General features: G+C 39.5%; 61 protein-coding genes and 2 pseudogenes (1 of these 63 running past the window's edge). 34 read left to right on the top strand and 29 right to left on the bottom strand.

Features of this window, described 5'->3' with window-relative positions; genetic code table 11:
• Nucleotides 1-233, top strand: partial view of a glycoside hydrolase family 15 protein gene (locus tag SGI74_00615; protein ID MDZ4675985.1) — the 3' portion only. The gene continues 1879 nt to the left of window position 1, outside the view; 233 of the gene's 2112 nt are visible here — the last part of the coding sequence; its start codon lies beyond the left edge, outside the window; it ends in the stop codon at nt 231-233.
• Nucleotides 230-1117 carry a phosphatidylserine decarboxylase gene (locus tag SGI74_00610; GenBank protein MDZ4675984.1) on the top strand — a complete coding sequence of 296 codons (888 nt, stop codon included), beginning with the start codon at nt 230-232 and terminating at the stop codon, nt 1115-1117. Before SGI74_00615 ends, SGI74_00610 begins: the two co-directional genes overlap by 4 nt.
• Here the strand turns inward: SGI74_00610 and SGI74_00605 are convergent.
• The 5 genes from SGI74_00605 to SGI74_00585 all read right to left on the bottom strand — a co-directional run bounded on the left by SGI74_00605 (nt 1109) and on the right by SGI74_00585 (nt 6253).
• Nucleotides 1109-1663 carry a DnaJ domain-containing protein gene (locus tag SGI74_00605; protein MDZ4675983.1) on the bottom strand — a complete coding sequence of 185 codons (555 nt, stop codon included), beginning with the start codon at nt 1661-1663 and terminating at the stop codon, nt 1109-1111. The genes SGI74_00610 and SGI74_00605 overlap by 9 nt on opposite strands.
• Nucleotides 1664-1740: 77 nt before the next feature.
• A complete protein-coding gene (gene ettA / locus SGI74_00600; GenBank protein ID MDZ4675982.1) occupies nt 1741-3417 on the bottom strand; it encodes an energy-dependent translational throttle protein EttA in 1677 nt (558 codons plus the stop codon).
• 79 nt (nt 3418-3496) lie between these two features.
• Nucleotides 3497-4516 carry a hypothetical protein gene (locus SGI74_00595; GenBank protein ID MDZ4675981.1) on the bottom strand — a complete coding sequence of 340 codons (1020 nt, stop codon included), beginning with the start codon at nt 4514-4516 and terminating at the stop codon, nt 3497-3499.
• Between the two features lie 106 nt (nt 4517-4622).
• Nucleotides 4623-5393 carry a hypothetical protein gene (locus SGI74_00590; protein MDZ4675980.1) on the bottom strand — a complete coding sequence of 257 codons (771 nt, stop codon included), beginning with the start codon at nt 5391-5393 and terminating at the stop codon, nt 4623-4625.
• 167 nt (nt 5394-5560) lie between these two features.
• Nucleotides 5561-6253 (bottom strand): urate hydroxylase PuuD, encoded by a 693-nt coding sequence (locus SGI74_00585; GenBank protein MDZ4675979.1) that lies wholly within the window; start codon nt 6251-6253, stop codon nt 5561-5563.
• Nucleotides 6254-6404: 151 nt separating this feature from the next.
• Here SGI74_00585 and pip point away from each other — a divergent pair, with 151 nt between their 5' ends.
• From pip to SGI74_00565, 4 genes are all read left to right on the top strand, one after another.
• Nucleotides 6405-7355, top strand: coding sequence for a prolyl aminopeptidase (gene pip, locus SGI74_00580; protein ID MDZ4675978.1), 951 nt, complete (start codon nt 6405-6407; stop codon nt 7353-7355).
• A 125-nt stretch (nt 7356-7480) separates the two neighbouring features.
• The gene (locus SGI74_00575) at nt 7481-8221 is read left to right on the top strand and encodes a helical backbone metal receptor (protein ID MDZ4675977.1); all 741 of its coding nucleotides are present in this window, start codon (nt 7481-7483) and stop codon (nt 8219-8221) included.
• A gap of 128 nt (nt 8222-8349) precedes the next feature.
• Nucleotides 8350-9306 (top strand): hypothetical protein, encoded by a 957-nt coding sequence (locus tag SGI74_00570; protein ID MDZ4675976.1) that lies wholly within the window; start codon nt 8350-8352, stop codon nt 9304-9306.
• A gap of 136 nt (nt 9307-9442) precedes the next feature.
• Nucleotides 9443-9691, top strand: a complete 249-nt coding sequence (locus SGI74_00565; GenBank protein MDZ4675975.1) for a hypothetical protein — start codon at nt 9443-9445, stop codon at nt 9689-9691.
• A gap of 62 nt (nt 9692-9753) precedes the next feature.
• On the opposite strand, the gene SGI74_00560 is transcribed toward SGI74_00565, so the two are convergent.
• Nucleotides 9754-10482 carry a hypothetical protein gene (locus SGI74_00560; protein MDZ4675974.1) on the bottom strand — a complete coding sequence of 243 codons (729 nt, stop codon included), beginning with the start codon at nt 10480-10482 and terminating at the stop codon, nt 9754-9756.
• A 141-nt stretch (nt 10483-10623) separates the two neighbouring features.
• Entirely contained in the window at nt 10624-11388 is a 765-nt protein-coding gene (locus tag SGI74_00555) for an exodeoxyribonuclease III (GenBank protein MDZ4675973.1), read from the bottom strand.
• Nucleotides 11389-11529: 141 nt separating this feature from the next.
• Here SGI74_00555 and aceB point away from each other — a divergent pair, with 141 nt between their 5' ends.
• The 5 genes from aceB to SGI74_00530 all read left to right on the top strand — a co-directional run bounded on the left by aceB (nt 11530) and on the right by SGI74_00530 (nt 18478).
• Nucleotides 11530-13116, top strand: coding sequence for a malate synthase A (aceB, locus tag SGI74_00550; protein MDZ4675972.1), 1587 nt, complete (start codon nt 11530-11532; stop codon nt 13114-13116).
• Nucleotides 13117-13153: 37 nt separating this feature from the next.
• Complete coding sequence (gene aceA, locus SGI74_00545) at nt 13154-14509, top strand: isocitrate lyase (protein ID MDZ4675971.1); 1356 nt, start codon at nt 13154-13156, stop codon at nt 14507-14509.
• An 87-nt stretch (nt 14510-14596) separates the two neighbouring features.
• Nucleotides 14597-16126 (top strand): S8 family serine peptidase, encoded by a 1530-nt coding sequence (locus tag SGI74_00540; protein ID MDZ4675970.1) that lies wholly within the window; start codon nt 14597-14599, stop codon nt 16124-16126.
• 104 nt (nt 16127-16230) lie between these two features.
• Entirely contained in the window at nt 16231-16863 is a 633-nt protein-coding gene (locus SGI74_00535; GenBank protein ID MDZ4675969.1) for a hypothetical protein, read from the top strand.
• 61 nt (nt 16864-16924) lie between these two features.
• Nucleotides 16925-18478 carry an ATP-dependent DNA helicase RecQ gene (locus SGI74_00530; protein ID MDZ4675968.1) on the top strand — a complete coding sequence of 518 codons (1554 nt, stop codon included), beginning with the start codon at nt 16925-16927 and terminating at the stop codon, nt 18476-18478.
• A gap of 12 nt (nt 18479-18490) precedes the next feature.
• Here SGI74_00530 and SGI74_00525 read toward each other — a convergent pair whose 3' ends face one another.
• Complete coding sequence (locus SGI74_00525; GenBank protein MDZ4675967.1) at nt 18491-19405, bottom strand: CorA family divalent cation transporter; 915 nt, start codon at nt 19403-19405, stop codon at nt 18491-18493.
• Between the two features lie 163 nt (nt 19406-19568).
• Here SGI74_00525 and SGI74_00520 point away from each other — a divergent pair, with 163 nt between their 5' ends.
• The 5 genes from SGI74_00520 (at nt 19569) to SGI74_00500 (ending at nt 26199) form a co-directional block, all read left to right on the top strand.
• A complete protein-coding gene (locus SGI74_00520) occupies nt 19569-21827 on the top strand; it encodes a hypothetical protein (protein ID MDZ4675966.1) in 2259 nt (752 codons plus the stop codon).
• Nucleotides 21828-21913: 86 nt separating this feature from the next.
• A complete protein-coding gene (locus tag SGI74_00515; protein MDZ4675965.1) occupies nt 21914-23125 on the top strand; it encodes a glycosyltransferase family 4 protein in 1212 nt (403 codons plus the stop codon).
• Complete coding sequence (locus SGI74_00510; GenBank protein MDZ4675964.1) at nt 23086-25254, top strand: amylo-alpha-1,6-glucosidase; 2169 nt, start codon at nt 23086-23088, stop codon at nt 25252-25254. The genes SGI74_00515 and SGI74_00510 overlap by 40 nt, the downstream gene beginning before the upstream one ends.
• A 73-nt stretch (nt 25255-25327) precedes the next feature.
• Entirely contained in the window at nt 25328-25912 is a 585-nt protein-coding gene (locus SGI74_00505) for a hypothetical protein (GenBank protein ID MDZ4675963.1), read from the top strand.
• The gene (locus tag SGI74_00500) at nt 25912-26199 is read left to right on the top strand and encodes a hypothetical protein (GenBank protein MDZ4675962.1); all 288 of its coding nucleotides are present in this window, start codon (nt 25912-25914) and stop codon (nt 26197-26199) included. The genes SGI74_00505 and SGI74_00500 overlap by 1 nt, the downstream gene beginning before the upstream one ends.
• Here the strand turns inward: SGI74_00500 and SGI74_00495 are convergent.
• From SGI74_00495 to SGI74_00485, 3 genes are read right to left on the bottom strand one after another with little or no spacing between them, the layout of a single operon-like run.
• Nucleotides 26171-27241 (bottom strand): mechanosensitive ion channel family protein, encoded by a 1071-nt coding sequence (locus tag SGI74_00495; GenBank protein MDZ4675961.1) that lies wholly within the window; start codon nt 27239-27241, stop codon nt 26171-26173. The two genes, SGI74_00500 and SGI74_00495, sit on opposite strands and share 29 nt — an antisense overlap.
• A gap of 56 nt (nt 27242-27297) precedes the next feature.
• Entirely contained in the window at nt 27298-28917 is a 1620-nt protein-coding gene (locus tag SGI74_00490; GenBank protein MDZ4675960.1) for a tetratricopeptide repeat protein, read from the bottom strand.
• Nucleotides 28914-29081: a hypothetical protein gene (locus SGI74_00485; protein MDZ4675959.1), complete on the bottom strand. Its 168-nt coding sequence runs from the start codon at nt 29079-29081 to the stop codon at nt 28914-28916. The genes SGI74_00490 and SGI74_00485 overlap by 4 nt, the downstream gene beginning before the upstream one ends.
• 129 nt (nt 29082-29210) lie before the next feature.
• Between SGI74_00485 and SGI74_00480 the strand changes: the two genes are divergently transcribed.
• The gene (locus SGI74_00480; protein ID MDZ4675958.1) at nt 29211-30143 is read left to right on the top strand and encodes an MBL fold metallo-hydrolase; all 933 of its coding nucleotides are present in this window, start codon (nt 29211-29213) and stop codon (nt 30141-30143) included.
• A gap of 25 nt (nt 30144-30168) precedes the next feature.
• On the opposite strand, the gene SGI74_00475 is transcribed toward SGI74_00480, so the two are convergent.
• Complete coding sequence (locus SGI74_00475; GenBank protein MDZ4675957.1) at nt 30169-31878, bottom strand: hypothetical protein; 1710 nt, start codon at nt 31876-31878, stop codon at nt 30169-30171.
• 203 nt (nt 31879-32081) lie between these two features.
• Between SGI74_00475 and SGI74_00470 the strand changes: the two genes are divergently transcribed.
• Nucleotides 32082-33143, top strand: a complete 1062-nt coding sequence (locus tag SGI74_00470) for a hemolysin family protein (protein MDZ4675956.1) — start codon at nt 32082-32084, stop codon at nt 33141-33143.
• 46 nt (nt 33144-33189) lie between these two features.
• Complete coding sequence (locus SGI74_00465; protein MDZ4675955.1) at nt 33190-33831, top strand: VTT domain-containing protein; 642 nt, start codon at nt 33190-33192, stop codon at nt 33829-33831.
• Nucleotide 33832: 1 nt separating this feature from the next.
• Here SGI74_00465 and SGI74_00460 read toward each other — a convergent pair whose 3' ends face one another.
• Together SGI74_00460 and SGI74_00455 are read right to left on the bottom strand one after the other, a co-directional pair.
• Nucleotides 33833-34522 (bottom strand): hypothetical protein, encoded by a 690-nt coding sequence (locus SGI74_00460; protein ID MDZ4675954.1) that lies wholly within the window; start codon nt 34520-34522, stop codon nt 33833-33835.
• A gap of 4 nt (nt 34523-34526) precedes the next feature.
• On the bottom strand, nt 34527-36074 hold the full coding sequence (locus tag SGI74_00455) for a glycosyltransferase (GenBank protein MDZ4675953.1): 1548 nt from the start codon (nt 36072-36074) through the stop codon (nt 34527-34529).
• Between the two features lie 155 nt (nt 36075-36229).
• Between SGI74_00455 and SGI74_00450 the strand changes: the two genes are divergently transcribed.
• From SGI74_00450 to SGI74_00410, 9 genes are all read left to right on the top strand, one after another.
• A complete protein-coding gene (locus tag SGI74_00450) occupies nt 36230-37333 on the top strand; it encodes a fatty acid desaturase (GenBank protein MDZ4675952.1) in 1104 nt (367 codons plus the stop codon).
• 41 nt (nt 37334-37374) lie between these two features.
• The gene (locus tag SGI74_00445; GenBank protein ID MDZ4675951.1) at nt 37375-38322 is read left to right on the top strand and encodes a fumarylacetoacetate hydrolase family protein; all 948 of its coding nucleotides are present in this window, start codon (nt 37375-37377) and stop codon (nt 38320-38322) included.
• Entirely contained in the window at nt 38319-38942 is a 624-nt protein-coding gene (gene maiA, locus SGI74_00440; protein MDZ4675950.1) for a maleylacetoacetate isomerase, read from the top strand. The genes SGI74_00445 and maiA overlap by 4 nt, the downstream gene beginning before the upstream one ends.
• 38 nt (nt 38943-38980) lie before the next feature.
• The gene (locus tag SGI74_00435) at nt 38981-39853 is read left to right on the top strand and encodes an EamA family transporter (GenBank protein MDZ4675949.1); all 873 of its coding nucleotides are present in this window, start codon (nt 38981-38983) and stop codon (nt 39851-39853) included.
• A 132-nt stretch (nt 39854-39985) separates the two neighbouring features.
• On the top strand, nt 39986-40375 hold the full coding sequence (locus SGI74_00430) for a hypothetical protein (GenBank protein ID MDZ4675948.1): 390 nt from the start codon (nt 39986-39988) through the stop codon (nt 40373-40375).
• A 68-nt stretch (nt 40376-40443) separates the two neighbouring features.
• Nucleotides 40444-41184 carry a response regulator transcription factor gene (locus tag SGI74_00425; protein MDZ4675947.1) on the top strand — a complete coding sequence of 247 codons (741 nt, stop codon included), beginning with the start codon at nt 40444-40446 and terminating at the stop codon, nt 41182-41184.
• Nucleotides 41185-41203: 19 nt separating this feature from the next.
• On the top strand, nt 41204-41440 hold the full coding sequence (locus tag SGI74_00420) for a hypothetical protein (GenBank protein ID MDZ4675946.1): 237 nt from the start codon (nt 41204-41206) through the stop codon (nt 41438-41440).
• A 42-nt stretch (nt 41441-41482) separates the two neighbouring features.
• Nucleotides 41483-42190, top strand: coding sequence for a response regulator transcription factor (locus SGI74_00415; protein MDZ4675945.1), 708 nt, complete (start codon nt 41483-41485; stop codon nt 42188-42190).
• A 161-nt stretch (nt 42191-42351) separates the two neighbouring features.
• The gene (locus SGI74_00410) at nt 42352-42807 is read left to right on the top strand and encodes a hypothetical protein (protein ID MDZ4675944.1); all 456 of its coding nucleotides are present in this window, start codon (nt 42352-42354) and stop codon (nt 42805-42807) included.
• A gap of 8 nt (nt 42808-42815) precedes the next feature.
• On the opposite strand, the gene SGI74_00405 is transcribed toward SGI74_00410, so the two are convergent.
• Both SGI74_00405 and SGI74_00400 read right to left on the bottom strand, forming a co-directional pair.
• Nucleotides 42816-43040, bottom strand: coding sequence for a hypothetical protein (locus SGI74_00405; protein MDZ4675943.1), 225 nt, complete (start codon nt 43038-43040; stop codon nt 42816-42818).
• Nucleotides 43041-43134: 94 nt separating this feature from the next.
• Nucleotides 43135-44571, bottom strand: a complete 1437-nt coding sequence (locus SGI74_00400; protein ID MDZ4675942.1) for a hypothetical protein — start codon at nt 44569-44571, stop codon at nt 43135-43137.
• A gap of 147 nt (nt 44572-44718) precedes the next feature.
• Between SGI74_00400 and SGI74_00395 the strand changes: the two genes are divergently transcribed.
• Nucleotides 44719-45246, top strand: coding sequence for an AP2 domain-containing protein (locus SGI74_00395; GenBank protein ID MDZ4675941.1), 528 nt, complete (start codon nt 44719-44721; stop codon nt 45244-45246).
• Nucleotides 45247-45296: 50 nt separating this feature from the next.
• Here SGI74_00395 and SGI74_00390 read toward each other — a convergent pair whose 3' ends face one another.
• From SGI74_00390 to SGI74_00340, 11 genes and pseudogenes are all read right to left on the bottom strand, one after another.
• A complete protein-coding gene (locus SGI74_00390) occupies nt 45297-45932 on the bottom strand; it encodes a hemolysin III family protein (protein MDZ4675940.1) in 636 nt (211 codons plus the stop codon).
• Nucleotides 45933-45951: 19 nt separating this feature from the next.
• A complete protein-coding gene (locus tag SGI74_00385; protein ID MDZ4675939.1) occupies nt 45952-46251 on the bottom strand; it encodes a hypothetical protein in 300 nt (99 codons plus the stop codon).
• A 141-nt stretch (nt 46252-46392) separates the two neighbouring features.
• Complete coding sequence (locus SGI74_00380) at nt 46393-48063, bottom strand: hypothetical protein (GenBank protein ID MDZ4675938.1); 1671 nt, start codon at nt 48061-48063, stop codon at nt 46393-46395.
• Nucleotides 48050-48643 (bottom strand): annotated as a pseudogene (locus SGI74_00375) (DUF4423 domain-containing protein). Before SGI74_00375 ends, SGI74_00380 begins: the two are co-directional and overlap by 14 nt.
• Nucleotides 48644-49351: 708 nt before the next feature.
• Nucleotides 49352-49762: a HEPN domain-containing protein gene (locus SGI74_00370; protein ID MDZ4675937.1), complete on the bottom strand. Its 411-nt coding sequence runs from the start codon at nt 49760-49762 to the stop codon at nt 49352-49354.
• Nucleotides 49755-50078 (bottom strand): nucleotidyltransferase domain-containing protein, encoded by a 324-nt coding sequence (locus SGI74_00365; protein ID MDZ4675936.1) that lies wholly within the window; start codon nt 50076-50078, stop codon nt 49755-49757. Before SGI74_00365 ends, SGI74_00370 begins: the two co-directional genes overlap by 8 nt.
• Nucleotides 50079-50215: 137 nt before the next feature.
• Nucleotides 50216-51322, bottom strand: coding sequence for a site-specific integrase (locus tag SGI74_00360; protein MDZ4675935.1), 1107 nt, complete (start codon nt 51320-51322; stop codon nt 50216-50218).
• Nucleotides 51323-51324: 2 nt separating this feature from the next.
• Nucleotides 51325-51540 (bottom strand): helix-turn-helix domain-containing protein, encoded by a 216-nt coding sequence (locus SGI74_00355; GenBank protein MDZ4675934.1) that lies wholly within the window; start codon nt 51538-51540, stop codon nt 51325-51327.
• A 102-nt stretch (nt 51541-51642) separates the two neighbouring features.
• Entirely contained in the window at nt 51643-51930 is a 288-nt protein-coding gene (locus SGI74_00350) for a hypothetical protein (protein MDZ4675933.1), read from the bottom strand.
• Nucleotides 51931-52323: 393 nt separating this feature from the next.
• Nucleotides 52324-52950, bottom strand: coding sequence for a relaxase/mobilization nuclease domain-containing protein (locus SGI74_00345; GenBank protein ID MDZ4675932.1), 627 nt, complete (start codon nt 52948-52950; stop codon nt 52324-52326).
• Nucleotides 52951-53485: 535 nt separating this feature from the next.
• Entirely contained in the window at nt 53486-53947 is a 462-nt protein-coding gene (locus SGI74_00340) for a hypothetical protein (protein ID MDZ4675931.1), read from the bottom strand.
• Between the two features lie 414 nt (nt 53948-54361).
• Here SGI74_00340 and SGI74_00335 point away from each other — a divergent pair.
• From SGI74_00335 to SGI74_00320, 4 genes and pseudogenes are all read left to right on the top strand, one after another.
• A pseudogene (locus SGI74_00335) lies at nt 54362-54577 on the top strand (winged helix-turn-helix domain-containing protein).
• Nucleotides 54578-54747: 170 nt separating this feature from the next.
• Entirely contained in the window at nt 54748-55005 is a 258-nt protein-coding gene (locus tag SGI74_00330) for a hypothetical protein (GenBank protein MDZ4675930.1), read from the top strand.
• On the top strand, nt 55002-55403 hold the full coding sequence (locus tag SGI74_00325; protein ID MDZ4675929.1) for a type II toxin-antitoxin system VapC family toxin: 402 nt from the start codon (nt 55002-55004) through the stop codon (nt 55401-55403). Before SGI74_00330 ends, SGI74_00325 begins: the two co-directional genes overlap by 4 nt.
• Nucleotides 55390-55980 carry a hypothetical protein gene (locus SGI74_00320; GenBank protein ID MDZ4675928.1) on the top strand — a complete coding sequence of 197 codons (591 nt, stop codon included), beginning with the start codon at nt 55390-55392 and terminating at the stop codon, nt 55978-55980. The genes SGI74_00325 and SGI74_00320 overlap by 14 nt, the downstream gene beginning before the upstream one ends.
• A 79-nt stretch (nt 55981-56059) precedes the next feature.
• Here the strand turns inward: SGI74_00320 and SGI74_00315 are convergent, their stop codons facing one another.
• Complete coding sequence (locus tag SGI74_00315) at nt 56060-56353, bottom strand: helix-turn-helix transcriptional regulator (GenBank protein MDZ4675927.1); 294 nt, start codon at nt 56351-56353, stop codon at nt 56060-56062.
• A 269-nt stretch (nt 56354-56622) separates the two neighbouring features.
• The gene (locus tag SGI74_00310; GenBank protein ID MDZ4675926.1) at nt 56623-57057 is read right to left on the bottom strand and encodes a hypothetical protein; all 435 of its coding nucleotides are present in this window, start codon (nt 57055-57057) and stop codon (nt 56623-56625) included.
• 142 nt (nt 57058-57199) lie between these two features.
• Here SGI74_00310 and SGI74_00305 point away from each other — a divergent pair, with 142 nt between their 5' ends.
• Complete coding sequence (locus SGI74_00305) at nt 57200-57583, top strand: hypothetical protein (GenBank protein ID MDZ4675925.1); 384 nt, start codon at nt 57200-57202, stop codon at nt 57581-57583.
• Nucleotides 57584-57671: the final 88 nt, after the last annotated feature.

Here is a 57671-nt window from a genome sequence, read left to right as displayed (position 1 = left end):
TTTCTGGCGAGCGAGCCCTTGCCGCTATCATGCGAGGCGAAGATCCCATGCCACATGTTAATGTTTTGGTAGAAAGTATTAATCCAGCCACAGGAGTAATGTGTGAACAAACGGGGGTCAGCGTTTGCCCCCTAGGTTGGGCTCATGCAGAAGCACTTTTAGTTGCGCGCAGTCTTGCTGACAAAAGAAGTTACTATATTCCTAAACGCATCAAAACGGGTCGAGCACAATGAACACACCTGAAATAAAATTTTGGAACCGTGAGCAGGGTCGACTTGAAACCGAGCAAGTCTATGGCGATCAAATAGTTCGATGGCTCTACGAGACTTCATACGGACAAAAAATAGCTGAAAGATTTTTAACACGAAAAATTATAAGTAAAGCTTATGGGTTTTACCAAGACTCAAGATTAAGTCAAAAAGCCATTGCACCATTTATTCAAAATTTTAAAATTAAAATGAGTGAATATGAAAATGAACATTTTAAAACATTTAATGATTTTTTTATCAGACGCTTTAAACCCAATGTAAGGCCATTTGCAAAAAGCAGTTCAATGCCCGCATTTGCTGAAGCAAGATATCTAGCCTTTGAAAAAATAATAGCTGATCAAAAATACCCCGTAAAAGGAGATCATCTTTCAGCTCAAGCATTACTCGACAGCGAGAAACTTGCAGAGCCCTTTATTGGAGGCCCCCTCTTGATTGCCCGACTATGCCCGGTAGATTATCATCGTTTTCATTATCCAGATGACGGTACAACAAACAAGACCTATCGCATTGAAGGAACTTTACACTCTGTTAATCCCTTAGCATTAAAATATAAAAGTGATATTTTTTGCACAAATGAACGGCACATTAGTATTTTAGAAACTACCAACTTCGGCAAACTCGCCTACATAGAAGTAGGGGCCATGGCCGTTGGTAAAATTATTCAAACACATCCAAGTGATCAACCCTACAAACGAGGCGATGAAAAAGGATATTTTCTCTTCGGGGCATCAACTGTAATTCTCATGGGAGAACCTGGCCGTTGGAAACCCGACGGGGACATTATTGAGCAATCAAAACAAAATCGTGAAAGTTTTATTAAATTGGGTTCTCAAATCGGATCAAATTAATTTTTTATATGCGGCAGAAATCAACTTAAATGCTTCAGCGTTATTTAATTTTATATCACTCACATTAACGCGAGCATCAGGATGATATTTTCTTGCAAGCCTGCGATACGCACTCTTGATTTCTTCAGTTGTTGAATACTCATCTATTTTTGATTCACCAAATTTTAAAAAAACCTTAAGCGCATTTAATTGATCAAATGTAAGTTTTCGTTTCACTCGTGACTTTGGAGTCTCAACTTTATTTGAAGTTGGTGCGAGTTTGAAAGTAGGCGCTGAAACCGGCGTCACAAAATCAAATAATTTTTGTGCATTTACTTTTTTATTTTCAGTTTTATATTTAACTTTTACGTTATGCATTACCGATTTATCAAGTGTCACTTTAAACTGGTCGTTACCAAAAACAAGGCGACTTAGAAAATCAGCTTGAAGCTCAGTCTTAGCATTGAGTGTATATGATTTTGAAAAACCCAATGAATTATCAAGTTGGCTTTCAGTGGGCTTAATCAGCGAGTCTAGAATTTCAGCAAAACTCTTCGCATCCTTCATACCTTTCTTTTCGGCTATGAAAGGCAATGCTAAAGCCAATCATCTGACACCGACTAAAGACGAGATATAAAATATGCCTACTGTTTTAATTTCTTATAACGAATTCGATGAGGTGTGAGGGTTTCGACTCCCAATCGCTTTTTTAAGTCTTCTTCGTAATCTTGATAATTACCCTCGTTAAAGACCACGCGACTTTCATCTTCAAAGGCTAATATGTGAGTCGCAATACGATCTAAAAACCAGCGATCATGGCTGATTACCAAGGTGCAGCCTGAAAAATTCAAGAGCGCATCTTCAAGCGCACGAAGAGTATTTACATCAAGGTCGTTTGTTGGTTCGTCGAGGAGTAATACGTTGGCACTCTCTTTTAGCATTTTTGCCAAATGAACACGATTGCGCTCACCACCAGAAAGTACACCCACTCGCTTTTGCTGATCTGTACCTGAAAAGTTAAACCAAGAAACATACTGACGCGCCGGGAGTTCACGCTTACCAATTAATATTTGCTCAGCACCGCCTGAGATTTCTTCATAAATTGTTTTTTTATCATCAAGTGATGCGCGTGATTGATCAACATAACCAAGCTTCACAGTACTTCCTACAACGACATTTCCTTTATCAGGTTTTTCTTGACCCGTGATCATGCGAAATAAAGTTGTTTTACCAGCACCATTGGGGCCAATGATCCCAACAATTGCTCCTGGAGGAATTGAGAAACTTGCATTATCAACTAATAATTTATCTCCGTAAGCTTTGGAAACGCTCTCAAGCTTAATAACCACATCACCCAAACGTGGCCCAGGTGGAATTTGTATCTCTACATCTTCCATTTTAGTTTTTTGTTCTTCTGCCAATAGATTTTCATATGCAGAAATACGAGCCTTACTCTTACTTTGACGAGCACGTGGACTCATTCGAATCCATTCAAGCTCTTTTGATAAAGTACGTTGACGCTTACTTTCAGTTTTTTCTTCTCCGGCCAAACGTGCTTGTTTTTGCTCAAGCCAAGAAGAGTAATTTCCCTTCCAAGGAATTCCTGTTCCACGATCAAGTTCTAAGATCCAGCCTGCAATATTATCTAAAAAATAACGATCATGGGTAACTGCGATTACCGCACCCTTGTAATCTCTGAGATGATTCTCAAGCCAAGATACTGATTCAGCATCTAGATGGTTTGTCGGCTCATCAAGTAATAATAATTCAGGAGCTTCAAGTAGTAATTTGCACATAGCCACACGGCGACGCTCACCACCAGAAAGATTTGTAACTGCACTTTCACCAGGGGGGCAACGAAGTGCATCCATAGCGACCTCTAAAGTGCGGTCTAATTCCCAAGCATTAAGATGATCGAGTTTTTCTTGAACGCGAGCTTGCTCCTCTAAAAGTTTTTCCATTTTTTCAGGAGGCATCTCTTCTGCAAACTTAGCATTGATCTCATCAAAGCGTCGCAGCAAAGCAACAACTTCACCCATACCCTCTTGAACATTTTCTTTTACAGTTTTTGATTCATCAAGCTTTGGTTCTTGCGGAAGAAATCCAACGCGTATGTTTTTACCAGGAAATGCTTCACCAACGAATTCTTTATCCATGCCGGCCATAATTTTAAGCAGCGAACTTTTACCTGAGCCGTTAAGGCCAAGAACACCGATTTTGGCACCATGATAAAATGAGAGAAAAATATCTTTAAGGACTTGTTTGTTGGGGGGATATACCTTACCCAAACCCTTCATTGTATACGCAAATTCCTGTGCCATTGTAATTCCTTATAATTCAAGATTTTGATCAGAAATTATCTAATTTAGAAACAATCAATGACATAACAATCAGAAATTATCAACGATAACTCAGTGATCCAGAGTAGCAGTATTCAGTTTCAAGCTTACGTGAAGTGCCATGCACTATACCGCGACCGTTTATAATGGCCTGCTTGCGCGCTTTGACGTCACTGACATACTCAGTACGCACGTGGCGAAGACGTAGTTCAAGAATCTTATCTAATCGCTCAGTGGCAGTTGCCTTCGGGCTGGCTTTTAAATATGTGGCAAAATCTGCCCAATCAGTAGAGGGAATGCTCCCATTTTGTACTGTCACATCAAACATCATGAGATAGGCACGCAGCTCTCTAACACCAATGCGTTTTTCGTAATCAAGTGATCTTGTATGCATGGGCAGTGTTGCTTTTATTTGAATCGAGATATACTCGGGTAATTTTGCCAAAGCTGTGAGTTCCTTTGACCACTCCGGTATGAAGCGCCCATTACTTTGATACAGATTGGCCTTTGCCCAATTTATAGAATCAGAATTACGAGATGCCGCTTTAATTAAAGTATCAAAACCAATATCGAATCGATTCGAGGTTTCAAAATCTTCAAGCGTTAAAATTTTATTTTTTTCCCAAAGCGCTAACATATCAAGCACACTTTGAAACCGCTTACTCCCAAAGACACTTTCCATTTTTGTATAATTATTATTTCGCATTTCGATAAGTAGCGGCTGAAGTGAGCCAGTACCCAATGTTTGATTGAGTAGACCGAGGCTTAAGCCCGTGCCATCAAAATTGTTTGTGATATTCCCCCAACCTGCACTGCCTTCAAAACTGCCAGAGAGATTAAGAGCTAACATTAATGCGTCGCGATCTGAGGCTGTTAATGAAGATGGCCACTTAACATTTGAAAAACTTAATTTTGAGCAAATTTTAAGTGCAGAGGTAAGACCCTCATTACCTGTACTTGGTGGCGTATCAGCATCGGGCTCGTTAAGGAGACTTTTAACGCTAAAACTTTCATGAGGGCCGCAAGAAGTAACAAGAAATACTCCCGATAAGATAAGAAGCGTTTTTATGAAGTTTCGCATCTTACTAGTTTGACAGTGAAGAAATATCTTAGAGAGTCCAGATTTTATTTGGCGACTTAGGTCTTAAGAAGAAAGGCTAGAGCCACTCTCCTGGCAAGATAAATATTTATGAACTGCGTGCTAATGACTCAGGGGAATCAGAAAAATTCTCATCTTCTTTGACTTTAGGAGCATCTACAATAGGAGCATATCTTGCGACACTAATAGAAGTGGTAGTTAAACCATTTACGCTATTGGTAATGAGTTTTACTAAATCTAAGCTTCCATCTTGATTTTTATAAATTACAACACCATCAAATTGGCTGGGTTTGAATTTCAATGCATCCGGAAACCCAGTAGTGGCATTGTATGCAGGTTTTACCAAATACGTTTGTTCAACACCTGTTTTGCCAATTACCACATTTATGTAACGAGCACCCAAAAGGTTAACGTTTTTTCCATCAGCCTCAATTTTACGCCACATAGTTGTTGGAAAACTTGTTACTAAAAGTTCAAGATCAGGTGTGATGTTTTTGGAGCGTGCACATTCAAGCCGTGTGTTTGAAAACAATTCTGGAGACGATGCGTCTACTGAATCAGTTGCTAAAGCCTCTACAGATTGCTGACCATTCGAAGCATGAATGTATACTTCTCCACTGCGAAATTCATATTTGCCCGCAGGGACTTGACCAATTTCAATTTTAGTACCTTTAAATTCAAAACGATCAAATTCTTTTTCAGTACACTCTCTTTGAGGTTTACTAAGATCGATCGCCTTCTCAGTATTATTAACTGAAACTTTGTCATTGGACGTACTTTTGTGTCCTTTTTGACCATCGCCGCAAGCAGCTAACAACATGGGAACCACAAGGGTTATAGCAAATGTTTTTGTTTTCATGGGCTGGATAATAAAGGCAAATCCACATATGAACAATATGTAATAAATCTGCGGAGTGTATGTGATTTGAGCATGCCAAATAAAAAATGTTTTGGTTCGATGACTTAGAAGAGCACTGGAGAGTGAAACAAAAAACGGCACCCGAAGATGCCGTTTTTACATCATCGTTATTTAGTTAATACTTCTACAATCAAATACATAACCACTGTGAGTGCAAGGCCACAGTGGATAACACCCTTTACGGTAGTCAAAGGACCAAGCTTTCCTTTAAGCGCATTAAATTCAAGTGCTCCGATGATCAAAGTGAGCACACCCATCAACATACCAGTGTTAGCGGTCGCTGAAATCTGCACGCCTAAATGTGATGCGGATCCCATAAAAAACAACATTGGTACTGAGAAAAGTACGTTAGTACGTGAGGCTACTAATGCGCGAGCACCACGTGCTGCTGCTTCAGGAAGTGGCTGCCCACCTGATGCTGCTTGAGTTGCTGATTGTATAACAACTTTTTGCGCAGGCCAGATGACAAACCAAACGTTAAACCACATCACAAGCGCTATAAGCATACCGATTGAAATTAAAAGTGCTTGTGGATTGTGCATATCAAAATTTCCGTTCATTCCAAAAAGAAGAACGCCAGAAATCATGGTGAACATTGCACCCCAACGAAACCACCAAAGAGCGCGAGGTAATAATTTTTGAATCGCATTGGATTTACTTGAAGCATCCGCTTCGCCAAAATACGGACCCTGAACAAAGTTAAAATAATAAAGCATTCCGATCCAAGTGAAGGCCGCTAAAAAGTGAATCCACCTGAGTAAGAAAATTAAACCACCGTAAGTAAACAGTGCAAATGACATAAGATGATTCCTCCAACATGTAACTTGACTCAAATATTTTTGAGCAAGTGACACGGTTATTGATTGATTCCGAAAAAAAGCGTACATCAAAATCTGCGGCGTTGCAAAGATAAGACCGAGCTTTATGTCGACACGCGTTAAAGGAGAACTTATGCGCGATTTATTTCCCGAAGTTGAACCCTATAAAACCCAACGGCTCAAAGTTTCACCACTCCATGAGCTTTATATTGAAGAAGTAGGAAACCCTGAGGGACAACCAGTTTTATTTTTGCACGGCGGCCCCGGCGCAGGATTATCAAAAAAACACCGCAGATTTTTTGACCCAAAACATTACCGCATTGTACTTTTTGACCAACGTGGTGCTGGCAAAAGTACTCCTCATGCGTCTTTAGAAGAAAACACCACATGGCATTTAGTTGATGACATCGAAAAAATTCGAAACCAACTTGGCATTTCAAAGTGGGTTGTATTCGGTGGCTCATGGGGCAGCACACTTGCACTTGCTTATGCACAAACCCATCCACAATCTGTAAGTGGTTTAGTTTTGCGAGGAATTTTTCTTTGCAGACCTGAAGAGATCAATTGGTTTTATCAAAAAGGTTGCGATTTAATTTTTCCTGATCTTTGGGAAGATTATATTAAACCCATTGCCCCTGATGAGCGCCACGAAATGGTGAAAGCTTATTATCGGAGGCTTACAAGCTCCGATGAAAAAGTACGCGTTGAAGCTGCACGTGCCTGGAGTGTATGGGAAGGATCAACAATTAAATTATTACCTGATCCTCAAGTCATTGCCTCTTTTGGTGAAGAGCACATGGCCGTATCGATCGCTCGCATTGAGTGTCATTACTTTATAAATAATTGTTGGTTTAAAAATGAAAATCAGCTTGTAGATGATGTGGATAAAATTAGAAATATTCCAACGGTGATTGTTCACGGCAGATACGATGTGGTCTGCCCCATTAAAAATGCGTGGGATCTACACAAAGCTTGGCCCGAAGCTGAGTTTAAAATTATTCACGACGCAGGCCACGCCGCCGATGAACCGGGGATTATTAATGCGCTGATTGAAGCGACTGAGAAGTTTAAGAAACTACAATAGCAGTTAGATATGAAAAACAACCGTTACTTTTCATATCAGATAATCTCCAAAAAACTAGAGCGCCAAGAGGCTTTGCACTTTGTGTTCTTCTTGTGCTTCACCGTAAGCCACGTTAAATTCCAAATATGAAAGTGATCTCGATGATTCCGTCTTGGACTGAAACTCTTATTGCAGCGGGTGTTGATGTTGTAGGACGCACGCGTTTTTGTATTCATCCAAAACCAGAGGTTTCAAAAATTCCTGCTGTTGGTGGAACAAAAGATATTAAGTGGGACAAAGTTAAAGAACTAGGCGCTGATCTTTTGTTACTTGATCAAGAAGAAAACCCTAAAGCCATGGCTGATGAATCACCACTTCCTTATATCGTCACCCATATTAAATCTGTCAGTGATGTAGAGCGGGATTGTCGAATGATGGCCGATAAATTTAAAAATAAAAAACTTGAAGATATAGCCGATCGCTGGAAAAAAATCTCAACACATAAACCAAAGCCAAGAACTCTTGAAGAAATTCCGGGAATTATGAAATGGCTTAAATCTCCCACAATTGATGACGCAAAATTCATTTATCTGATTTGGAAAAATCCGTGGATGGCGGTATCAAAGCAAACCTTCATCGGATCAGTTTTTGAACGTTTAGGTTTAGCCGGGCATATGATTGATTTTTCAACGGCCTACCCTGAAATAAAACTTGAAGACTACAACCCCCTTAAAACTCTACTCCTCTGCTCTACAGAACCATTTCCTTTTGCAAAAAAACAAGACGACTTATCAAGCCTCCCCAACCCCTCAGCCATTATTGACGGCGAAGCCTACAGTTGGTTCGGCGTCCGCTCTTTGGAATTTTTAGAAAAAAACATCCGCTAATCGGACACAATTGCCCACGATCACGTATTAGCCCATTCGCTAACTAAAAAACTTGCATCGAGTATCTTCAAAACCCGCACATTTGATGCTTTTTTTACATCAATGAGCATATTACTTTGGAGGTAAAAATGTTTTATAAAATTTTACTATCACTGGTTATCGCCACATCCCTGCTCGCTTCTGGTTGTGCTAAAAAACAAAATCCCATTCTTGATAAAGGCCCCAATATTAATGCAAGCTCACTTGATGTTTCGCTAGATGGACTAAATTCTGAAATTATTAATCTTAAAAGAGATGACCCACAATTCGGCCCCCAAATAAACTTCACCAGTCAAAACAATGACGAAACAAAAGTTCAATCACAGCGCCTTCACTGTGGCCCGAAAGTTATCGAAGGTAAAAATCTCAACGAAACAGACCATCCTTTTAGTTTTCGTATAGCAGAAGAAGATTTTCCCGGATTAAACGTGCTTCCCAAAAAACTCACATGTCGACTTGAAGTAGTGTTTGCAAATATAACCGGCTCGACTGCTACTCGCCAGTTTCCAATTAATATTTTATTTGATCGCCACCCTACACTTGAAATTACTAGATCTCCTGCTGTGGATAGCAACGTCGCTGTAGATCCGCAAAATAGCTTTATGCTTGACTCATACCAAATTAAAAACACTCTAGATTATGCTGTTGGTTTTGTTTTTAGAAACACAAGACAAGGAACAGGGCAGGTTTTCGAAAGAAGAACCAACATGCCTAAGGGAGCCAACTATTTGCTGCCGCCATCAGGCCCTCAGTATCCAATTCGATCTGTTGATGGGATAAAATTAACTGGGGATTATATAAACGCTGATGGCAACCATATCAGTGATGTGAAGTTTTTGGTAAAGCCCGGTGGAACTGTAAACATCAATACGCACGCTACCATACCAGCTGCACTTGTTCATCAAACCCGAACTGAACCAGACGTATTTAGCGGCTTTAGCACTGTTTATAGTTATGCGGGATTTAATATCAAAGTATCTGACACGGCCACACCTCTAGTGCAATGGAAGGGTTTTGAGTTCTCCCCCGATGATTTAGATCAGTAAATTTGTGATTGCCATGCCTCATAAAATATTAATATTGTCAGTTATGAAGATTACTTTTTTCGAGCGAGCCTGAAGCGGTTGCGCTAAACCTAGGAGTTTCCTGGGTCAACATGATGTATCTTATGAGAGTGTCGACGTGCGGAAAAATCCGATTTCTGCGCGCGACGCTCTTAAACTTGCAAAAAAATCGTCAAAAGTTTTTGGCGTGATGGGCAAGAAAGTTATTTCCTATGATATTAAAAAAGATACACCCACAGATGAAGAAATTTTGAAAATTATTATTGGCCGATCAGGTACCCTGCGAGCCCCGTGTCTTCAAGTAAATGATATTTTTGTTGGGGGTTTTGACGTCGTTCTTTATAAAAATATTTTAAAATTAAAATAAAAAAGCCAGCTCAGTCATTGAGATGGCTTTTTGAAATTCTTTTTGTGCAGTCGGCTTGTGCTTTAAAACGCGAATTTATAACCAACGATGGCTTGTATGCCAGACATCGTAGTGGCTAAATCGTGGCTATCGATCTCTAACTCTTTACCTCTAGCTGTTTGTGACACGCTATTTGAACCAAATGTTCCTGAGGTTTCAGAAACCATATTTCGTTCAATAGACATGTAGCGCATGTTGCCCTCAGTGATAAGGCAATGTTGGCTCTTTGAACCAAAACACCAGTCAACACCCACGCCACCTTGAAAACCAAAATTATTACCGCTGAACTTAGATGTTGCACCAGCTTCTTGGATCTCACCAGCAAGTGTGCCCCATCCGATACCACTCTGAATAAAAAGTTTTACAGTTTTACTTTCTAAAACATAGAGCTTGATAAGTGGCATGACTGAATATCCGTTTACTTTGTAAGAATATGTACCCGCGGCTGAGCCTGATCCACCAGTACCAGTAGTTGAATTGAAAAAATATCCTGGACGAACTTGAATGGCCACGATGCTACCCGTTATGCGACGTTGAATGTACGCACCAATTTCGTAGGCATTTGTGAATTGTGGAGTGCTGATTCCACCCACACGAGTGTTGGCCCTAGTAATTAATGAATTAAGATCATCTTGCTTATCAGTTACGATACCACCGAATAATGCCAACGACCATCTTTCAGATGATGATGTAGCAAGCACAACTGAGGGTGTATTTAGTAGCAAAGCAAATACTACTAGTCTCAAGAACATGATGTCCTCCTGGTCGAGTATCTAATTGATATCTTCACTACTTCCAGATTATTAATTCGGTAACTCATAGAAATTTCTAAAGGATATGCTTCGCTACACACACGTGAAATTAAAAACTAGACGAGAGACTGCAGTTGAAATCTAAATTCCAAGCTCAATCACGACTGGACAATGATCACTTCCCATTGTTTCACATTGAATGTAACTGTTTTTCACCTTGGGCATGAACTCACTATTTACAAAATGATAATCCAACCGCCAACCAATATTCTTCTCCCGTACACCGGGGCGATAACTCCACCACGTGTATTGATTGCCCTCTTTACAAAACTCACGAAAAGTATCGACATAGCCGCTGGCCACGAACTTATCCATCCACGAGCGTTCTTCGGGTAAAAAACCTGCATTGTTCATATTAGTTTTTGGATTCTTAAGATCGATTTCTTTATGTGCGATATTATAATCACCACACATTACAAGACCCTTTCCTGATTTACGCAACTTCTCTACGTACTGCAGAAATTTATCACAATATTCTATTTTGTAACCCAATCGTGCATGATCGCGCTGACTATTAGGAAAGTAAGAATTGATAACTATTATTTTTTTGAACTCAGCTGTAATAGTGCGCCCCTCTGAATCAAAACGCGCATCACCAATGCCATAAGAAACATCAATTGGTTTTTCTTTGCTGTAAATCGCAACCCCGCTATAGCCTTTTTTCTGAGCTGAAAACCAATACGAGTTATATTCATAAGGGGTAATTAGAATCGGATCCAGTACTGCTTGCTCAGCTTTAATTTCTTGCACGCATAAAATATCGGGCGATTCTTCTGAAAGCCAATTCAAAAGTCCTTTATTCGCTACGGAGCGAATTCCATTAACATTCCAAGAGATGATTTTCATGTCGCGATAATCTACTGGAAACCGACTTTGATAAAGTACAAACAATAAGCTGGGGATAACATGGCGCAACAAACACTGTTTTCATTTGCAAGTGTGCTTAAGTAACCTCTATCATCCACAACGGTATTAGAGGAGGGGTTAATGGTCGGTGTTGTAGCAAGTGATGATATTGAGATTCTTGGAAACATGAATCCTGAGTACCAGGAAATTTTTTCTTCTGACGCCATTGATTTTATCGCTCAACTTCACCGCAAATTTAATCCAGTTCGTGACGAACTTTTACGTTCACGCATTGATCGTCAGCTTCGCCTCGATAAAGGGGAGCTTCCGACATTCTTAACATCAACTCAAGAAATCAGAAAAGGTCAATGGAGAGTAGCAACGACACCCGCAGATCTTGAAGATCGCCGTGTTGAAATCACAGGGCCTGTAGAGCGTAAGATGATGATCAACGCTCTTAATTCGGGTGCAAAAATTTTCATGGCCGATCTTGAAGACTCCTGCTCACCTACGTGGGCAAATATAATCGACGGACAATTAAATTTAAAAGCAGCCGTAAGGAGAACTCTGAGTTTTCAAAGTCCTGAAGGAAAATCTTATAAGCTCAACGACAAAATCGCGACACTCCTTGTTCGCCCACGGGGGTGGCATCTCCTTGAGAACAATATTCTCATCGATGGAAAACCCATCTCGGCAAGCCTTTTAGATTTTGGCCTTTATTTTTTCCACAATGCACAAGAACTTCTCAAACGTGGCTCAGGCCCTTACTTTTATCTTCCTAAAATGGAAAGCCATCTTGAAGCACGTCTCTGGAATGATATTTTTAATTTTGCACAAGACACTTTAAGAGTTTCACGGGGCAGCATTCGCGCCACTGTTTTAATCGAAACAATATTAGCGGCATATGAAATGGAAGAAATTCTCTTTGAATTGCGCGATCACATGGCCGGGCTAAATGCAGGTCGTTGGGACTATATTTTTAGCGCTATTAAAAAATTCAGAAGAAACAAAGAAATTATATTTCCTGATCGTGCACAAATCACAATGACCGCACCTTTTATGCGCGCCTATACTGAACTCCTCGTAAAAACTTGTCATAAACGTGGGGCTCATGCCATTGGTGGTATGGCAGCTTTTATTCCCAGCCGCAAAGACCCTCAGATCAACGAAATAGCAATGAGTAAAGTACGTGAAGATAAACTTCGCGAAGCTACTGATGGGTTTGACGGAACATGGGTAGCTCACCCAGACCTTGTGCCCGTTGCGCAACAGATTTTTGATAATGTACTTAAAGACAAACCAAATCAAAAAACACGCCAGCGCGATGAAGTTCACATCAAAGGCCCTGAGATCATTGATTTTAATATTCCGGGTGCAAAAATCACCGAAGGTGGCTTGCGAAATAATATCAGCGTCGCACTTCAATATATCGAATCGTGGCTTAGAGGCGTTGGAGCGGTAGGTATTTTTAATCTTATGGAAGATGCGGCAACTGCTGAGATTTCACGCAGTGAACTTTGGCAATGGATTAAAAATGAAGCCAAACTTGATGATGGGCGCACTATTACACCAGCTCTTTATCAAACTTTGCGTCATGAAGAGTTAGAAAAACTCGGCGGAATTGATCAGGGTCGCTTTAGAGAAACAGTCGAAATTATAGATGGTCTGGTTTTGAACCCAACCTTCGCAGAGTTTTTGACAATTCCCGCATATAAATATTTAAATTAAGAATTCGATTATCAACCTTGAAACAGGAGTAGCAAAAATGAAGACGGAAACAAATTCTCAGCAAGCTCAGGAGCTACAAAAACTGTGGGATGTTGATCCGCGCTGGAAGGGGATTAAAAGACCCTACACCGCAGAGGAAGTCTTAAAACTTCAGGCGTCGATAAAAGTAGAATACACAATTGCTGAACTTGGTGCTGAAAGGCTCTGGGAACTCCTACATAAAGAAGCTTATGTTCCAACATTAGGTTGTCTCACCGGAGCTCAGGCTGTACAGGTCGTGAAAGCCGGACTCCAAGCCATTTACATGAGCGGTTGGCAAGTAGCCGCCGATGCAAACATGTCTGGTCAAACATATCCTGATCAAAGTTTGTATCCGTCAAACAGTGTTCCGCAACTGGTGAAAAGATTAAACAACGCTCTTATGCGTGCTGATCAAATCAACCGAGCCGAAGGTAAATCTGGCACCTACTGGTATGCTCCCATCGTAGCTGATGCCGAAGCAGGTTTTGGTGGGCCACTTCATGCGTTTGAATTGATGAAATCCATGATTGAAGCCGGAGCTTCTGGCGTTCACTTTGAAGATCAACTAGCTTCTGAGAAAAAATGCGGGCATTTAGGTGGAAAAGTTTTGGTTCCCACATCCTCATTCATTCGCACACTCAATGCTGCGCGCTTAGCTTCAGATGTACTCGATGTACCCTCTGTTATCATTGCTCGCACTGATGCTTTAGGTGCAACGCTTTTAACTTCTGACATCGACCCCGCAGATCGCCCCTTCTTAACCGGCGAAAGAACGCCCGAAGGATATTTTTACGTAAAGGCTGGAATTGAAACCACCATCGCTCGCGGTCTTGCCTACGCTCCGTATGCTGATCTCTTGTGGTTTGAAACTTCAAAGCCCGATATTGAAGAAGCTCGAGAGTTCGCAAAAGTAATTCATAAACAATTTCCTGGAAAACTTTTAGCCTATAACTGCTCACCTTCTTTTAACTGGGAGCGCAATCTTGATGCTGCGACAATCAAAACGTTCCAAAAAGAATTAGGTCAAATGGGATATAAATTTCAGTTCATTACATTAGCCGGTTGGCATTTGATTAACATGGAAACATTTGATCTTGCTCGTCAGTACAAAGAAGAGGGAATGCCCGCTTATGTACGACTTCAGAATAAAGAATTCGCCAGTGAAAAACTCGGCTACACGGCAACACGCCATCAACGCGAAGTAGGCACTGGTTATTTCGATCAGGTGCTCATGACCATCACGAGCGGACAAGCTTCTACATCAGCATTGTCTCACTCAACTGAAGCTGAGCAATTTCACGATGAACATGGATCAAACGATAAATCAGCTAATGGCCACACGCAGAAAACTGAACGTCAGGCGGGTAAATAATAGTAATAATTACATTATACCCTTGTCATCCCCCACCAAAGGCTAGTTTAATATTGGAATAATTAAACCTTTCATGGGGGGAAGGCAATGACACAAGGATTGACTAAGTCTTTCGTAATTCTTATAGCAACTCTATTTTTTAGCTTCACGCTTCAAGCATCGACTCCGCCACAGATGGCGCAGAAGATTGGCGTATCTATCAAAAGTCAAATGCTCAATACAATGGGTGAATTCCCAGTTTTGGTCATATTGAAACAGCAAGCCGATCTGAGCTTTGTAAACCTCAATGCGCCCAAAGAAGTGCGTGGCCAACAAGTTTATGATGCACTTCGTAAGACGGCCATGGAAAGTCAAAGAGAGCTCGTTTCGCTACTTGCAAAAAGAGGTTTTGAGTATCAGCAGTTCTACATTCTCAACATGATAGCACTTGAATCAGCTACACCTGAACTCGTTTCTGAATTAACAGGACGCGCAGATGTTGGAAAGATTATCAACAACCCTGCAATCAAAAATAAATTTATGCCTTCAAATGATATTTTCAATAAATTCGCTCAACGTAAATCCGAAAGTTTAACCGCTGTTACTGAAGGCAACATCGTAAGCACTGGTGCAGAAAGAGTTTGGCAAGAACTGGGAATCACCGGAAAAAATATAGTCATCGCAGGTCAAGACACCGGTATTCAGTGGGATCACCCGGCTTTGAAAACACACTATCGTGGTTTCTCACCTAACGGCGTAAATCATAATTACAACTGGCATGATGCCATTCATAAACCACTCGCCGCCGGAACAAATCCCTGTGGATTTAACAGCAAAGCTCCCTGTGATGACCACGGACACGGAACTCACACTGTCGGAACCATCGTCGGTGATGACGGAGCCACTCGTAAAATCGGGATGGCACCAGGCGCACAATGGATGGGCTGTCGCAATATGGAGCGCGGAGTTGGCCGACCCACAACGTACATTGAATGTTTTCAATATTTCTTAGCTCCGTATCCACAAGGTGGAAACCCATTTACTGATGGTGCTCCTGCAAAAGCTCCTCACGTGATTAACAATTCATGGGGATGTCCTCCCGATGAAGGTTGTGAAGGTGGAGAAATGCTTCCTGTTGTTGAAGCTCTAAACGTTGCAGGTTTAATGGTTGTAGTTTCTGCTGGAAACGAAGGCTCTGGTTGTTCAACCATTGCTGCTCCTCCGGCGCATTTCACATTGGCCACACTTGCAGTGGGTGCACATAACCACAGAAATGGTCGCATCGCTTATTTCTCAAGTCGTGGTCCATCAAAATTTGATGGTGGCATTGGTCCTGATATTACAGCTCCTGGAGTAGGAATTGTTTCTGCTATTCCTGGAAGTAGTTATTCAGGCGCCACATGGGATGGAACATCCATGGCAGGTCCACATGTTGTGGGACTCGTAGCCCTTATGTGGTCAGCAAAACCCGCTCTCATTGGAAACACAACCGCCACAAGCAATGTGATTCGCAAAACTGCAACACCCAAGACTTCAACAGAAACATGTGGCGGTGTTACGGGTGATAAGATTCCAAATAACACATTTGGGTTTGGTACTATAAACGCGTATGACGCTGTAAAGACACTGATTCAATAATTGAGACATTACTTGGGGGCGATCTCTTAACGAGGTCGCCCTTTTTTCTTGCCAAAAAATCTTTAACACGGCATATCAATAACTCCTAATGCAGGGGGATATCGATGAAATTTCTCTTAATTCTCATTACATTCAGTTTAATTACGAATAACGCTTTTGCGACTCTGGCTTTAAAACCAAGTTGTCCAAGAGACGTCATGATTTACGAAGATGCCATGCTCTTATGCCGAAACTTCGACAAACTCTCTCACGCTATTCACGTAGGAATGATTGCAGCACATGAAGCCTCAGAATCACCGTTTAAACATCTTAAAAAAGGTGCATTGCCTGAGATGCAAGAGAACATCTGGTTTACTGTGGCACTGGATGATTGTTTTGGCCAAAACGATAAATTAAAAATGCAATTTTTGCGCACTCTCATGTGGGGTGCAATGCTTGGTGAAATTTCTATTGTTACAAAAACCGCTTTGTATTTTACCGGAGCCACAGAAGGTACAAAAATTGGTATAGCAGTTCTCAGACATTTAAAAAAATTGTGGGGAGCAAAAGGGCTCGTTATGAGCGTCACAGGTGGCCTTGTTGCGGGTGGAGCAGTTGTTTATAAAATTGATAAAAAGAACTTAGATAAAACTTTAGAGAATGAAGATGCCACCTTAAATGATCTTTATGCTAATTTTGGAATTCCACTCTTAAAACCTTACGTATCTCCTTACCCAGAAGAGTGTGTGAAACCTTAAGCTTGACCTGATTGCATTATCGACCAATTCGAATGTAAAATATCTTCAACTGGAGCAGCGATTGACTACCAAAGACGCACATCTTTATGAATTACTTCAAAACCGATTTGGACTTCAATCTTTTCGAAAAGGTCAACTCGACATTATAAAATCAGTGCTTTCAAAAAAAGACGCATTGGCGGTAATGCCCACCGGTGGTGGCAAATCTCTTTGTTATCAACTTCCCGCCATTGAACTAAATGGGCTCGTGGTTGTTATCTCACCACTTATTGCACTCATGAAAGATCAAGTCAGGCTTTTGAAAAAAATAGGGATAAATTCAGGCTGTCTACATTCAAGTCAAGATCTCGACGATAAACGTGAAGTTTTCAATGCAATTAAAAAAGCAGGGCCCTATGTGCTTTATCTTTCACCCGAGCGTGTACAAAACCCCGGCTTTGCTGAGTGGATTAAAACACAAAACATTGTTCTCTTTGCAATTGATGAAGCCCATTGTGTTTCTCAATGGGGGCCTGACTTTAGAGAAGACTATCATAAACTTAAATTACTTAGACAAATTCGCCCTGATGTACCGCTCTTAGCACTTACTGCAACTGCGACTCCAACAGTTCTTAAAGACGTTGGGCGACAACTCGAAATGAGAAACCCCGATAAACATGTTCATGGTTTTTATAGGCCCAATCTTTTTTACCAGGTTGAGACCTGTACAGGCGATGATTATAAATTTCAGTTCTTAAAAAATGCCTTAAAGAAAACTCCTGTTGGTCGTGTACTTATATATTGTGGTACGCGCCAATTAACTCAAGATTTAGCGGCAATGCTTAGTAGTGATTTCAAAGGTGTGGGTTATTATCATGCTGGTCTTGATGCTGAGACTCGAAACACAATTCAAGAAAAACTTGATAATCATGATTTAAGAATTCTCGCTGCGACCAATGCCTTTGGAATGGGAATTGATTATCCTGACGTGAGACTTGTTGTGCATTTTCAAATGCCAGCAAATATTGAATCTTTTTACCAAGAAATGGGAAGAGCTGGCCGAGACGGTATAGAATCACGTTGTCTTTTACTTTATTCAAAAAAAGATAAAGGGCTTCAATCGTTCTTTATTCAGCAATCTAAAGCGAGCCCCTCTGTTATTGAACGCCGATGGGATTCACTCAATGCGATAACACTTTTTGCTGAAGGTGGTGAATGCCGTCACGCAGGAATTCTTACCTATTTTAAAGATTCAGAACGTATTAATGAGTGTGGTCACTGTGATGTATGCGCTCCACAATCACCAATGGTAGTTGATCGCCCCAAACAAAACGAAGTGCACGCCACAAGTACTCAGAAAATTTCTAAAAAGAAATCTGCAAAAAAACCAAACCATGAGACACAGAGTCCTCAAGCAGAAGCACGTAAACTTGTGTTAAAAGATTGGCGCAGGCAGTATGCAAAAGAAAATGATATACCTGCATTTATCGTATTTAGCGATCGTACACTCGTGGATCTAGCAAATAAAAATCCAAGAAATTTAAGTGAGCTGATCAAAGTCTATGGTTTTGGCCCCACGAAAGTTGAAGTTTTAGGTAATGCTATTTTAAAAGAATTGGGGCATGTGAATGGGTGAACTTTCAAAGGTTTATTTCATCCAACCTTTTCGTCTAAACCAAAAATAAATACTAAGAGTTACAATCGCCATGAAAATCAGAACTGCAGGGTAGCCCCATTTTTCTTCTAGTTCTGGCATATACTTAAAATTCATTCCGTAAACTCCAACAATAAATGTCAAAGGCATGAAATAAACTGAAAACAATGTGAGTACTCGAACTGTATCGTTTGTGTGCTGAGTGCCTAAAGAAATATTAACGCTTAAAAGGTTATCGATACTCTCCATTAATTGATCACTAAAGAAAAATAATCGATCTCCATCTTCACGTAAACTTTGAATTAATTGTTCGGTATGTTTTGTCGTCAACTCTAACTTATGTGACACATCGAGAATGCGTCTAAGCATTTTTTTAATGATCGAGATCTTTCGTTTTAAAAAATAAAGTTCCTCTATTAAATCAGGCTGCGCTTGGCGCTTAAAAATTTTGGTTTCAAAATCATCAATAAAATTTTCAGCCTTCTCAAGTGCTGGTTCATATGACCAGATCACCTCTGTTAAAAGATCGACCAAAATATAAAGATGTATGTCTTTAGGGTGTGCACGAGATTTAGTCCATTTTTCTTTAACAGCAGAAAGACAAGACATCTCTTTACGGTGAATGGTAATTAAAAATTTGGGACTATAAAATACTGCCACCTTACGGGTGAGATCTTGAACCGTATCGGCAGTGGGGTCTTCAAATGCTTTGTCACCAAATGCACGCACGATTATAAAAGTGGATTCATCATATTTTTCAATTTTTGGTAGATGTTCGGGCTCAAGGCAATCTTGAATAGCTAGTGCAGTAACAGAGTAGTTTTGTGCTATCTGATCAAGCTCTTCTTGTGTTGGATCTACAATATCGAGCCAATGAAAACCTTCTCGTTCAAAAATCTTTTGCAACACAGTTGATGCCTCCAAAAATCATCATTATTCAAACCGCTTCGGGTTGCAAACTTGAAAAGTATGCCTTTGTAGCTCCCCCCAGGATTTGACAGGTTTTTTCAGGTAACTTTACTTTGACACCGTGGCCAATAAAGCATTTTATAGCCGCCTGGGAGGGTTACCAATGAAACATATTTTCATATCATTTTTAATTTTAGCATTCACATTTACTGCCTATGCAGGAGAATCCAAATGGGTTCGATGGACGCTTTTTGAAGATCGCCAGTCTGACATGGCTCACATCTTAAGCGTTATCAACGCAAAAACAGGTTTTAATTTATCTAAAGCAGATTTTCTGCAGGTAGAAAAAACTCCACTGGCAAACAGTAATTTTTTGATGCTCGCGCAAACTTCAGCGGGCATTCCTATCAATGGCCGTCAGCTTAGAATTTGGACTGATCTGAAAACTGGTGATGCTATTCAAATTGAAGCCATGGTTGAAGCACCGATAAGAAACCTTGTTCCTCCAGCTAGAATAATGTCTTCACAAGATACTACAAAACTTATCACCGATACTGTGATGCTTACGCAAGACTCCATGATCAAATCTCTAAAATGGAATGACATGTGGGAGAACAACGATCTTCTTCGATTCGTAAATGTAAAAGCTCGTCGCGGTGTTCATAAGATTAAAATTTCTTTAAAACAAAATAAAGTAACCAGTCAATCTTATGAGGAATATCCTCAAGCAGATCAATCAGCCAAAGAAATATCTATACCCGCTCAAGTCTATCGATTTTATGAGCAAGCTGAAACTGTTCAAGAAATTCAGCCACGGGTACGAGCTGAATTAAAGTACGTGAAAAATTATATTCCACGCACTTCGGGCAATCCTTATCAACTTCTACAAAACAAACGGTATTTATCACCGTACTATAACCCCATTCTCGCTGAAACAGCCCAAGGCCAAGCACAAGGTTATTGGTCAATGGATATCGTTAAGCGAGCCGCTGCAAAAGTATTGGCAACTCTTCCGCTCGTAGAAAACAACTTCACCTCAGGACTCATGCTTGATGGAAAGTACGCCACTATCAGCTTGCACCCAGATGTTAAACAACTTACTGGTTTGAATTTTACACCACTACCTTCGGCGCATTTGCGCTTTGATTGGCAAGTTGTAACGTTTCAAGGACAGCAAGTTTATGAAATGTTTCCTAAAGCTGGTCTTCAAGGCAAACCTCTTTTCTCAGCTGATGAAGCTTTAAATAGAGCTGCACGTCGATTGGCTGATCATAATCCCGTTGAATACATCAATGATGGATTTGACGAATTACAAGTTTACTACGCCATTAATACTTTGATGGAATCACTACAAAATAATGGCATGGTGGATCCTGAATTATCCACTAGACCATTTAATGCATTCTTGTTTGACCCTGATATTGAGATGCGTGATAACGCCTATTACACCGAAGATACCATTAACTTTACAACGTACTCAGCTGATCAACCCAACTATGCTCGTGACAATCTCACTATTTGGCATGAGTTAGGTCACGGTGTGATGGATCGTTTGATGGGCAGTAATTTAGAACTCGCTGATACAGGCGGACTCAGTGAAGGTATGGCTGATTTTGTTGCTGCACTAGTAACTGCTGATCTTACAAATGGCGCTGAATTTCCTGGTAGCCAAGATTTACGTATCATCAATAACACTGGTTTTTTATTAACAAACGAAGTTCATGATGATGGCGAAGCCTACGGTGGCGCAATGAAAGACATGCTTGACGCTGCGATGTCTCAGTATGGCCGCGAGGGTGTTAGGAAAATGACAGATTTAACTCTCGAAGCAATGCGATTGAGCCGCAATCACCCTGCATTGACTGCCAACGAATGGTACAATCGCATGTTGTTCGCTGATCAAATGGGAAGCTTAAAAGTAAGAAACCCAGGTGAACTCAAACCATTAATTCTTAAAGCATTAGCTGGCAGAAACTTTTCTCTCGTAAATGCTCCGGCAGCTTCTGCGCCATTGTTCATAGGGCAAAATGAAGTTACAGGTTATAGCCTCGGTTCACGCCGACAACCGATTAAGCTTTCATTGGTTGCGACAGAAAAAATTTCTTATAACCTCAGCCTAAAACCACAGGGTACTGATACTTATAAATTTCAGTATCCATTGACGGTAAAGGTGTTCTTTCGAAGTGGTCCACTCCAAGGGGCTGTTCGTTGGGATGGTGAAGAAGCTGAACCACTTGTAATGACCATCAACACACCTCAAGAAGCTGCGAACTTTACGCTCACGGCATCTGGAACTTGTGATCAGGTGAATCTTGGTGATGGAAGCTGTAAGGACTATGCTTACGTGCAACTCTTTAACAACGGCAATGATAAAAAGCCTGTTGCTAAGAAAAGATTTTATCTTCAGATTAAATCTAAATAATTTTAGATACTCATAAACATAAAGACTCGGATAGCAAACTATCCGAGTTTTTTTATTCCATTTTTATCCCATAACTGACACACCTCATGAGTCTTTTTGCCCCAAATACGCCGCCAAAATCGTGTACAGAACTTTTATACCGTAAAAATACTAAGGCATATTTTATGCAAATACTCATCGCTATGCGAATTGCTCAAGTCTCACCATTATTTGAAAGTGTTCCTCCAAAACTCTACGGAGGCACTGAACGTGTAGTATCTTATTTAACTGAAGAATTAATACGCCTTGGTCACGATGTTACTTTATTTGCCAGTGGCGACTCACTTACAGCTGCAAGACTTGTTTCACCATGCGCAAAAGCAATAAGACAATTAGGCAAAAATGATTGTTCACTTATTCCACAATTAGTCATGCTTGAACAACTTAAGCGTGAAAAATCAGAATACGACATTGCACATTTTCACTTAGATTATCTTCATTACTCTTTGCTACGCGAACATGACATTCCATCAGTAACGACCATGCATAGTAGACTTGATATTGCGCAACTTATTCCACTCTATCAAGAATTCAGTGAAATCCCCGTGGTCTCTATATCAGATGCGCAACGCATTCCCCTTCCATGGCTCAATTGGAAGGGAACTGTGCATCATGGTCTTCCCACAGATTTATATTCACTTTATACAAAACCCCAAAGATACGCAGCTTTCTTAGGAAGAATATCTCCAGAGAAAAGACCTGATCGCGCCATTGAGATTACTCGACGCGCTGGAATAAAATTAAAGATCGCAGCAAAAGTTGGTTACCCTGATGAGGATTATTGGGAAAATTTCATAAAACCCTTAATTGCAAAATCACCACATGTAGAATTCATCGGTGAAATTAATGAAACGGAAAAAAATGAATTTCTAGGTAACGCAACTGTAATGATTGCGCCCATCGATTGGCCCGAGCCATTTGGCCTTGTTATTATTGAAGCCATGGCGTGCGGCACTCCTGTTTTAGCTTATCGATGCGGGTCTACTCCTGAGTTGATCAAGAATGGCGTCAACGGCTACATCGTTGATAATATGAGCTCCGCTGAGAAATGTATGAATAAGATAAATGAAATTGACCGAACCAAGTGCCGTCTTTATTTTGAAGAACATTTTGCAGTTGAAAAAATGGCGCGCGAGTATGTGAGGGTTTATGAGAACATTCTCAATGCGGAAAATGAATTCGAGGCTCCGGTTTACTCAATTCTTCCTGGAATAAATCCATGGAAGATATCATCCAACTCGAAAACCAAATATATATAAAAGCATCATCTTCACTTGCTGACCCAAGAACTCGCGTAGTTAAAAGCGGTGAGGTTTTTGCTATTTTTGATGTCTCAGGAGATCTCAAGCCTATAGGCATGCGAGCACAAGGTCTTTACAGGGAGGCAACCCGCTATCTTTCACAATTTGAATTAAAGATCGGAAATCAATATCCACTATTTCTAAGCTCTACGATTCGTAGTGATAATACATTATTTACAGCAGATCTTAGCAATCCAGATTTGAATCAAGCTAACGGAGAAGTTGTACATCGCGGGACCTTTCATATTTTTAGATCAAAATTTCTCACCGATGATGCCTGTTATGAACAAATAGAAATTACAAATTTTGGGAACAGTAAACAGAGTTTAGAAATAAATCTAAAATTTAAATCAGATTTTGCAGACATGTTTGAAATCAGAGGTATTCCCCGCATACAACATGGTACGCAGGATCAGCCCGTTATTGACTCAAGTTCAGTTAGATTTGAATACGAAGGTTTAGATAAAATTAGACGTACATGTAAACTCAGTTTTCATCCAGCACCTGCTAAAATATCTGAATCAAGTGCACAATTTATTATTAATTCTAACCCGCAAGAAATAACCACACTATACATCACAATTAATTGTCTTCAGACTTTAGAAGCTGCGTTGCCCGCAGTTAGTTTTCAAACAGCTTTTTCACAGATTGAATCGACTAAAAAATTAAAAATGACCAGTGGCTGTCGTCTTACTGCATCGAGTGAACGCTTTAATGCTTGGCTTAATCGATCAAAATCAGACATTCAACTCATGCTCACACAAATTGATGGTGTTGAGTATCCGTATGCGGGAATTCCCTGGTTCAATTCTGTCTTTGGGCGAGATGGAATCATTACCGCACTTCAATATCTTTGGATTGATCCTGATTTAGCAAGAGGTGTACTGACGTATCTTGCCAAGTATCAATCAAAGGAAAATATTTCTGAACAAGATGCTGAACCAGGGAAAATTCTCCATGAATTTCGCAAAGGCGAAATGGTAGAAACCGGTGAAGTTCCGTTCAAAAGATATTACGGCTCTGCAGATGCAACACCACTTTTTATTACATTAGCAGGAAATTATTTTGATTGGACAAATGATCGCCCTTTCATTGAAGCACTTTGGCCTTCAATAGAGGCAGGGCTTCAATGGATCGATACTTGTGGCGACCTTGATGGCGATGGATTCATAGAATATCAACGACGGGCACCAAACGGATTAGCCAATCAAGGATGGAAAGATTCACCCGATTCAGTGTCCCACGCCAACGGTGAATTAGCCCAGGGCCCCATCGCATTAGCAGAAGTACAAGGCTATGTGTATGAGGCAAAAATTCAAGCAGCAAAAATCGCCAGTCAATTAGGCTTTAACGATCGATCTGAAAAACTCATACGCGAAGCAAATATATTAAAAACAAATTTTCAAAAGAAATTTTGGAATGAAGAACTTGGAACTTTCGTTATTGCTCTTGATGGAAATAAACAACAATGCAAAGTCAAAAGTTCTAATGCGGGCCATTGTCTCTTTTCAGGTATTGCATCAAGACCACAAGCTCTCAAAACGGCAGTAACACTTCTTTCAAATGATATGTTTTCTGGTTGGGGAATCAGAACACTTTCAAAATCAGAGATTCGTTATAATCCAATGTCATACCATAATGGCTCGATCTGGCCCCATGATAACGCTATAATCGCTGAGGGTTTTTCTCGATACGGTTTAAAAGACGAAGCACTTAAACTTATAACTACACTTTTTGACGTTTCAACATACATGGATTTATATCGACTACCCGAATTATTCTGTGGTTTTGACAAACGCACTGGTGAAGGCCCAACATTTTACCCTGTCGCGTGTTCGCCACAGGCCTGGGCAGCAGGTTCTGTATTTATGCTCTTAAAGGCTTGTCTTGGATTAGTGGTAGATAGTTATAATAACAAAATCAGCTTTTACCACCCGGTACTTCCTAATTTTTTGACAGATCTCAGCATTAAAAATTTAAAAACAGCACATTCAACAGTAGATCTTCTTTTACGAAGACACCAAGACGAAATCAGCGTGTATGTACAAAAGAGAACTGGGAATGTAGAAATTAATATAATTAAATAATCATGAGCGCCTCCGCTTTTTAGTAGATTTATTAGCCAATCTAGAAAATTCTAAAGATCCTTTGGAGGAAGCAATGAAACTAAAAATTCTAATGTTGATGTGTGTGTTATTTGCCCTTAATTTTTTGGCCTGCTCGAGTAATCCCCATAAGGCTGAACAAATTGATACCAAAATTGAAAAATCAGACAAAATATCTGGTGACCGTGAATTAGGCGTCAAAGATGGCAATATGGTCGTGCAGCGTAAAACTTTAATGTCTGAAGAATTGCGCGATCTACAATACGAAGTTTACAGTCTTGAAGACCGCGTCTACGGTAACACAAAATATGGTTCAAATGGTCTTTACGGTAATCTAAAAGACTGCAAAAAGAAGCTTTCTGATAAACGCACAGGCGGCGATGGTAAACTCATCTGGACTGAACCCATTGATCGCGTCACTGACAAAGAAGAAGAATTTAAAATTGGTCTCGATGAAAATGATAAGGTCGTCGGAGTTAGTGAAGAGTTTTTAAAAGATAGACTTAAGCGCTTTCGCGAATACAAACGCATTCTTATTAAACGCCAAGATGAATACCAAGACAAACTTGATATCTGTAAGCAAGATGTAAAATCTCGCAAGGCCGATTCAAAAAAATCTAGCGACTCTGGAGACGAGTGATGAAGTCACTGATTCTAGTAATAGCGATTTTGAGTTTTGTAGGTTGCTCGTCTAAATCACTCACACCTGATGTTCGAGAAGTAAAAATGAGCCGTGAAAATCCTGATTCTGAATGCAAAGAATTAGGCCGCGTAAGCGGAACCACCATGACAGCTCAGGGTACTTCAGAAGAAGCATTAGCAGACATGCAAGATGACGCTGCTAAAAAAGGGGCAAATTTTGTAAAGATAGGTCAATACTCAGGTTCCGGCACTGGCGTTATAGGTGTTGCGTACGATTGCCCTTAAGATCTTGTTCTACAATAAGCCTTGGATGTGCGAGTTGGATTCCAGCAGCATCCAAGGTTTTCATACTTTCAGTTAAGACCTGATCACCAATAAGATATTGAGCACCATAATTATCAATGAAATAAACCAGTTTACATTGCATCCAAGAATCATGAGCCTCTTGCAACAATACCATTGGAGCTGGATGTGCTCTTACACCGGTTACTTTTAAAGCCGCTTCTAAAAGTAATTTGCGAACTTCTTCAAGATTCGTTTTATAGGGAATTCTAAAAATGTGACCGCGAATAATGGGATTTCTTTTGGCCGCGAAGTTTGAAATTTGTGACTGCGCAACCACACGATTTGGAATTGTGATTAATTCATCTGCAAATCCAATCAAAATTGTTGCGCGCCAAGACACCTCGTAAACTTGCCCTACCCATTTTATTGAATCGTGGCCGATTTCTACCCAGTCACCAATTTCGTAAGGTTTATCCATTTGCAAAGCAGCACCTGCAAAAAGATTTCCCAGTGTATCTTGTAGTGCCAAGCCAATAACTACAGAAAACATTGCAGATGTTGCTAATAATGAAGTTACTTTAAATGCAAATATCTCAGTTGCAAACCAACCAACGATAAGAATTGAAAGTATAAGACTTAAGAAATTCACTAATAGTAAAGGCACACCTTGTTTCATGTGCCCCAAAAACAAATATTCAAAAAGTAAAATGCGAGCTGTTTTCATGAATACAACGGCAGCTGAAAACATTCCCGCAAGGCCAATATAACCCGCGATGTAGTCTACTCCAGTTTCAGGCTCTGCATGAAAATCGAGATACCAATATGAAATCAACAAAACAGTTGCCGCAAGAGTGTGGCCACCGAGATTCCAAAACAAACTTTTCAAATTGCGGTGTCGCTCTTCAGAAAGGCGGCCTAGAAAAATTTTATAGAAAAACCATGCGCCCAAAGCAAGACTTAGAATGACTAATGCCGCATCAACACGCGCAGCGTCTTCAATTCTATCAAGTGGAATCCATGGTTGCTGACTCTTAGTACTCACAAGGTATTTATCGGATATCACACACAAATCTGAATATAGACTCGACTCAAGACTTGTTAGAGTGACAGTTCATTAATGAGAGCATCCACACGTTTACTTATTAATTGAAATCGCTGGTCTATTGACGAGGCTTCGATGAGATCTTCCTTTAATTTAAGAAGTATCTTTTTAGCTTCAATATTATGTCTAAGATTTTTATGCATCAGCGCCATATTTAGCCTCAATAAAAATGTATCCCCTATTTTCACACATCGCTTAACACCCTCTTCTAAAAGGGCGAGGGCACGATTTATATCGAAATGCTCTGCCGCATTTGAGTTTGAATAAATTGCAGCTAAATTATTGTAGGCATTACATACACTGCCATCGTCTGTGTCGAATGAAAAAACCGTCTTCAAAAGTGAGACAGCTTCTAAGTAATGCCCCTCTCTATAGTAGGCCAGAGCAAGATTGCCGCGAGCTAATTGGCTAGTTGGAATTTTCTCAACGGTGTCCTCCCAAAGCTGTCGATCACCCAACCAAACTTGACTTCTGGCATAAGAAAAAAAGGGCAAAGGTATAATTAAAATACATATTACAAAATGGAGGTATTTGAGTTTTATTATTTTGAAATTTTCACAAAGATCTTGAAGCAATGTTAATAAAAGCCCCACAAAACCTATGATCGGAATATACATGTAACGATCATTTACATAACTTAATCTCGGTAAAATTTGAAGCACCGGGATTAAGAAAATAAGTATTAGTGATATAAAAAATATGTACTCTGATTTTTTTGTTTTCACATATCGCCAAATTAGAAACATAGAAAAAACAAATACCGTTAATGCGGCCACAATACTATTCATGGTCAGTGAAAAACGCGGATAGATTATGGAATATTCAGTTGGGTAAAAGAACATTTTTATATAGAGCGCAAGCGCATTGAACATAGCGACTGGCAACTGCGCAATCCTAGTGATGTCAAATGTAACCGCGCTAAAGTTTTGCTTAATACCCTCTGAATATGCATGAACCCTAACAAACAAACCAGCAACAATGATTAAAAGAAAGGAGGCATATTTTTGTGTTGAATTGAGTGTTCTTTTCATTAAAAACAATTCAATGCAAATCCATAAAAAAGGCACAAGCACACTTACCGATTTACACAATATCGATAGAACATAAAATAAACTGCCAACTAAAAAATTTATTTTACTATTACTTCTTAAAATCAAAATTGATGAAACCAACATCAATGGCGTTGCAAGTAATATGTTTCGATTACTGACCCACATGAGCACTTCTGTTTGGACAGGGTGAAATGCAAATACCGCCACTATGATATAAATCCAAATTTTTGGTAATTTAAGCAACGAAAGGAAATAAAAAAACAACGCAATATTACTCAAATGCAGACCTAGATTCACAACATGCTGAGCAGATGAATTATAGCCGAAAATTTTAATATCCAACCATAATGACATCAAAGTTACGGGCAGATAATCACTGAAGTAATAGTGCCCAAAAGCAGATTTGACAGCCACCCACAAAGGTTGTCTCAATAAAATATTATCAAGAATTAATACATTATCATCCCAATTGACATAACTGGCTTCAAAACCCAATGAAAATGAAATTGTTGTAATTATAAAAATGAATATTAAAAATAGAATATCTTTTCTTTTTTCGGTCATGGATTAGGTGTAAGCGCAGGAGTCGGTGACACCTGCATTTTGAGCTTAAGTACTTGAGCTTCTTTTTCTTCACGAACTAACGTCTGACGATGGCTCGTAATAAAATATTGCAAGATTAATCCAAGTACTAAGCCAACCATAAAGATACTGACACGTCTAACCATAGACTAAGCATTACACAGCTCGCTCAATCACTCAAAAATAAAATAATATGACTTTATGAAGCATAGCATTAGCCTCGACAAATAATTCCACACAGGCTAACTACTGTGCTCCACCATAGAGGAGCATTTATGTGTAAAGCCGTTATTCTTATTTTAGCCTTTTGCTTTATGGCCTGTAGCAGCACCAATAAAACGCCATCAACTCAATATATTATTAAGCATGGTAATGGAAATATCGGCACGTACATCACAACACCTAAAGGCTTTGAAACATCGTCCTATTGGATAGAAGGCCCCAAAGGCCTGATTTTCATCGACACACAATTTCTTCCATCTGCAGCTGAAGAATCAATTAATGTCGCTGAAAAAATAACAGGTAAAAAAGTATTACTCGCCATTATTTTACATCCTAATCCTGATAAATTTAATGGAACTTTGAATTTTCAAAAAAGAGGTATTCGTGTTGTCACATCAGAACAGGTAAAAAATATTATTCCAGCAATTCACAAAGACCGCTATGGCTGGTTTTACCCACGCTACCAACCTGATTATCCAACCAGTGCTGCTGCACCAGATAGTTTTGGAAATGCTACACAAGAGCTATCAGCCGGTGGGGTTACCGTCAAAGCACACGTTTTAGGTGCTGGTTGCAGTGAAGCACATGTTGTTATTGAATACGGGAAAAATATTTTTACTGGAGACCTTGTCACCAATCACAATCATAGTTGGCTTGAAATTGGAAAACTTGATGATTGGCTCAAACGCATTGAAGAACTTGAAAGTTTAAAACCTGAATTTGTGTACCCAGGCCGCGGAGCTTTCGGTGGGCCCGAACTTTTATTTCGCCAAAGAGTCTACCTTGAAAAAATTATTGAATTGGTAAAAGCTGCGCAACCTCGTATGCCTGTTAAAGAAGAAACACTTTTACGGTTGCAAAATAAAATTGAAAATTTATTTCCAGGCTACCAGTATGAATATTTTCTTGAAATTGGTTTACCAGCCGTATGGGCACATGAAGCTGCACTGCAGACAAATAAAAATAAGAAGAAGAAGAAAAAATAATTGTGCAAAAGTTGTATTTATATAACTAGCTGCGAACTCTAGATAAATTAAATGCCGGTTTTATTGCAACCAAAAACCAAAGCAAATAGAGCATCGTCGAAATTACTGATAATATAGAATAGACTGTAGGAAGCTTCAATTGATAGGCGATCGTGTGTGCTCCCGCAGGTATTTTCAACGCGTATTTATTATCATGCTCATATAATTTTGTGGTTTCACCATCGAGCAAAATCTGACTCCATGGAAATGCTTGAACGTTTGTTAGTACAAATTTTTCTGATTCCAAATTAATATTAAGTTCATCTACTTTTCCAAAATTTTTGCCCGTAGTAATGAGAAATGGAATCTGAATTTTCTGTACCTCATTAACTACCGGCATTTTTTCATTTAAACCCGTAACTACATAGGAATCGGCCGAATAGAGCGTTGGTGGATATGCTAATAACCCATCTTTCTCAGATAAGAATCGAGTGTATTTGTCTTCTTTTGATTCTTGAGCGCGAAATGCATGGGCGATTTTAAGTGTATGGGCAAAACAAGCGCTCACAAGTAAGCCGACAGTTATTATTTTAAATCCACGAGAACCAAAGTTTACCTTCAATCGACCACCACCCACAAAACACCCAGCGAGTGCCAAGAGCAAAGCCAAGTTACAATAAGCTGTGAGTCGATAGCTAAGTTGTGCCGATTTATAAATTTCAGGTAAATAACCCCACGGTGTAAGCGAAATCGATAGCCAATAACTTACTGAAAATAAAATACAGCCAACTAGAATAAGGATTCCATTTTTACCAAACTTTAAATGTGTGCGTCGTATAAAATAAATGAGTAGTACAATGAGCAGTACACTTATCTGTGTATCCATATGAATTGGTAGCGGATCAGTCTCTTTGTACGTCATACGCGGATCAAAAGGAAACGGAAGTAGTCTTAACCACCAAAGTTTAGCCGGGTCGAAGAAAAGATCTATTGAATTTATTTTTTGGGCAACTGCAAGTTGCGGATATATGTTTGCCGTTGCATACACCCACGGTGCCAGACAAAGCAGACTCAGACCAACAAGTGGCAACAGTGCTAAAAATATTTTTTTTCTGTTCTTACTTAATTTTAACAAGGTTAGAAAAGTAACAATCGCAAAAGTACCGCCGTACACCGCTGTGATGGGGTGAATACCAGCAGCTAAAGTAAAACAAAAACCCATAAGGCTCATAAAACTGAATCGAAGATATTTTTCACTTTGTAGTGTGATTAAACACAAAAGACAAATGCTTGATGTTAATAATGCAAAAGCTACGAACTCCATGAGCGCTGATCGATTGTAGAGATTCGTCATAGGATAAATGCTGAGTGTCCAAATAATGGCAATAACTCTAGAAAGCTTTTGGTTACCTGATAATTCACTGAATAATTTTTCAATGCAGTAATACTGAAATAATAAAACACCCAGAATGACCAATCTAAAAGCTATTCCTGTACCCAGAATAATTGCAGGAATTGCCATGAGTTTATAAAATGGCGCTGCATAAAATATCGCCGCAGGCATTCCGATTGCTTGTTGAGAGTGAAACATATCTGGAAATGTAAAATGCCTTAAAAAATATTCTGCATAATATGTAATAAACCAAAACTGATTACGCCAATCACCTGTAAAACCCCAACCAAAACGAAGTGCGGGCAATAACGCAAAAAGGCTTACCAGAAGTGGAATTTTATATTGAAGCTTGGTTTTTAACATTCTTTGAGCTTACGCGTTCAATCATCACGAGCTCAATAAAAACAACAGCTGTATCTAAGAAATGCTGCCCAGCAGCGCAACATTGGCGCGCTTTGTCACCTGAAATGATTGAAGTGGTGTCACAAAACTGCGTATCAGCGCATAAGTGTCATTTCACCAACTTCGAGTAGTCTAAATGGAAAACCCATGTCATAGTTCTAATCATGGCTCATGCACCCGAACTTGCTTCAACTTTGATTGCCATTGCGGCATCTCTAGTTTTAGTTGCGCTCAACGGTTTTTTTGTGGCGGCTGAATTTGCAATTGTAAAAGTACGAAGAACTCGTCTTGAAGAACTCGCAGACATGGGTGTACATAAAGCGCGCATTTCAATTCTTTGTGTCGATCAGCTCGACGAATATCTCTCAGCAACTCAATTAGGCATCACACTCGTAAGCCTCGGCTTAGGTTGGATAGGCGAACGTGCATTTGCAAATTTATTCGTGATTTTGTTTCCGCAAACATTTCCGTCGCTTAACAACACACCTCACATTGTTGCAGCGATTATTTCATTTTTTTTGATTACACTTTTGCACGTTGTTTTGGGTGAGCTCGTCCCAAAAAGTATGGCTATTCAAAAAGCTGAGCGCATGACACTCTGGGTGTCAAAACCACTGAGCTTATTTTACAAAGTCTCAAAGCCCCTCATTAATTGCTTCACTATGCTTGCCAACTTTATCTTGCGTCGACTTGGTTATCATGGATACGAAGAACCAGCACTCACAGAGCAAGAATTAAAAATGGTTCTTAGAGATTCAAAAGAAGATGGCATCGTTAGTGAAAGCGAAGCCCAAATCATCAATCGTGCTTTTGAATTTTCAGATAAAAAAGCGATTGATATAATGGTGCAGGTTTCGCAAATCGATTATCTCTCAATGACTCGGCCACTCTCACAAAATTTAGAAATTGTGAGAAAACACATGCACACACGATTTCCCCTATGCGAAACAGACCTCACTACCATGTTAGGAATTGTGCATGTTAAAGATGCATGGCCACTTTTATTAAATCATTACTCAAATGAAGCATTCAGACGCTGCAGCCGCCCTGCGGTTTTTATCACGCCAGATATAAGACAAGATCAAATCCTAAAGTTGCTTCAACAAAGGCGCGCCCATATGGCGTTAGTAAAAGATAATCAGACAAAAACAATCACCGGATTACTTACCATGGAAGATATTATTGAAAGACTCATTGGCGATATTCGCGATGAACACGGCAATTAATCTCAGCAAAACTTGACAAGACAATTCTATATGACATTATTTCAAGATGCTCGATTGGCTTAAAGAACTTCATTCAGCCGCAGGAATTGCGCAGCTCATTCAAACTGGTGGGCTCATAACTCTTGTTGGAATTATTTTCGCTGAGACAGGTCTTCTCTTAGGTTTTTTTCTGCCAGGCGATTCACTTCTCATTACCACGGGTGTGCTTTCTAATCCGCTAAACCCCAATCATGTAGTTGGGCTTGATATCATTTATTTAAATATTGTACTGATTTTTGCAGCGGTTATTGGTGATCAAGTGGGCTTTCTTCTCGGGCGCAAAACAGGGGATCGCATCTGGTTAAAACCTGATGGCCGTTTTTATAAAAAAAAGCATCTTGTTGAAGCACACGATTTTTATATGAAGTATGGCGGAATCTCTGTCGCAGCAGCAAGATACGTACCCATCTTAAGAACATTTGTTCCTTTTATTGCAGGTGTAGCACGCATGCCTTACAAAAGTTTTGTGTATTGGAATATCGGCGGCGGCATTGTGTGGATAACTTCACTGTTATGGATTGGGTATTATCTTGGCCAAACATCACTTGCGAATCGTCTAGATAAAATTATTGTCATCGTAGTTCTTATTTCTATATTGCCGATGGTGGTTGGCGTTTTAAAACGTCAATTAAGCAAAACTTCAAAATAAATTATTTAAATAGTGGTTCGATCTTTGAGAGATCTTTAGAAATGGCCATGGTTAATAGTGATGAAAAACTATGCAATATCGTAATTGCATTTGCGTCGGCATCACCTTGGGCGATACCTCGTATACGAGCTAAAATGCCTAAATTTACTTTTTGTATATCTGCATAATTTTTTTCAAGCAGTTCTAATTCAAGATCTGGTTGACCACCACGCTTGGCCACAAAATATTGTTTTAAAAGATACATAGAAATCGAACGTACTATTGTTTCTTCTGATGTAGAAAATGGAAGGTGAAATCTAGCCATGGGTTTTAGAAAATTTGTATATGGGCAAAGACTCGTGGCCATGACTAAGCCGAAAACACTAAATATCCCCTCTTGTAGGGGTAAAGTTTTAACGTATGTTCTCTCTTTTGTGGTCACCTTGATTGCGACTTCTGTATAAGAAACTTTTTCTTTAAAAGTTTCTACGAGATGCGCAATGTTTCGCGCCACGGGACAATAGGGTGATTCAGCCTCCTTTAATGGGCAATGTTCGCATTTTTTATTTTCTAATTTTGCCCATTCTGGTGGCTGCTCAGTCGTAGACTCTACTAATGCCAATGTATTTTTATCGATATCAAAGACATATGATTTTGAAGTTTTATCTGGAAATAAAAAATCATAGGAAATCTTGAAAGTATCGGGAGACATTTACTTAAACACCCAAACTAAATAATTTGACCTTATCGGGAGCTGCCTCTCGACCAAAATCTTCACGAAACGTTTGCTTCATGAGATCAAGAGGTGAATCAGTTCTTGTACAAACAAGTAATATTTGAGAAGCGAAAAGTCGTGGAAGTGCACGAGCTAAAAAGCCCATGACCCTACTCATAATACCTTTGTTTTCAAATGCGGGGGGCGCAAAACCCATAACAGCATCGACTCTAAAACCGGCATTTTTCATTAAGCGTGTAAACGTCTCAATCGTGAATAAGCGACTGTGCGTGAAACCTAAAATGCCTTTACGACCATAATTGAAATGCCCAAAGAGCAATGAAAGTCGCATTGGCAAGAAAGCAATATTATTAACACTTGCGTAAAGCGCGCCACCAGAATTCATCCGTTCAAAAATCTCTCGAGCGCCACGTTCAGGAAATTGCAAGTGTTCTAAAACATCAAGTGCATATACAACGTTAAAATTTTGGCCTGTGGGAATTTGATCTTTCCATGACTTATTAAGATCAACTGAAAGTTTATGATTTTGCCTAACAATTGGATCCGGATGTATCTCAACACATGTAACAGGAATTCCACCTTGAGCATGCACACGACTTATCGCTTTATCTTGCCCTCCACATAAATCCAAAATGCGCGCATCTTTTGGAAGTGAAGCTGATTTCACAAATTCATGAAGACTTGTTTGTGGAGCCCGAGTGACGTATGGCTGCTGATCGACACGCTCAAGATCAAATTTAGGGTCATAAAAAAGATTTTTTTCCATCATTTTATATTTCACAGCAGTTTTAATACATCGCCAAGCGTATTGAGTGCCGTTCACGTGACTGATTTCGTCACCATAAAATGTTGGTATTGGAACTTCGACAACTTTAAGTTTTGCAGCTACTAACTGAATAATAATATCTGCGTCGTAATCAAAACTTAGACTATTGAACTCAAACGGCACTTGCTTTAGCCCAGACATGCGGTATGAACGATACCCGCTGTGCATCTCTGACATTTTTGTGCCTAATAAAAAATTCTGCAGGCGCGTGAGTACTTTGTTTCCTAAAAATTTATATAACGGCATGTTACCCTTGAGAGCACCCATGGGAGTCATAAAACGACTTCCAAATACTGCATCAGCCCCTTGAGAATAAGGCGCTAAAACTACAGGCAATGCTTCAGGCGCATATTGCCCATCAGCGTGCAAACTCACAACAATGTCGTAGCCCTTTGAGATGGCATACAAATAACCAAGTCTTTGATTTCCACCAAAACCTTGATTGTAAGGTGTTCGATAAATTTTCATGGGAGCAAAATCTTTTGGCCAGGGCATTTCAGAAACACGCTCAAGTGTTTTGTCTTTTGAAGAATCATCAATGACATAAATTTCTACGAGCTCACGGGCGATCCAATGTGGAATACGTTGCAAAGTTTTGACGATCAAATCTTGAGCATTGTAAGACAACATGAAGATTGCAACTTTGTTAGTTCGCAAGGTTTTGAGTGCTAGCTCTTCTGTCTTTACGTCTATGTGTTCCATGGGTATTAAGTATGCGTTTCTATACCTAAACTCAATAAAATAAGGTCCAATGATGCGCCGCAGTCAGACTTTAGAATAGTTGAGCCCATTTTCATTGCACAAACGCTCAGTAACCCATGCTAGAATTAGATCTTAATGCTTAAGGAGAACTACGAATGCGCAAAATTGATTGGGTAAATACGACTTTCTTAGTTGGAACTCCAATAGCGGCCGCCATTTTCACTCCGATACATATTTATCTTAATGGCTTAAACTGGAAGGTATTAGTTTTCTTTTTGATTTATTCAGTCATGACCAGCATGAGTATCACCGGCGGATATCACAGATTGTTTGCTCATCGTAGTTATGAAGCACGCTGGGGTGTAAAACTATTTTATCTGCTCTTTGGCGCTGCCGCTTTACAAAATTCAGCGTTAAAATGGTGTACAGATCATCGTCGCCATCATCGTCATGTCGACACTGAAACTGATCCTTACAGTATCAATAAAGGTTTTTTCTACGCTCATATTGGCTGGATCTTTTTCAAAGAAGACGCTGCACATAAAGGAAAGTTTGCACCCGACCTTGAAAAAGACACTCTGGTGTACTTGCAAAATAAATACTACCTACCGATTGCTGTATTCATGGGTTTTGGATTTCCAACCCTTATCGGATGGGCACTGGGTAGCCCTTTTGGTGGATTAGTTTTTGGTGGGCTCGTCAGAACCGTACTCACACAACACTGCACTTTTTTGATTAATTCTTTTTGTCATATGTTTGGCAAACAGCCTTATTCAGATAAAACATCAGCGCGAGATAGTTTTTTATTAGCGCTGTTTACCTATGGTGAGGGCTATCATAATTTTCATCATGAATTTCAAGCCGACTATAGAAATGGCATTCGATGGTATCACTGGGATCCCACAAAATGGGCAATTCGTCTTTTATCATTTTTCGGACTCACTCACAGGCTTAAACGTGTTCGTGAAGAAGAAATATTAAAAGCTAAACTGCGCATGGGTGAAAAAACACTCACAGCCTTAGTGTCTGCAAATCTTCCGATCGTTACGGGCTTGCGCATTAAAGTTGAAACGTCTCAAGAGCGCATGCACCGACTTCATGCAGAATACATACGCGCCAAAAAAGACTTTACAAATCATTCTCAAGAACGATTCATACAACTAAAAGCTGAGATGAAAATGGCTAAACTTGAATTTAAAATGGCGTATGCGCAATGGAAAACCTACATGAAAATGCTGCGAAACCTCAACGCCGCATAAAATACTTACATTCGCTTTTTATTAAAACAAAGGAGTCCCCCGTGCAATTCGTATCGTTTCGTCAAAAAAACAATGAAAGCTATGGAATACTTGACGGTCTACAAATCTATGAGCTTAAAAATCAAGGATCATTGCCACATTCAATGCTCGCATTTCTTGAAAACTCTGAAGTAAATCTAAATGAGGCGACAAAGTTATTTACTCAAAATAAAACAAAGCTACCCAACTTTAAACTTGAGCAAGTTGAGCTTTTAGCTCCAGTACCAAAACCACCTTCGATGCGTGATGGCTATGCGTTTAGACAACATGTTCAAACTGCTAGGCGCAATCGCGGCTTAGAGATGCTCCCAGAGTTTGATCTATTTCCTGTGTTTTATTTTACGAATCATCAAACAGTGACGGGCCCCGGAAATGTTGAAGTTCAAAAATTACACCTTGATAAATTAGATTTTGAATTAGAAGTGGCAATTGTAATCGGGAAAAAGGGTAAAAACATTTCTCCTGCTAAAGCAGATGAATATATTTTTGGTTACACTATTATGAATGATTGGTCAGCGCGGGCTCTTCAAATGGAAGAAATGAAACTTAATCTTGGGCCAGCAAAAGGTAAAGATTTTGCCACTTCAATTGGACCAACGCTTATTACTCGACAGTCGCTTAAAAATTCGGGCAGCCTTCGCGAAACTGCAAATGGCGAAGTACTTGATGCCAGCATGAAAGCTTTTTTAAATGGCAAGCAATACTCTGAAGGAAATGTGAATCAAATGAATTGGACATTTGCACAAATCATTTCACGCGCAAGTTACGGAGTTACACTTTACCCCGGAGATGTCATTGGCTCTGGCACCGTTGGCACTGGTTGTTTTTTAGAACTTAACGGTTCAAAAATTACAAATAATCTTTGGTTAAAGCCCGATGATGAAATGGTACTGGAAGTAGAAGGCTTGGGACGACTTGAAAATAAAATAGTGCTTGTAGGTGAACAATGAACATAACACTTTATCACTACTGGCGATCAAGCTCGTCTTGGCGTGTGCGCTGGGCGCTTGATTACAAGAAAATAAAATACAAAGCGGTTCCAGTGGATCTACTTAATGGTGAAAGTGAAAGTGCAGCACATCTTTTAAGAAACCCTATGGGCTATGTGCCTGCATTAGAAGTTGATGGGAAATTTATAATTGAATCTCTTCCGATTATTGAATGGCTTGAAGAAACACACCAAAGCCCACCTTTGCTTCCTAAAAACACATTAGATCGTGCTCATGTGCGTGCCCTCGCTGAACTGATCAATGCGGGTATTCAGCCAGTTCAAAATCTAACGGTCTTAGATAAATATTCAGATGATCCAGAAAAAAGAAGTGAATGGGGTCAGTATTTTATTCGCCGAGGTTTTGTGGCTTATGAAAAGCTAGTTGAGAAATCAGCAGGCTTATATTCTTTCGGCGACGAAATATCACTTGCCGACATATGTTTAGTACCTCAAGTTTACAATGCCCATCGCCTCAATATGGCGCTACATGAATTTCCATTGATTCAAAAAATTAACACAAACGCTCTTAAATCGCCGTCGGGCCAAGCAAGTGCACCAGACAGTTTCAAACCAAACTAAGGACATATGAAGTTCTGTATTTTGAGTAGCATTATTACATGAGTGTTTTAGCACTCTATATCATCACAGTCGTAATTTGGGGCACTACGTGGCTTGCTATTAAGCAGCAAATTGGAATTGTTCCCCTTGAATTATCCATCGCGTACCGATTCATTTTTGCAAGCTTTCTACTACTACTTTATAGCTTGTATAAAAAAATAGATTTAAGACTATCACCTCGACAACATTTTAGTGTCCTCACTTTAGGGCTATTCATTTTTTGTCTGAATTACATTTGCACTTATTATGCTTCAAAATTTCTTGCAAGCGGTCTTGTTGCAGTGGTGTTTTCTATGGTCACAACTGTGAATGTGATAAATAGTCGAATATTTTTAGGCCATCGAGCAAGTCAACGACTTTTGGGTGGAGTGGTAATTGGGCTCATTGGTATTGTATTAGTATTTTATCAAGATCTTTTAAAACTTGACCCCAATGCACAAACCATCATGGGTCTTGCCTTTGCTTTTTTGGGAACCGTATTTGCCTCATTCGGAAACATTATTTCTTCTGTGAATCAAAAAAATGGAATTCAAATAATACCGGCAAATGTGTATGGAATGTTTTATGGCGGGGTTATTACACTTTGCATTGGTCTCTGCAAGGGCGACACGCTTATATTTGATACATCTATGTCGTATATTCTTTCGTTACTCTACCTCAGTGTATTCGGTTCAATTGTTGCTTTTGGTTCTTATTTCTCTTTAGTTAAACTCATCGGACCAACTCGCGCCTCATACTCTGCAGTTCTTTTTCCAATTGTAGCATTAATTTTATCGACGATATTTGAAAGCTATCAATGGCAATTAACATCACTTATTGGGGTTCTCGCAATTATCGCAGGAAATATTTTTGTTATGAAAAATAAAGTTTAATCCCTTACCTTAATCTAGATTTCATTGTTTTCATTAATTGTTGCCCTTAAACTTAGATTGCTTAATCTCACCTAAACAATCATCTCCGAACAGAGCTATAGGTAAGTAAATTAACATTACAAGGAGATAGCTATGTATAAATATTGTTTTAAAAAGGGCGCAAGCATCGTTGTATTCACGGCACTCATTGGCTGTGCAGCCAAGAGCACGGATGTAAATTCTTCGAGTTTTGCACTCGCATCACCCTCGGTTACCTCACCTACATCACCATACACCAACAACTCAAACACAGTTACTATCAACGGTGTTTGTGTAAATGGTTACAACGTTGTTCTTTCTGGTGATGTTACAGCCGGTGAAGTAATCACCCCATCAGGGGCACTTACAACCACATGCGCTAGCAGCGTATATCAATTTGTCGTTACTAAGGCCGCGCAAGGTACGATGAATTTATATTTGGTTCAAGTCGATGGACTAGGTGGAACTTCAGAAGCTGTACATTTTCGATGGATATATCAATAACACTGACATCATTCATCGCAACATTTTCTTCACTGTTTATATTTTAACAGTCTAATTAGAATGGATTTATGGAAAAAATATTGATTATCGAAGATTATGATGAACTTGCGCTAGCCTTCAAAGAAGCGCTAGTTCAGTATGACATTAAAATTGCTGCAAACCTTCAAGACGCCAGACAAGCACTTGAAAGTGAGGTATTTGATCTCATCATCATGGACATCACACTCCCCGATGGAAGCGGGCTTCAATTTTATGCTGAAATTGGTGCAAATCCTAAAATCAAAAAAACTTCTGTTCTATTTATTACAGGCCGAAATGATATTGGCGACAAACTGATTGCCTTTTCTTTGGGTGCAGATGACTTCATTGTCAAACCCATTGATTTGCGCGAACTTAGAGCAAGAATTGATAGTAAACTTAAAAACAAAAGCCTAAAGGTGATGCATAATCCCGTTTTACGTAAAGGCATTTTAACTATCAATAAAGATTCTCAACAGGCATATCTGAATATTGAAAACAAAGAAACACTCCTAGACTTCACACCTTTTGCATTACGCATTCTTACTTTTTTTGTAGAACATGAAAACATTGTATTCTCTAGAGACCTACTCCTAGAAAGACTTTGGGGGGGAGCAACACATGTATTTAACCGAACAATTGATGCCCACATTTGCAAAATTCGAAAAAAATTAGCAAATTCAGGTTACAGCATTCAATCAATTGATGGAGAAGGTTATGTGTTTCGCAAATCTTCAAAGTATGAAGATAAAAATAATACCACCGACGATCAGTCCAATCGTGTTGCGTAACTGACTTATAGGGCCTGAGATGAAACCGACACAATCATCGCCAGAAAGAGAATTCTTACACGCGGTAGCTAGTCCATTGGCAGCTGCGCTATTTCTAATTGATATAATCTTAGAGAATGCGTCGAATCAAAATGACGCCGCGACATCAGTACAAATTCAGCGACTGAAAAAATCATTAAACACCATCACTCTACTGCTTCAGGAGCGTCGCAACTGTCTTATCGAACAAGGTAATGCAAAAGCAGCAAATGAATAATTTAGACTTGCGCACACCATAACTAGCTGTAAAGCTTAATACATGCTCAACATTCTACTCATTGACGATAGCTCTGAAATGACGCATCTTATACCTGAAATTTTAGATTCATTTCAGGTAGAGACTGCAGTTTGCATAGAAGATGGAAAAATTCTGCTTTCGAAAAAAAATTTCGATCTCATTTTATTAGACATCTTTCTACCCGATGGAAACGGGCTGCGATTTCTAAAAGATTTGCGTAGTGATTATAAATTATCTGCACTACCAGTAATTTTAATTTCAGGCGATACAAGTACCGAGAATAAGTTAGAGGCATGGAGATTACTTGCTGATGATTTTATTGAAAAGCCGTTCTCACTTGGTGAATTCAAAGCACGCATCGAGGCCAAAATTAAATTACGCCACCAAATAAAAACGGCTGGTCCAACTTGCAATATCGGAGATCTGTATTTTCAATTGCAATCCAACCAATTAAATATCAATTCTTCAACCGGTGAATTTCAAATAAAAATAAGTCCCACTGAGTTTAAAACTTTGCTTTATTTGGCTCAATTTCAAAATTTTGTTAAAACGCGAAAAGAAATTCGCCTTGCAGTTTGGGGAATACATACCCATGTTTTAGATCGTACAATTGATGCACATATTTGCAAATTACGAAAAAAGATAAAGCCATCTCAATATGAAATTCTTCCTGCCTCTGGTACTGGCTATAAACTCAGTTTAAAAATTCCTACTAATATTCAAAACTAAATCCCTTCACTGACCCGATCTTTAGTTTATAATTAAGAAATTGTCACATTGTTGCCCAATTGTGATTTATCGTTAACATTTCATGCACTTTCAAAAAACTATGATTGCTGCATTGTAAAAATATTGCAATGCGTTAATATAGATTATGAGGTGTGTGAGTTATGGCAACAATTTATAAGACATTGGTTGGTATTTTATGTGTCGCTTTAGTTGGGTGCGCAAAAGAAGAAGAGGAAAAACCAGTAATAGAAGCTGATTTTAAACTCTATGTTGAAGAATTCGCCCATCAAGCCAAGCAAAGAAACGTCGCTGTAGCCACCCTAAGCCTCACAGTGAAGTTCGACGACGCTATGACAAGTGAAGTGGGTCATTGCAAAGTTAATAGCACCCTAGCCAAGGTAACAATTAAGCGTCAAGCTTGGGCAACAATGTCAACATTTGATCGAGAAGCATTAATCTTTCACGAACTCGGACATTGTCTACTACGCAGACCTCATCTCGCTGAACTTAACGCCGACGGAAAAGCAAAAAGCATAATGTACCCATCAACAATGTCGGGCACTTATTATTCTGCTGAAAAAGAAATTTTGGTAAATGAACTTTTTACGGGCAAGTAAGCTGATATTTATTTGAACAATAAAAACAATTCCTTAATTTGAGCATTGAGACTCTTAATACCATTGTCAACCACATCTAACTTCGCAATTAATTTTTTATCATGAATTTGTAATTTAAGAATTTCAACAGAAAGCACAATAGGGCCTAAAATATTATTAATATCATGAGAAATTTTAAGCGCTTTTTCTTGAATGTTTATATCTTCTTGAATTTCATTTGGCTTAATTTCCATATACATGCAGTGGAGTGCGAATCGCAAGATCTATCAATAATTTCTGTTTATATTAAAAAGACATAAGCTTTACTAAACCATTACCACACCTTACTTACCGTTCGTTAATAGACCCAAATATCGCAGCTTGGATTTGTATGTGCAAATCAGCCCACTCCTCATTTGTCATAGTAATAGGCGACCCTTGAATTTCATTATGTTGAGGTAAGCGTATAGAATTTAAATTTGGAAATAAGTGTATTTCAGGAATATCGCCTTTGCGATTTTCCATCTTAAATAAACCTCCTCTAACAAAATTTCGTAATACATTATGGCCTTTTGCGTTTGTTAAATATCGGTTTATGATTTTTTCACCCAATGCCAATAGCAGCATTTGATCGTGCAACATATTTCCCTCGATAAAAATCATTCCGCCACTATCTATGGAAACACCTTTGATCCAGACGAACCGAAAGAAGTTGTCGCTATTTACCAATGCAAATGGATTTGAATTAAATCTCTCAATGTCTGGAATAATTTTCTTAAGAACGCCTAAAGATTTTTTCATTGTGGCACTATGCAAGTTGAGTCGAAATTTGATTAAATCTGTAAGCCTTATTGGTAACAATATATTAAATTGATATGCGCTCACTTTATTTTTTTCGTAGTCTTTAATTAATGTGTCTACTCTATTTTCATAGAGAGTTAATTCCTTTATTTGAGATGTGTTCAAATCCCAATGGGCAAGTAGGTTTGCCACACGCTTACGACCAGCCTCAAATTCGATGATTGGTTTTTGCATGTCAGAGATATCACTTTTAAGTTCAATCCCCTGCTTACGCAAAATTTGGGCGTGACTTGATTCAGTTTCTTTTCCGTGGCTACGAAGCAAAATAATTGCCTCACCGTTTTTTACATATCCCACCACTTCATTATCTCGAAAATAATACTTCGTATTTCCAAATGTTTCGACGTATCGATTAGATACTCTAACCAAGTGATCTTCTGTTACACGACCAAATGATTCAAACTTTTGAACTAAGGGCACCTCATCAATTTTACTTTGTATTATTTTTTCACTGACATTGCTTTTTATTTTTGCAAGCTGAGTTTTAATTTTAAAAAACTGTTTAACATCAAGCACCACTACATATTGATTATCTAAAGTCACACCCTCTTCAATTACTGATTGATTTTGAATTAGTTTTAAAAATTCAGAGCGCAGTTTTTCTGTTTTAAAAAGTAAAACAAAATAATCCCCCTTAAGAAAAACTACAAGATTATGCCACGACTCCACAGGAGCCTTGGTTGGAATCACCTGCACTGAATCAGAAATTTTTGCTTGAATAATTTTACAGGGATAATCAAATTCAATATTTACTTTAGCTGGTTGCACATTAAGCGTGATGTTTGGTGTGTATACATAAGGCAAACGTATTTCTAAAGCCTGTTTGATATTGTGAATTGTTGATAAGTTTTGCTCACAAAACAAGTTTATCGCCTGAACAGGCAGCGAAGTAAAAATAGCCATAATTAAAAGATAAGTTTTCAATGCGGCCTCGCGTTATTCAAATAAGATTCCACAGTGGTTTTATCGGCTTATTACGAAATTAGAATGAGATTCTGATGATGTTTTAAAACCAGACGAAAGACTAAAGTTACGCCATTGAGTGTGACGAAAATATGCCGATAAGTAGTCATGAAACAAAAAACCTGGCGTTATGTGTCTTTATCACCAACACTCAAAATGAAAATTGATAGCGAAGATTTCAAACGCGTGAGTGAACATAAATGGAGAGCCACCAAAGGCACCACTGGCCGCTTACGTGTTGTTACTTCAATACGCGAAAAAAACAAAAACAGAACTATCACTCTTGGCAAATTCTTAATGAAACCACCAAAAGGAAAACAGGTTTACCCAAGGCGATTTAATGCAGAACTTGATTATCGAAAAGGAAATCTCATCGTCTGCACCCTAAAAGAGCGCCAACAAACACTACCAAAAAATAGAAAACGCGGAAGTTCGATTTTTCGTGGTGTTTCTTTTATCAAAGCTATTAAAAAATGGCGCGCAGGTATTGAGGTAAATGGTCGCGCTATTAATTTAGGAAATTTTAAAAAAGAAGATGATGCAGCCCTTGCCTACAATGCCGCAGCTAAAAAACATTTCGGTTCAAATGCATATGTGAATCGAATCGATAGAAAACTACATAAACGTCGCGATTAACAACCGACCTTCACGAGTCATATCCATAAGTCATCATCAAGAAACTATCTTTAATTTATCAATCGATAAACAACGATGAAATGAAGTATCACTCCAATAATCGTAAAAAGATGAAAGAGTTCATGGTAGCCAAAAACACCGGGCACGAAGTTTGGTTTTTTCATCGCATAAAAAACGGCACCAACCGTATAAACCACACCACCTGATGCGACCAGCAACATATTGTTGATTCCAAGCGTGAGTTGCATTTCATGAAAATAAGGAATCGCAATCCAACCCATGATTACATAAAAAAGAGCTGTAAACCATTTAGGAGCTTTGATCCAAAATATTGACTGTATGATTCCAAGCAAAGCTGCTGACCAAATCACAATGAGCAACTGACTCCCGTCCTTTTCAGAAAGAGCTAAAAGACAAATCGGTGTAAAGGTGCCCGCAATTAATAAAAAAATAGCTGAGTGATCAAAACGCTTCATCAACGCGCGTCCCTTAGGATTCCAATGTGGGCGGTGATAAACAGTACTGATACCAAAAAGTAATAAAAGACAAAGTGAGTAGATAAGACTTGCGAGGAGTGATGTCTGATTTGATGACTTTGCAATCAAGAGCACACAAGCACCAAGTGCAACAAAAAATGCTTCTTGGTGAAGGTAACCTCGAAGAAGTGGTTTTTTGGAATGCATCATGTAAAACTCAACATTTCCTCTACTTTTCCTGTTTGCAGGTAATTTTGTCGTCTATACATAACAGTAAACCTGATTTGTCTGAACAAGTTTTCTTAACTATTGTGCGTGCATCTTTTTCTGTTTCGCCCCACTCTGAATACTGCCCGCCGCCCACTGTAGCTTTAATGTCGCAAATGTAGCCGGGTTCTTTGCGTTGCTTAACACCATCAGATCCGATAGAGAGTTGAATTGGCTTTGTGCCAAACGGACTGATTATTTGAGCTTGTGCAAAGCTTGGGTTGATGAAAATTAAAAGTGCTAACGCCGTGAATAGATTCATATACTTCCCCATATTCAGAAATGTAAATCGGCAATATTTCAAATAAACATTAATTATATTTTGTACCAGATAAAATAAAAAGCCACCTCAACGTATGCAAGAGGTGGCTTTTTTGTAACTCTCTCTAAGATAGAGTTGAGCTTACTTCAAAATCAACTTAAGCCTATTAGCTAAATCTGTTGGAAATTTTTTACTGATATAATCATAAGGTCTTTTACCATCAGTATCTTTAATATTTTTATCAGCACCATTTTTAATCAACGCTTCAGCTGCGCGTACGAGATTCTCAGAAGTTTTACGAGCAATTACATCTTCGTTTTCACCTGATCGTCTCCATCTCAAATACTTAAGAATTTCATCAATGCGATTAGTCCATTGTATTAACACAATAAGAGCGGTTTCTTTTTTATTTATAGAGGCAAAGGTACCCGAAAGCGCATTCAAATTTATTCCAGGAATACCTGCAAGATATTCTAATATTTGAAACTGTGGGTCAGAAACAACAGAGAGTACAGTAAGCGGATGATCATCTTGGAGCCCACATAGTAGATTAGGATTAGATCCTTGAGAAATAAAATGGTTAATCAGTTTTTTTCGAACCAGTAACATATCTTCAGGTATTACTCTCCACTGATAGAAATGACCAAAGTCATCGCGATGACCCGGGGTAACAGACTTACAAAGAGCCTCGCTATTATTTGATACATCAACATTTATTGAAATTAAATATTCGACTATTTTGTACTGAGCCCGATTAAGTGCAATTTGAAGTGTGTTGTCGTAGCGGTCAACATAACCGTTGATATCAAAACCCATGCGTACAAGACGTTTAAAAATATTTAAATTATGATCAATAATGGCCCAATCTTCTGCTGATGCAACTGAAGCGCCAGAATCAAGCAGAAGATTTGCAATATCCTCTACCCATTGTTGGGGAATAGGAAATGACCAACCATCCCAAATATATCTACTACTTTCAATTAATAAGTAAGAGAGCGGTGTACTTAATCCATCAGAGGTAAGATCCTCAGTATTCAAGTCTGCGCATGCATCAATGTAATTTTTAATTTCTGATAAACTTTGGCGCTGCTTAATCGCATCTAGCAATGCCTTTCTCATCGACATCTTAAAAGTTGCCGGCAAAGTAGAGCAATCCAAGCCTTTCGCTAGGGGCGTTGAAACTTTGATAAAGTTAATAAGCTCTTTAGATGGATTCATCGAAGTGATCTCGCCTACAATTCTACGGGTTAAAAGCGAATTAATATCAAAGTTTTTTAATCGACGAACGGCGTACACCCCCTCATGTAAAATGAGTGCCGCTTGATCTTCTTTGGAAAGTGAAGCGTGTAGATTTTTTTGTACTAAAACTTGCCCATCTCTTTTAAAATTAACAACTTGTTCGTAATTTATTTTACCACCTAAGCAAGAGTCTTTACGGGGTTTAATTCTGTAAAGGGAATCATCAATAACTTCTAATTCTTGATCAGTAAATCGTACGACATTACTTGGGGTAAGATAATATATTTTCTCAAGTGCTAATGAAACGTCATTTGAAAACTCTAAATCCATTTTACCCAGTGCTTTTAAATAATCCCTGACTAACTCTTGCACTGATTTACCACCAGCTTTTAAAGGAGTAAGGCCAAATTCATTCTCTGCTTCAAACGTATCAATTAAACGGCTCCAGCGAATTTCACCTGAGGGTTCTCGGCAAACCCAGGATCCTCCGCCATTACCCACATCGCGTGCTGCATGAGAGAGACTGGCAATCAAAAGTAAAACCAGAAAAAGCAGAACATTAATTTGTTTCATTAGGGCCTCCATTTTTATTTGTTAATTCAAAAAATTGTATTCCGAGTGCATACACAGCGTCTTTATCATCAACTAACAAGCATAATTCTTTAGTTATTAGTTTTTTAAATTCACGAATCATTTTTTTAGCTTTTGGCAAATCTGATTTTTTTACACCCAAGGTGAGTGTTGTGATTTCTCGATCTTCAACAGACTGAAGATGCTGGGCTTCTTTTGCCTTATTTAGAATTTGTTCATGAAATTCTTTAATTGATTTTGAAGGGATATCACTGGTTGTAAACGAATCAGCTGTTGTAGCCACTAGCGTGTTATTTTTTTCTTCAAGTAAACCCACTTTAATTAACCTTTGCACTGCGGCCGCCACTACTTTTTCAGAAATGCCTAATTGCTGGCCAATCCATTTATTTGATTTTTTGAATTGTTTAAGTGTGGTTAATTCTAAAATTGCAAAGTGATGCCAATCTGAAATCACTTTAAATTTATCTGAATCGACAAATTCTAATAAATTAACTTTACTCGAAAATAATTTTTTAAGCTTATCTTTGGCTGATATTCTAAGTCTTTTATTACGAGAATGCTTACTTTCAACGAGTAATTAAAAGTACTCACGCTCAACTTCAGATAAACCTAAAGCTGACGCAATTTTTGAACTTGTTTGTGGCGAGATGCCATACCGACCATTTAAAACATCTGAAAGCTGTGAAGGCGAAATTCCTAAATCTCGTGAGTAGGCTCTTAAAGAATAACGCGGATTGCGAGCGCTTCTGCGTTCGTACTCAGTTGTTATGATGTCTCTAAAATCTTGAACCTCTTTCAGGGGGGCTCCTTTGCTTTCGCAAAAGGAGGTATAGGCTGGGGGTGCAGAGGTGTCAATAATTCACCGTACAAACTGTACGGTGAGATACAGTTTTTGGTCTGAAAAAATTTGGTAGATCGGCGGCGGGACCAGGATCAATTTAAGCTTTTTAGCTTCTCCGTCCATCCAGGCAAATGGGACGAGTTTAGCGCTTGGAGTTGGTCAAATATCGGTTAAATTTCTCTGTTTAACACTTTTATCCAACTTTAGTTATCGGCTTTGGCAAAACGCCCAAGTCCTTACGAGCCTTATATAAATCAACCGACTTCTGTGCATTCAACCAAAAATCCGCCGAAGTTCGCAAAGCTGCTCCAAGTTTTAAAGCCATTTCTGCTGTAACGATGGTGCGTTCATTAACGATTCAGTTGATCACCTTAACATCACAACCTATAACTCGAGGCATCGAGTCTGCATTCCATCAAAAAATCGCATCTACTCATGACAGCGTTTAGATAATTCATTGAAACACTTTTGAGCCAAGTCTCTAGCATCGAGTACTTCAGATTTGGTGAGCGGAGGTAGCTCTGGAACAGCATCTGGATATCGATAGGCCACCGCAAAATCTGTAATTTTATCTAGCAAGGTTTTGTTTAAAATAATAAAGTCGAGCGATTCATCAATTGACACAGCTTTTTCAGCAAGCGGTCGAAGATCATGAATTTTCTTTGAGCGAATAAGGTTATGAACCAGAAAACCTTTTATGGATTTTTCAATGCTTTGCTGGCAGTGAAAAGCACAGCTTTCAAGAACGTCGCTATCTGCTCCATCTAAAAGAAATTTAATAACTTTGAGGTCTTGATTGGCTTTTTTAAACCAAGCGCCTGCGGTACTAGACTTAGACAATGTCTAGCTCCCGGCCCTCTGTCATAACTCGCTCGGGGATGGAGTCGAATTGTTCTTTTTGTAGATCAAATTCTTGCTGAGTGAAAACAAAGACATCTACAGATGCCGAAATTCCCCACATAGCTTCACGAGCTTTGAGGTTTCTCTCACGCATATTCACGTCAGAATGGTCCACAACAACAATGATATCGTAATCACTATCGACAGAATGCGTACCAGAAGCACGAGAGCCCCAAAGAAATATTTTTTGAGGTTTAAAAACCTTGCTCAGGCGCTCACGAATTTGGTCCAAGAGAAGGTCTTTAGTTTCAGTCATTTTTATTTTATATCACAATGATGAATAAGGATAAAGGTGTGAACTTGTGAAAAATGGCGGGGTGTACGTATAGGAGCTAACCCCGCGAATTTACATGTTTCGACCCCTATAAGTGTAGCCAGCTATAGTACGATTAATCATTTACCAAGTCTTAAGTTCAAGTCAATCACTTCGGCAAGTCCTTCAGGCGGTAAGCTAAAAGTTAACTTTTCCGTTGCGCCATCAAGATCACTGCCGATGATCCTTAAGTAAACGTTTGTGGTCTTTAATTCAGTATGACCAACAATGGACATTACCTGGGCTAATGGAACTCCCTTCAAAAGTATCTGCGTTATGAAGGTAGCTCTTAGATCGTGAAACTTGACCGGCGTGATGCCAATGGATTTACAAAAGGCCCTAAGAACTTTGGCTTGTTCACCATGACTCCATTCTTGGAGATGCGGGAGAACAAACTCTTGATCCTTTGGACTCTTAAGATGCATTTCCTTAAGCAGCCGTTCAAGCTCTTTAGAAATCGGAACAGTTCTGTTTCGATTTGACTTTGTAGAACCAAAGCCAGCCTTGCTGCACCAACTTTGAGAAACACAGATTCGTCGATTTTCAAAATCGATGTCATTCCATCTCAGCGCATAAAGTTCACCAGATCTCATTCCCGTAAACAAAGCCAGCGCCCATATTTCAAAGAATCTATGGTTTGTTAGCTTTGCCTCGCGAAGAAGAATATTAGCTTCATTGAAGTTGAGCGCCACTTGCTTTGTGTCGGGTACCTTCACTCTAATTTTCACAGCTGGATTATGCTCAAGTAATCTATCTTCAATCGCCATATTGAAAATGCGCTTTAGCATTTTCAATATATGTTTTCGAGAATTTGGTTTTGCCTCTTCGAGCCGATTGAAAACAAGATCATGGACATCTGAATTTGTAATAGAGCGAATATCTCGCTCTTTCCAAATAGGATGAACCCATTTCTTGAGTTGCAAATCATAACTGAGAATTGTTGAAGGTCGCATTTCTGTTTTCATGCGATCTACACAAAGCTTATGCCACTCTTCCCAAGTGTATTCTGGATTTTCTCGTTTGTCGCAAAGTTCACGTTTAAGCTCAAATTCTTGAAGCTCAGCGGCCCTTCGAGATTTCAATCCACGTTTTCTCACTTGGCGGCGTCCGCAATGAGGTGAACGAACAGTGACATAGACTTCAAACAGCTTGTTTCCATTTTTATCTAGATACATTTTAACTGCCATAATCAGACTCCTTTTCTCAAAAGAGCCTGTCGCAATTCCTCAAGCCGAAATCTCAAGCGTCGCCCAAATTTGTACGCTTTTATTTGTCCGCGATGTACGCAGATTCTTAAAGCGTTTGCAGAAATACTTAAATATTGGGCGGCTTGTTCGGTTGAGAGCCACTCACAGGGTATTCGATTATCAAAGAACATTGGATTCGCATCTATAGTGGTACTCATAAAACACCCACTTTGTAAATGCTTGATCCGCCTTTATAGCGGTAGGATAAGCAAAGGTAATACATGCCGCGGAGGATAATCCGTAGGCGAAATTAGAAACTTTTAAAGATCAATGTCAGGACCTGAAAAACCGCGGCCCCTACTGCGATTCTTTTGTTTTTCAAATTCACGCTTCTTTTTCTTTAATTCTTGTTCACGTTTTCTTTCCTCTTCTTTAAGTTCTTCGTGCTGATGTTTGACATCATCAAAGGGTTTCAACGCTTCTTTGATGACTTCAAGACCTGATCCAGCTCGAATTGGCTCCGTTTGTCTAGTCGTGGAAGAAACTTCTCCTTGAACACTACCCAATTGTGAGCGTTTTCCGTTTTTTCCGAGAACAAATTCTCCCATGCGGAGTATGCGCTCAAAGTGAGTGGGGGCGAAAGAATCCCCGCTACTAGAATTATGCCCAAGATTTTGCCTACGAAGAACTTCATTTGTGTCGTGATTGCTTCGCTCATGTCTGACATTTTGCCCCTGAAGATCCTTGCCTCTGAATTCATCACTTGGATTGCCTTTGACAGCTCCGTCATTTGACCTGTGGCTTCGTCCGCCATGTAAGCCATCGTTCGCACTAAGGGGAGTAATTGTTCGCTCAGATCGTTTACTTGTTTGGGCACTGCTTCCCTCAATGCTTGCGCTTTCTCGGCTACTGCCTTTAGTGTGAGCGCTAGCTGATCGTTGCTTAATTGATTCATGGTCCCTGTCTTTGTCATAATTTACTCCTTTGCCTAAAATTGATTTCTATGTGAATCCTTTTCCTAAGTCTGATCCTTTCATTCGCTCTCCTTCATAAATGAAACTGATTCCTGTAACTGTTCCTGTCTTGGCCACATTGGGAACACTTTCGATACCGACAGCATTAAGTCTTGAAAAAAACTCTGAGACAGTTGGTTTGCCCTCAAGTGCTGCACCAACGAAACTCTGAAGTTGCATTTTCGCACTGGGTGTTTGTTCTCTCAGTGCTTTATGCAACTCACCAGTGGTAGGAGCCCTTGTTTCAATTTCACGACTTGAAATGACTTGAGTAAGTCCATATTCTTTTTCAATCGACCTAACAGTCTCCTCACTTCTTTTATAATCATGACTGTCACTCACAACACTTCCATCTAGCCTCACTCGTGAAGCAAGAATGTGAATGTGTGAGTGTTCGGTATCTTGATGTTTGACGGCCACAAATTGTGATCCGTCAAAACCCATATGACTCATGTATTTATTTGCTACCTCCTTCCATTGTTGATCATTTAAGTTCTCTCCTGGCGGCAGAGAAAGACTGGAGTGATACACAACACGGTTAAGATTTGGCCTAAGCTCTCTGCTCAACTTAAATTCAGCAGACAACTCTTTAGGAGTTTCTCCTGCTCTCTCCATTAAAGTACCCTTCGATAGTTTCGGTTCAGGGATCGTGGCCAAAATGCTTGAGTGTGTAACTAGCGACCGTTTCGAGCAAAGAGTTTCACCCGATGAGACTAAACGGCTTTTAGAATTCATTGTTACAAACGCAGACATTATTAAGCCCGTTGAAAATGAAACGTGCTTGGTTCACTCTGACTGCAATCAGAAAAATATTCTAGCCGCAAGGAAAAGAAATCGATGGATGGTGTCAGGAGTCTTGGACTGGGAGTTTGCGTTTTCAGGAAGCCCCCTTATGGATTTTGGGAACTTTTTCCGATTTGAAAACGAGATGCCATGTGGATATTCGCCCGCACTAACAGATGCCTACACAAAAGCAGGCGGGAAACTACCGCCAACCTGGAGGAAAATCTCCAAGTTTCTTGATCTGATAAATATGGTAATGTTTCTCTCCGACGAAAACGAAAGACCCAAAGCTTTTGCAACAGCCAGGCAAGTTATCTTAAAGACTCTTGAGAGTTGGCCCTCGCTCTGAATTGCCCCCATCTATTGTTTAGGTAGAGAACTTCGCAAGAACCGTTCTTCTGAGCTTTGGCCCACCGATTACTTTTCCAGTTCCTCGACAGGTTGGGCATTCCATAGTGTGTTCTTTTGAAAGAGCAACAGCCACAGACATTCTGATAATTTCCCCTTTGTCCTTTTCTCTCGCTAAATCCTTTTGAATTCCGCTGTCGGATCTAAAGGAGAACACCTTGCTCTTATTACCTTTGCCCTTTTTCCTTGATGCGGAAGAGGATCCCTTGCCAACACCGCTATATATGATCGTCTCCCCCTCACAAGTCGGGCAATCAATGAGAAGCTTACCTTCAAAAATCTTTAAAAGAGCATTTCGAATGAACTCTCCTCGATTCTCCTCAACCTTCCCTAGTAAATCCGCAAGGGCGTCGCTTTCCTTAACGCGAAAACTCTCCCAATGTTCACCCAGTTCCCAATCTTCATTTTTTGGCTTTGGCATCGACTTACTCCATAACAGGTTTAAGTATAAGTGATACAATGTAACACTAAGACTGTCAAAGATTTTATTCTACGTTGTAATACAAGACTAAGCCTAAGACTTAGGGCTTTTAAACGTTAAGCGCCCGCTGCTACGTCCGATTGATTTTCTGATTTCATCACATGACAAGAGCTCTGACACACCAAGCATGGATAGCTCATGGGTCGTATCACGTTTTTTTGATCTCTTTTATGAGATTTCAATTTCATTTTTCAATTTTAGTAATTTCTTTTTTTATTTTTGGTGATACAATGTATCACGATAATAAGGAATGAAGATGGAAGAGGGAGAAGAGTTGGAGATGATCTTTGCTTCGATTAAAGAATGCCTGCCTCAAGGTTGGATTCAATTAAGTGAAGAGTTAAAACTGTCACGGAATATGAATTGCTCAAGGTCCTTATTCAACATGCAGGCAAGGTGGTTACACAACGACAGCTTCTCAAAGAGGTGTGGGGTGGAAACGCCGTAGAACACACCCATTATCTCAGAATTTATATTGGGCACCTCAGACAAAAAATTGAAACGACCCCTGACGCCAAGAAACTCATTATCACCGAATCGGGTGTGGGCTATCGACTAGCAATCGAGTAGCTATGTAATAAATGTTCGAACTCATTAATTATTTCTTGACCCTGTAGTTACCCACAGGATTTATAGTGGTACTTATGAAGTCGTTTATTCTTTGTAAAAACAGCCGGTTAGATTCATCTATTGATTTGTAATACGATTTGTGTTACTCTGTAGTACAGATAGGAGTACAAATGGCTAAAAATTTAAGTATTCGAAAAGTACCCCCTGAATTGGAAAGAGCGATCCAGCAGGAGGCTAAAAAGCATAAGACAACAAAAACTGAGGTCGTTCTAAAGGCATTAAAAGAGGCTTTCCATTTGGAGAAGGCGGCTGCCAAAGTTCAGCGAGATATCCGCAAGTTCTTTGGGAAAATGACGCCACAGGAATATCAAGAATTTCAAAAAAACACCCACGATTTTTCAACCATTGATGTGGAGATGTGGAAGTGAAACTCGTTCTTGATACCAATGCTTACTGTTTGTGTGATGTGAATCAAGAGCGAGCGCTAGAGTTAGTTGAACGAGCCACCTCACTTTTTTTACCCTCTATTGTTTACGGAGAATTGTACTACGGGTTTCGGCATGGGAAACGATTCGAGACAAACTTGAAACGACTTGATCAATTTGCCGAAGAATACGATGTTCAGATTATTCCGGTAGATCTTGATGTCGCCAGGAAGTTTGGAGACATTTTTGCCTCACTCAGAAAGAAAGGCAACCCCATTCCAACAAATGATATCTGGATTGCAGCTTGCTGTATGTCAGTTGGAGGAACTCTTTTGACGTCTGATAACCACTTTAAATATGTCGAACAGATCCAAATCGAATTCGTAGATGGTCCAAAATAGAAAAATAAATCCAGATGCTATCGAAACTAGATTACGCCGCCACTTGGCGGTCAAAACCAAGTCGACCAGTAGCAAAATTTTGGCTCACTTCTATTCTTGGCAAGAGCGTCATCTCCAGCCGGTAATAGTTGTTGAGAACATTGGAAAAATTGCCGGAGTCCAACAGCTCATTAACGACGCAAGCCGCCTTCACTATTTTGAACCCAAGCTTTGTTACGATAATGCATTGACACTTACAGTTTCGAGTCTTGGCGGGATAGAGGCTTGTTATGTTGAAGGTTTTGTTGTCATCAATGGGCGTCGGCTAGTTCCTCACGCTTGGAATTCTATTGGGGATAGGCACTTTGATTATACAAGAGAATTGGTCGATAATATTCTTATCCACCTTGGGAAACCCTTGGCAACGTGGCAATACTTCAAAGTGATCGAACTACCATTTCGTGACCTGCATCCCTATACCAAATCCTGTAAAGTACCGATTCAGATTCCTCATTTTCGGAGGCAGAATCGCCTACAGCCATCAAATTCCAAGGTTCTCTGGCGAGCTCTCCGGGACGGAAGTGAGCACCTTTCCTAAAGCGACGCAAAACGAACTGGTTTGCAGTCCCTAATTGTAAAAATCCTAATTTAAAGGTATCAACTCGATTAATTTATTCTCAAGTTCCGAACAGTTCATCAACTTGTTCATTGACAGCATCTTGAAAAATTTTTTTGATTTCTTTTTTATTCAAACCTAATTCCTGAATCAAAATTTTCAAGATATTCTCAGGGCACCCGATTTTTCCTTTTTCTATGTGACCCAGAAATTGAGGGCTTACTTTTAATTTCTTTGCCAACCGTGTTTGCGCCAGTCCGAGGTGGCACCGATACTTTCTTATTTGCTTTCCGATTTCCACTTTTTTGATATTTAGAAGGTTCATACATCTCACTTTCAGAAAATAATTGGTCATTTTCCAAAGAATATTTAAGACGTCCCATTAGATAGGCTAGTGCGAGGCCATCAAGAAAACCGAATAACTTTAAATTCGCAGCGTGCGGAACTCTGTCCGAAATACCTCGAAGTTCTCCTACCATCAACGCCTCCAAGAAATCTTTTGTTCGAAATGGCTCAAAATTAATTCCAAAAAGATTTATCCCAGCATTTCGTTTATCAATCGTTCGCAATCGTTGAGCCAAGGAACCAGATGGCTTCTTTTCATGCCATTGACTGCCGATTTGTTCATTTTTTATATTTCTCCTTTAACATCTGAAGTAATTCTTGTTTCCCTGCTGATTTGATCAACTCATAAAATTGAGCGGTGGCTCTCTCTTGGGAGTCAGGTAAACAGGGCATAAAATATCGAATCGCCTCTCTTGCTCTTTCCTCCTGATCCTCTTCTGATTCCCCTTTAACATGCGGTAAAAAAATCGTCGCTGTATTGGTTGCGTAGATGTTCTCAATCTCAACCCTTTTAATATCGGGAATAAAATCGACGCGGATTTTTTCAATTCCAAAAAATCCAAACCCACCATTTTTGGAGCGGCCAAACCGTTCCGACAAATACCTTGGCAATAGCTCCAAGACATCTGCAGCTTCTTCGTAGCTCCCAAATATCGACCGGAGTTCCTGACGTGAAAGTCCGCCTATGGGCTTTCTCTTTTTAACCTTGCGCAAAGTAACCTCCTTCAGCTGTATGTGTAGTATAGTGCTATTATTTTACAGTCAATATACAAGTTAATAGCATATGCTATTCTTTGGTATATCAAAGTTTTAGACTTGGGATAAGTGCCATGATAAGCGTTTGACAGAGGTGAAAATGGCATCCCCAAAAAACAAGTCGAGCGAAACCAGCCGCTATGGTGAGGAATGGCGACTTTTTTTGCGAGATATTCTGCGAAGCAAAATCCGCACGCGTGAGGCGAGAGAACAACTTGCAAAGAAAATGGGTACTTCTATCCATTATGTGAATTCCATGCTCTACCGGCTTGATGGCGGGTTAGATGCTTGGGCCACGGCTGTCTCTGTTTCTTTTGACCTGAAACCAAAAGACCTCAAAGATTTCTTTGTCCTATTAAAAACGATTATTAGAAAAAATTCGCCGATTAGCGAAGCGGACAAAATCTGGTCTCGCCTTGATGAACATTTGAATGAGAACGAAAAGCACTATTGGATCACCTTACTTCAAGCCCTCTATTATTGATCAACAGAATTCAAAATTCCTAATGTCGATGGACCCTGCCCTTGCATTTAACAAATCAAAATACGGTGATCAATACGACGAATTTGCT

The organism is Oligoflexia bacterium (assembly GCA_034439615.1).
Classification (GTDB): domain Bacteria; phylum Bdellovibrionota; class Bdellovibrionia; order JABDDW01; family JABDDW01; genus JAWXAT01.
Note: the sequence above shows the minus strand (reverse complement) of the source record. Positions and strands in the feature narration are given on the sequence as shown.

Excerpts from the sequence above, each read along its gene's own strand:
- SGI74_00435 (MDZ4675949.1), top strand. The coding sequence starts at position 38,981 with ATGAGTGTTTTAGCACTCTATATCATCACAGTCGTAATTTGGGGCACT.
- SGI74_00410 (MDZ4675944.1), top strand. The coding sequence starts at position 42,352 with ATGGCAACAATTTATAAGACATTGGTTGGTATTTTATGTGTCGCTTTA.
- SGI74_00540 (MDZ4675970.1), top strand. The coding sequence starts at position 14,597 with ATGACACAAGGATTGACTAAGTCTTTCGTAATTCTTATAGCAACTCTA.
- SGI74_00470 (MDZ4675956.1), top strand. The coding sequence starts at position 32,082 with ATGGCTCATGCACCCGAACTTGCTTCAACTTTGATTGCCATTGCGGCA.
- aceB (MDZ4675972.1), top strand. The coding sequence starts at position 11,530 with ATGGTCGGTGTTGTAGCAAGTGATGATATTGAGATTCTTGGAAACATG.
- SGI74_00360 (MDZ4675935.1), bottom strand. The coding sequence starts at position 51,322 with ATGGCAGTTAAAATGTATCTAGATAAAAATGGAAACAAGCTGTTTGAA.
- SGI74_00500 (MDZ4675962.1), top strand. The coding sequence starts at position 25,912 with ATGAAGTCACTGATTCTAGTAATAGCGATTTTGAGTTTTGTAGGTTGC.
- SGI74_00585 (MDZ4675979.1), bottom strand. The coding sequence starts at position 6,253 with ATGTCATTTGCACTGTTTACTTACGGTGGTTTAATTTTCTTACTCAGG.
- SGI74_00595 (MDZ4675981.1), bottom strand. The coding sequence starts at position 4,516 with ATGCGAAACTTCATAAAAACGCTTCTTATCTTATCGGGAGTATTTCTT.
- SGI74_00350 (MDZ4675933.1), bottom strand. The coding sequence starts at position 51,930 with ATGGGAGAATTTGTTCTCGGAAAAAACGGAAAACGCTCACAATTGGGT.
- SGI74_00430 (MDZ4675948.1), top strand. The coding sequence starts at position 39,986 with ATGTATAAATATTGTTTTAAAAAGGGCGCAAGCATCGTTGTATTCACG.
- SGI74_00535 (MDZ4675969.1), top strand. The coding sequence starts at position 16,231 with ATGAAATTTCTCTTAATTCTCATTACATTCAGTTTAATTACGAATAAC.
- SGI74_00490 (MDZ4675960.1), bottom strand. The coding sequence starts at position 28,917 with ATGACCGAAAAAAGAAAAGATATTCTATTTTTAATATTCATTTTTATA.
- pip (MDZ4675978.1), top strand. The coding sequence starts at position 6,405 with ATGCGCGATTTATTTCCCGAAGTTGAACCCTATAAAACCCAACGGCTC.
- SGI74_00460 (MDZ4675954.1), bottom strand. The coding sequence starts at position 34,522 with ATGTCTCCCGATACTTTCAAGATTTCCTATGATTTTTTATTTCCAGAT.
- SGI74_00365 (MDZ4675936.1), bottom strand. The coding sequence starts at position 50,078 with ATGACTGAAACTAAAGACCTTCTCTTGGACCAAATTCGTGAGCGCCTG.
- SGI74_00455 (MDZ4675953.1), bottom strand. The coding sequence starts at position 36,074 with ATGGAACACATAGACGTAAAGACAGAAGAGCTAGCACTCAAAACCTTG.
- SGI74_00420 (MDZ4675946.1), top strand. The coding sequence starts at position 41,204 with ATGAAACCGACACAATCATCGCCAGAAAGAGAATTCTTACACGCGGTA.
- SGI74_00605 (MDZ4675983.1), bottom strand. The coding sequence starts at position 1,663 with ATGAAGGATGCGAAGAGTTTTGCTGAAATTCTAGACTCGCTGATTAAG.
- SGI74_00465 (MDZ4675955.1), top strand. The coding sequence starts at position 33,190 with ATGCTCGATTGGCTTAAAGAACTTCATTCAGCCGCAGGAATTGCGCAG.
- SGI74_00425 (MDZ4675947.1), top strand. The coding sequence starts at position 40,444 with ATGGAAAAAATATTGATTATCGAAGATTATGATGAACTTGCGCTAGCC.
- SGI74_00345 (MDZ4675932.1), bottom strand. The coding sequence starts at position 52,950 with ATGGAGAGAGCAGGAGAAACTCCTAAAGAGTTGTCTGCTGAATTTAAG.
- SGI74_00575 (MDZ4675977.1), top strand. The coding sequence starts at position 7,481 with ATGAAAGTGATCTCGATGATTCCGTCTTGGACTGAAACTCTTATTGCA.
- SGI74_00560 (MDZ4675974.1), bottom strand. The coding sequence starts at position 10,482 with ATGTTCTTGAGACTAGTAGTATTTGCTTTGCTACTAAATACACCCTCA.
- SGI74_00475 (MDZ4675957.1), bottom strand. The coding sequence starts at position 31,878 with ATGTTAAAAACCAAGCTTCAATATAAAATTCCACTTCTGGTAAGCCTT.
- SGI74_00380 (MDZ4675938.1), bottom strand. The coding sequence starts at position 48,063 with ATGAAACAAATTAATGTTCTGCTTTTTCTGGTTTTACTTTTGATTGCC.
- SGI74_00340 (MDZ4675931.1), bottom strand. The coding sequence starts at position 53,947 with ATGCCAAAGCCAAAAAATGAAGATTGGGAACTGGGTGAACATTGGGAG.
- SGI74_00515 (MDZ4675965.1), top strand. The coding sequence starts at position 21,914 with ATGAGTCTTTTTGCCCCAAATACGCCGCCAAAATCGTGTACAGAACTT.
- SGI74_00385 (MDZ4675939.1), bottom strand. The coding sequence starts at position 46,251 with ATGAATCTATTCACGGCGTTAGCACTTTTAATTTTCATCAACCCAAGC.
- SGI74_00480 (MDZ4675958.1), top strand. The coding sequence starts at position 29,211 with ATGTGTAAAGCCGTTATTCTTATTTTAGCCTTTTGCTTTATGGCCTGT.
- aceA (MDZ4675971.1), top strand. The coding sequence starts at position 13,154 with ATGAAGACGGAAACAAATTCTCAGCAAGCTCAGGAGCTACAAAAACTG.
- SGI74_00505 (MDZ4675963.1), top strand. The coding sequence starts at position 25,328 with ATGAAACTAAAAATTCTAATGTTGATGTGTGTGTTATTTGCCCTTAAT.
- SGI74_00590 (MDZ4675980.1), bottom strand. The coding sequence starts at position 5,393 with ATGAAAACAAAAACATTTGCTATAACCCTTGTGGTTCCCATGTTGTTA.
- SGI74_00320 (MDZ4675928.1), top strand. The coding sequence starts at position 55,390 with ATGGTCCAAAATAGAAAAATAAATCCAGATGCTATCGAAACTAGATTA.
- SGI74_00415 (MDZ4675945.1), top strand. The coding sequence starts at position 41,483 with ATGCTCAACATTCTACTCATTGACGATAGCTCTGAAATGACGCATCTT.
- SGI74_00570 (MDZ4675976.1), top strand. The coding sequence starts at position 8,350 with ATGTTTTATAAAATTTTACTATCACTGGTTATCGCCACATCCCTGCTC.
- ettA (MDZ4675982.1), bottom strand. The coding sequence starts at position 3,417 with ATGGCACAGGAATTTGCGTATACAATGAAGGGTTTGGGTAAGGTATAT.
- maiA (MDZ4675950.1), top strand. The coding sequence starts at position 38,319 with ATGAACATAACACTTTATCACTACTGGCGATCAAGCTCGTCTTGGCGT.
- SGI74_00305 (MDZ4675925.1), top strand. The coding sequence starts at position 57,200 with ATGGCATCCCCAAAAAACAAGTCGAGCGAAACCAGCCGCTATGGTGAG.
- SGI74_00450 (MDZ4675952.1), top strand. The coding sequence starts at position 36,230 with ATGCGCAAAATTGATTGGGTAAATACGACTTTCTTAGTTGGAACTCCA.
- SGI74_00520 (MDZ4675966.1), top strand. The coding sequence starts at position 19,569 with ATGAAACATATTTTCATATCATTTTTAATTTTAGCATTCACATTTACT.
- SGI74_00315 (MDZ4675927.1), bottom strand. The coding sequence starts at position 56,353 with ATGACCAATTATTTTCTGAAAGTGAGATGTATGAACCTTCTAAATATC.
- SGI74_00510 (MDZ4675964.1), top strand. The coding sequence starts at position 23,086 with ATGGAAGATATCATCCAACTCGAAAACCAAATATATATAAAAGCATCA.
- SGI74_00390 (MDZ4675940.1), bottom strand. The coding sequence starts at position 45,932 with ATGATGCATTCCAAAAAACCACTTCTTCGAGGTTACCTTCACCAAGAA.
- SGI74_00485 (MDZ4675959.1), bottom strand. The coding sequence starts at position 29,081 with ATGGTTAGACGTGTCAGTATCTTTATGGTTGGCTTAGTACTTGGATTA.
- SGI74_00330 (MDZ4675930.1), top strand. The coding sequence starts at position 54,748 with ATGGCTAAAAATTTAAGTATTCGAAAAGTACCCCCTGAATTGGAAAGA.
- SGI74_00395 (MDZ4675941.1), top strand. The coding sequence starts at position 44,719 with ATGAAACAAAAAACCTGGCGTTATGTGTCTTTATCACCAACACTCAAA.
- SGI74_00405 (MDZ4675943.1), bottom strand. The coding sequence starts at position 43,040 with ATGGAAATTAAGCCAAATGAAATTCAAGAAGATATAAACATTCAAGAA.
- SGI74_00610 (MDZ4675984.1), top strand. The coding sequence starts at position 230 with ATGAACACACCTGAAATAAAATTTTGGAACCGTGAGCAGGGTCGACTT.
- SGI74_00355 (MDZ4675934.1), bottom strand. The coding sequence starts at position 51,540 with ATGAGTACCACTATAGATGCGAATCCAATGTTCTTTGATAATCGAATA.
- SGI74_00555 (MDZ4675973.1), bottom strand. The coding sequence starts at position 11,388 with ATGAAAATCATCTCTTGGAATGTTAATGGAATTCGCTCCGTAGCGAAT.